The sequence below is a fragment of the Rickettsia endosymbiont of Halotydeus destructor genome (assembly GCF_049278075.1).
Lineage (GTDB): Bacteria > Pseudomonadota > Alphaproteobacteria > Rickettsiales > Rickettsiaceae > Rickettsia.
In genome coordinates, this window is the sequence record NZ_JAPNPB010000001.1 from 57,672 (window position 1) to 115,342 (window position 57,671).

Sequence of the window (57,671 nt, forward strand, 5' to 3'; positions counted from 1 at the left end):
TTGCCAAGATACTTGACGTACCCTTTACAATGGCGGATGCTACTTCTTTAACCGAAGCCGGCTATGTTGGAGAAGATGTTGAGAATATACTCCTCCGGTTACTACAGGCGGCTGAATTTAATGTAGCGAAAGCTCAAAAAGGCATAGTCTATATTGATGAAGTCGATAAAATTGCTCGTAAATCGGAAAATCCTTCTATTACAAGAGATGTATCGGGAGAGGGAGTACAACAGGCTTTGCTTAAAATTATGGAAGGAACTGTTGCTTCCGTTCCGCCGCAGGGAGGAAGAAAACACCCTCAACAGGATTTTGTTCAGTTAGATACGTCGAACATTTTATTTATTTGCGGCGGCGCTTTTATGGGCATTGACAATATTATAACGGCAAGAACAAATCAAAGTTCCATAGGCTTTGCCGCCAATATTAATATGAATAAAGAAAAAAAGAGCGGTGAGTTATTAAAATTACTTGAGATCGAGGATTTAACTAAATTTGGTTTAATTCCCGAATTTGTCGGTAGGTTGCCGGTAGTAACCACTTTGGATGACCTTGATAAACAGGCTCTGGTTACAATTTTAACTGAGCCTAAAAACGCTATAATAAAACAATATAAAAAATTATTTGAATTAGACGAAGCAGAGCTTGCTATTGATCTGGACGCTTTGGAAGCAATCGCCGAAAAAGCTCTTGCAAGGAAAACAGGTGCCAGGGGGTTACGTTCGATATTAGAGAATTTATTACTGGATAGTATGTATAAAGTTGCAGAACTAAAAAAAATGCAGGTTCATATTACAAAAGACGTAGTAAACGGTGTAGCGCAGCCAACAATTACTTCCAATGCAGCCAAGCCTACTAAAAAACAACGTGTAGTAGAGGATATACCGGCATAAGGATATACAGCGTTCTCGCGAGAAGATTTGAGCTTTGTTCATGGCTCGGCTAAAAGTAATAGATAGTTTGCACACCTCGTATGTCATTCCCTGGCCTTGTATGTCATTCCCGCGCAGGTGGGAATCTAGAACAATCTAGTTATTACTCATCATTGAGAGAGATGCTAGCTATTTCCGTGGCAATCTAAAAATAATAATAACTTCGTTATTACAAGCGAAGTAATCTAATTTCTCATAAGATTGCCACGTCGTTGCTATCGTAACTCCTCGCAATGACGTTTGAAACGCTTTTAGATTACCGCGCTCCTTTTAGTCGCTCGCAATGACACTGATGTCATTCCGTAATTTATTCACGAAATCCAGTTAAAAATCTAAAACAATTACCAGGATACAGTGGAAGGGGCCTCTGTATGACATTATACTCGTTTTGCGATCCACGCAACAACGCCTTTGCGGGAAGGGCATAAGAAGCTTGCGAATGTCATAAAAAGTGCGGGAATGACATCCACAAACGTATTTTCTCTAAATTTTCACACAGAGGCTAATTACAATCTTTGATCTTTTATAGCTCTAAGGGCTAATTTAACTATTTTATTTATACCTGTTTTAGTATAAGTGGAAATAGGGAAAATTTCTTTATCGGTAATTTTTTGTAAGCTATTCACCTTCTCGGATATTTCCTCTTCAGTTAAAATATCGCATTTATTAAGACAGATAATTTCAAATTTATCTTTTAGTAACTCGGAATATGACTCTAATTCCGTCCTAATAGTTTTATAATCTGCGGGAACATTTGCACTAGTACCGTCTATTAAATGGATTAATACATTACAGCGCTCAATATGTTTTAAAAATTTATCACCAAGTCCATGCCCTTCATGCGCTCCCTCAATCAGCCCCGGAATATCAGCCAGTACAAATTCCTCTTCGTCAACATATACTACGCCCAAATTAGGCACCAAAGTAGTAAACGGATAATCAGCGATTTTAGGTTTTGCTGCACTAGCCACTGATAGGAAAGTAGATTTGCCGGCATTAGGCAAACCGACAAGCCCAACGTCAGAAAGTAATTTGAGGCTTAAACTTACCCACATTTCTTCGGCTATTTCGCCTTCCGTTCGACGTCTTGGAGCTTGATTTACTGAAGTTTTGAAATGGCTATTACCAAGCCCGCCGTTACCGCCTTTAATTATTTCAAAACTTTGCTCATCTTTCGTAAAATCATATAATAATATATCACCATTCTCAGAAAATATTTGCGTACCTATTGGCACATCAAGGATTAAGGATTTTCCTGACTTACCGCTTTTATTTGAACCTTTACCGTTTTCACCTCCCGTCGCTAAAAAATGTTGCTTATATCTAAAATTTACTAAAGTATTAAGATGGTAATTACTTCTGAAAATAACACTTCCGCCGCGCCCTCCGTCTCCGCCATCCGGTCCGCCTCGATCAATAAATTTTTCTCTATGGAAACTAACGCAGCCGTTACCGCCGTTACCGCCCTTTATATATATCTTAGCTTCATCGATAAAGTTCATATAAATTTTTAATTCGTTATTTTGCCCTATTATAAGCAATTATACTAATTTTATCAAATCAATAAAACGTCAGTATGTTATTCCCGTTGCCTTTTATATCACTCCCTGCTCTCTATGTCATTCCCGTGAAAACGGGAATCCAGACTAAAAAGCCTTAGCTTGTAAGGCTTTTTTCTATATAATTGTAAGTCATTGTTACACCTTTAGTTTAATTTCCTGGATTCCCGCCTGCGCGGGAATGACATAAGAGGGCAGGGAATGACATCCGTTCTGGGTATCGACCCAACAATGCCGCGCAGGAATGACATCGAGAACGTTGCCTTTTTACAGAAACAACATAACTAATAAAAACAAAAAAAGGGAGCCTTGTTTAAGACTCCCTCCTTAATAGATTTGATTAAAGAATAATATGTAATATTATATATCGAATCTCACACCAGCCATTACGTTATTACCTTTATAACGTATATTGCTTTTTGCTCCATCTTTTTTTGCTTTAGCTTTACCGTAATCTCTCCAAGAATAAACTAGCTCAGCTTTCACACCAGGAGCGACTTCTGCTGAAGCACCAATACCTGCTTGCCAAGCAAAATTATAGTTATTCTTTTTAGTAGAAAAAGATTCGTTAATTGTTTCTTCCTCATTTATACCATTGCCAGTGACCTTAGTTATAGTACTGCTAGTGATCTTTTCTTTTACTAAAGCTGCTCCAACGCCGCCCGTAGCAAATATTTTGAACATATCTACATCAACTACGTCTACAGAACCATTAAATAATAAGCTGGTAATACTAGGCTTCACTTTCAATGAATTTAGCTTAGTACTGATATTATAAACATCACCATTATTTGGATTTCTTATTTCTCTTACTTCTTCATCAGGAGTTTTTAGTTTAAATTGCGCATTAGATACCATACCTAATGTTACATCTGCTCTGAAATTATCCATAATATAATAACCAGCGCCGATTTCACCGATAAAAGCAGTGTTAGACTTTAGTTTTAGTCCATCAATTTTTGCTTTATTAAAAATTGATGCACCGGCACCAGCTTTAATATACCATTGGTTTTCATTTTTAGATTGAGTTGTATCCATTGCACAATCTGCAAATGACAAAGTAGATGATAAAATTGTTGCACTTGCTGCAGCGATTAAAAGTAATTTTTTCATAATTTATTTTCTCCTTAAATGATTATTAGTTTTTTATTGTTATTATATATCGAATCTTACACCAGCCATTACGTTATTACCTTTAAAGCGTGTGCTGCCTGTTTGGAAATTTTGGTTGGAAACCTGGAAATTTTTAGATTTTGATTTACCATAATCTCTATAACTATAAGTTAATTCAGCTTTCACTCCTTCAGCAACTTCAGCTGAAGCCCCTAAAGACACTTGCCATGCAAAATTATATGTTTGTTTACTAGTAGTAGAAATAGCTGCATTATTTATAGTCCAGGTCATTTTATCTTTTACTGAAGCAAGGCCAACCCCAGCTCCACCAAATGCTTTAAACATTCCTACATCAACGAAATCTACATAACCGTTAAGTAATAAAGAAATAATAGTAGGTTTATGTTTAACTGAACCAGTAGAACCCGCATATGCTCCTGCAGATATAACACCTGATTTTTTCAATTGAGCACTAGCTAGCGTACCTAACGTTACATCAGTTCTTACATTATCCATAACATAATAACCTGCCCCGATTTCACCGACAAAAACAGTATTAGACTTTATTTTTAAGCCTGTAAAACCATCTTTTGCCTTATCGAAAATTGTTGCACCAGCATTGACCTTTAAATACCATTGATTATCGTTCATCATGTCGGCAGATGACAGGGTAGATGATAAAATTGTTGCACTTGCTGCGGCGATTAAAAGTAATTTTTTCATAGTTTTAGTACCTCTAATTATATTAATTATTATTTCACTTAAATAAACTCTGAATTTAAATAATTATTAAGTAAAATTCTGTCTTTAAATCTTAATCTCATGCAGATATAACATATAGTATTTTTTATTTCTAGATCAATTAAGAAATAAGCTTATATATATAATGATTATAAAAATACTTGTGACAATAAAAACACAATTATTGAAATTCCTGTTAATTTAGTACGAATCCCTGTTCATATATTTATCGAATTTATCTTTTACATTTTTATATTTATCTGCTTCGGATAAGGGTGGTTTGCTTTTAGTAATATTTGGCCAGGTGCTGGAAAATAACGTCGCTCTTTCCATCCACTCTATTAATTCCTCTGATTCGGGTTTTATCGCATCAATAGGGCACTCAGGTTCACATACCCCGCAATCTATACATTCGCTAGGATTGATGACTAGCATAAACTCTCCTTCATAAAAGCAATCCACGGGACATACTTCTACACAGGTAGTATATTTACATTTTATGCATTCATCGGTTACAACGTAAGTCATTTTACTGCTGATTTTTAAGTTTAATTAGTAATGTAGAGGTTTGTAATATCAATAAAAACAAAAAATATAATATAAAGCTTACAAACATAATGATTAGAGGTTGCAGCATAGAGCTATGAATAGCTGGGGCCTTGAACCTTAAAACACTTGCAGGTTGGTGCAGGCTATACCAGATATTTACCGAGAATTTTACAATCGGAATATTTACAGCTCCAATAAGAGCAATAACGGCAGCCGGCTTTTCGGCACGTCTTATATCATCTGCACTATTAACTATAATAATATAACTTAGATATAATAAAAATAATATCAGCATAGAGGTAAGCCTTGCGTCCCAAACCCACCATGTCCCCCAAATTGGTTTCCCCCATAAAGAGCCGGTTACTAAACTGATTAAAGTAAAACCAGCTCCGGCATAGCTACTAGAAACGGCTAATAAATAAGACATTTTAGTCTTCCATACTAAACTAGTAAAACTACAGATAGCTATGAATGTATAAATTCCAAGTGCCATCCATGAAGCCGGTACGTGTACATACATAATTCTAACTATTTCACCTTGCTGATAATCCGGAGGCGACACTATTAAGCTTAAATATAGCCCGACACTCATTGATAAAAACGTAGCGATTGCTAATAGCGGAAGCAAAATGCTCGATATTTTACTGAAATAATAAGGATTTAATAATTTTAGCATAATATATCTAGGTTTTTAGTGGTCTTGTTGTATGAAATGGTAAAAACGCTCTTTATGTCATTCCCGTGAAAACGGGAATCCAGATTTTTTGTCATGCTGAACTTGTTTCAGCATCTTTTTTAGTAGACCCTGAAATAAATTCAGGATGGCTAGGTATTTACTGGATTCCCGCCTTCGCGGGAATGACATAAAGAAATGTACAATGACGATTTACGCCTATCTTCTAATCTTCTTAAAAAAACTTGTCATTAATATTTTTGACTCCAATGCAAGTATATTTCCGTATATTTCCGGGCGATAAAAACAGGCTTTATTGTTAAAAAAGCGTAAATTACTCTCAACAGCCCCATGTTTAGAATCTGTAGCGCCATAAAATAAGCGGCTTAATCGTGCATGAGCTATTGCACTAGCACACATTGCACACGGCTCTAAGGTAACATAAATATCATGATCTACTAAATTTTTACTGCTTAAAATTCGGCACGCTTTATTAATAGCAATAATTTCAGCATGAAAAAGCGCATTATTCTGCTCTTCAGTAATATTATGAGCTATAGCAATAATTTTTTGATTCAGCCTATTAACAATAACCGCACCGACAGGAATTTCATTTTTTTCAAAAGCACAGCTCGCTTGCTCTAATGCTTGCAGCATAAAAAAATTATTTAATTTCGTCACGATAATTAACCTGTTCTTCTAAGCCGTAAGGGTCCTGGTGAATTATTATTTCAGCATCAGGAAATTCTTTTAATATTTCAGCAAGAATCTCATCACTAATTTCATGAGCGTTATGTAATGACATATTACCCTCCATCTCTACATGACACTGAATAAAAGGTTTATGGGCCGCATATCTGGTTTTCATATCATGCATTCCTTTTACTTTTTCATGTCTGTTAATTATCTCAATAATTTTCCGCCGATCTCCTTCCGGTAATTCCTGATCAATTAAGTTTTTAAAAGCTTTTTTAAATAAAATATAAGAAGTATAAAATATATATAATGCTATAGCAATGCCACATAATGGATCAACAAACCAAAAACTGGTACTCAAATTTATTGAGATTATCACTAAAACATTTGTCAGCAAATCAGTGAAATAATGTAATTTATCGACTTTAATAATTTCCGAATGAGTTTTCTTTATTACATAAGTTTGATAAGCTACTAATATAACCGTAAGAAATATACACAAATACATTATGTTAGTGCCGTATGCAATATTTTCAGGGTAACTACCGTCCGTTAAAGATTTAAAGGATGAGAAACAAGTAAAAAGAGCCGAAGCAAAAAAGAACATCGATTGAGAAAAAATTGTTAAATCCTGCACTTTTTCATGACCGAAGCGATGATGATAATCAGGTGGTTGCAAAGCAAATCTAATAGCAATTAAATTAACAAAAGAAGATGAGATATCAAGCATTGAATCAATCAAAGAAGCTAGCATTGATTGAGAATTTGTTATAAACCAGCCGTAAATTTTGATAATTAATATAATAGCCGCTATCGTAAATGACAAGTAAGACGCCGATTTTATTAAGTTATTATGCTTTACGTTGACCATAAAATATTGTCCAGTTGATTTGAGTGTTGTTGCGTGAATCAAATTCTTGTCATTGCGAGGAGTTGCGATAGCAACGACGTAGCAATCTAAGAAAAAAGAGCTAGATTGCTTCGCTTCGCTCGCAATGACATTTAGATATTCGTTGTGATATCAGTTAACTAATCTGAGTGTATGCAGTCTAACAGAGAAAATATAAAATTCAATCATTAGATAAATATTAGAGCTTTACAAAAATATTTTTATAAGGTAATTTTTTAACTTAATTTTTACAAATATATAGGCAACTTATATGAAATTAATATCTAAATTTATTGTTATGATTCTGGCGTGCTCAATGCTTCAAGCATGTTCCGGACCGGGTGGTATGAATAAGCAAGGTAGCGGCACATTAATCGGGGGCCTTGCCGGTGGACTCGTAGGCTCAAGATTCGGTAAAGGCGGAGGTAACGTAGCAGCTGCCGCCGGCGGCGCTTTACTCGGGGCATTCTTAGGCAATCAAATAGGTGCCGGGATGGATGAACAAGATAGAAAACTTGCAGCGCTTAGTTCTCAAAGAGCTTTAGAAGCAGCGCCTACTGGCAACACCGTAGAGTGGCGTAATCCTGACAATGGTCACTATGGTAGTGTAACACCAAGTAAAACTTATAGAAATAATACCGGTAAGTATTGCCGTGAATATAATCAAAAAATTGTCATAGACGGAAAGCAGCAAAACGCTCATGGCACTGCATGCCGTGAACCTGATGGAACATGGCAAGTAGTGAATTAAATGCAAAAACACCATCACTGCGAGGAGTATCGTTGAGTCGATAGGTTAAGCGTGTTCCTATGTCATTCCCGTGAAAACGGGAATCCAGAAAAAAGCTTAAAACACATAAATATTTGTATAATAAATTCTAGTATTTTTTTATTTAAAGAATTTCTGGATTCCCGTTTTCACGGGAATGACATAAAGAACGTTTTTATTGATCCACGCGGGCAACGTCTACTCTCAATGACAAGCGGAATTATAATCAAAAGGAGTAAATAAAATATGACTTTTGAATTGACAAGTACGGCATTTAATCATAAAAAGCGCATTCCCGATAAATATACTTGCAAAGGCGAAAATATTTCTCCAGCTTTAGAGTGGAAAAATGCTCCTATAGGCACCAAGTCTTTTGCTTTAATTATGGATGACCCTGATGCTCCGGTAGAGCTAGCTCCTCCTCATGGAATATGGGACCATTGGATAATTTATAATATTCCTGCAGCCATTACCAAATTTTCGGAAGGCAAAATAGAGGCTGCTATCAAAATACTTAATAATAGCTGGGGCGAGAAAAAATATGGTGGTTCCTGCCCTCCTCCAGGCAAAGCTCATCGCTATTTTTTCAAATTATACGCTTTAAAAGATTTTCTTGAGCTTAAAGAAAATGCTAGCAAGCAGGATTTATTATCGGCAATAGAAGAATATATTTTAGGAAAAACCGAATTAATCGGCATATATTCTATCGATAAATGAGGAGTGTGCTTCGGTAGCGTTGTTGCATGAATTGGTTGATGTCATTCCCGCGTATGCGGGAATCCAGAAAAAAAATAGTCATTACTTCATTTATTTCAGAATCTTTTGCAAAAGATTCTGAAACAAGTTCAGCATGACAAAAAAATCTGGATTCCCTCTTTCGAGGGAATGACACCGAAGACGTTTGGGATATTCACGCGACAACGCCCCACACAAACACATTAATAATATAAAATAGCATACTTACCTTGGAAAATCATTTAATAGAATTTCGTAACGTATCTAAAAAATTCGGTAATAAATTACCGATCCATAATATTAGTTTTACCATCAAAAAAAATAATATTACCACTTTAATAGGACCAAATGGCGCAGGTAAGACTAGTATAGTTAGGCTAATGCTTGGTTTAGATAAACCTACTAGCGGCGAGATAATAATTAATTCTAAGTTAAAAATCGGTTATGTGCCGCAAAAATTTAACCCCGCTATTGATTTACCGATTACAGTCAAAAATTTTCTGGATTTATTAGCACCGAATAATAAAAATAATAAACTAAAAGAACTTGTTACTTTTATTAATTTAGATAAACTAAAAGATTCTGATATTTCCGAGCTTTCAGGCGGACAATTTCAAAAATTGGTTTTAGCTGCCGCTATACTCAGTGAGCCTAACTTAATTATTTTAGACGAACCAATTCAGTCGCTTGATGTTGCAAGTCAGCAAGAATTTTATCAGATAATCAACCATATTAAAAAGAATCTTGATATTACGGTTTTTATGATTTCCCACGATTTATTTACTGTAATGAAAAATTCCGATCAAGTAATATGCTTAAATGGCCATATATGTTGTAGCGGCGTGCCAAATGAATTAACTCCCAATTCAGATTTTTCAAATGTGCTTTCTTCTCTGGGTTTTTACACCCATCACCACGACCATAAGCATTAAGCCCTGGAAGAGTAGTATGTCATTTCTAGCTGCGGCAGGAATAACATACTGCTGTTTTTTCGGGTCATGCAACAATGCTCTAATATCCTTGCAGTTGCACAATTTTTGTAATATTTTCTAGGCTAGCTTTAATAAATACATAATAATCTATTATGAAAACTATTTTACCTGATCGCTCTCTTAAAATCCAAGTTAGGCTTAATTATATAGTGAGCCAGATTTTAGATATTGCTCAAGATAAAATTGCTATGATTATATTATATGGCTCTTTCGCAAGAGGTGATTGGGTACGTGACCTACCTAATGGCTATCATAGCGATACTGATATTTTAATAATTCTCAAAAAAGGTAAGTATAAAGGACATACCGCTTTAAGGTTAGAAGATAATATCTATAAAAGATTAGAAAAGATGGGAGTAATAAATCCTCAGCAGATTATTCCGTATGATTCAGAGATATCTATAATTATTGAGTCGATAGACGAGGTAAATAGGCAATTAGAGAAAGGACGTTATTTCTATACTGATATTAAGAAGGAAGGCATTCTTTTATATGATAACAGTGAATTTACACTTAGTGAAGCTAAAGATTTGCCTTGGAGTGAAGTGAAAGAAATAGCTGAAGAAGATTATGAAGAGTGGTTTAAAAGCGGATGTGGATTTTTAATTGATTGCAAATATCCGCTTGAAAGAGGTGAACTTAACAAAAGTGCTTTTTATCTTCATCAAGCCACTGAAAGTTTTTACAGTAGCATTTTGTTGGTTTTCTCTCGTTACAAACCAAAACTACACGATATAAAAAAATTAGGCGGCAGAGCAGCAAATTATAATAGTGAATTATGGGAAGTGTTTCCTAAAGCAACTCCTGAACAAAAAGAATGTTTTAAATTACTTCGAGATGCTTATGTAAAAGCGAGATACGATAAAAATTATAGAATTAGCAAAGAGCAATTACTTTATCTGATTGAAAGAGTAGAAAAATTAAAAAACATTACGGAACGAATTTGTTTGGAACGGATTAATTGGTAAAATTTATTATTGCATTAGATTGCCACGTCAAGACTACGTCTTTCCTCGCAATGACGATTGAGGGTATACACACAACAACGCCTTCCTGGGTATGGTGGCTGCAGTAAACTTATTAATTCTTGATGTGAATATCATAATTTCGCTATATTAAAAATAAACTTGATCATCCTATTTTATGTCGATTAACTAAACTATAAGATAATGAAAAAAGCTATTTTAATATATGAGCTAGTCGTATCAAAATTAATTGTCTAAATTTCACTACTTAAAATAAAATTCCAGTTAGCTTCTGTAAGGTTAGAAATTATACTAGCTGTAGATGCAGCAGTAATACCTGCTTGTGTTAATTCGTTTATTAGTATATTTGATGAGGGAAGACAGAACATATAATTATATTCCTCCGCTTCTTCTATAATATTAGATTTGTCTTTAGGTACCACATGTATAAGAGGAAGTGGTTTTTCTGTTCTCATCATTACCAAATCCTTAATCTCATTAAGTGAAAAATATCCATACTTAGAAAAGTGACACATGAGTAAATTACCTGCATGATTCAATTGATTTTTATTTAGCAGATAAAAAATTAAGGTCTCTTGGTAGGTTAAATTAATATTTGTAAGGCGTTTTGCCAAATATACTAATCTATTAACTTTATGGGTGGTAGAATTCATCGATATTCCGTAGATTTTTGAAGAGAGCTTAGAATAATTACTAATAGCAAAATTAGAAACCTGCTGAATTATTCCTTCGCCACGATAACCGGGATGAATTTTTAAATCACAAATATACCAAATTGGTTCTAATTGACCATTATTTAAAATATCAATATTACGTAAAACGAGTACAGTAATTCCAATAATACGTTCTTTATCTTTAAGTGCTAGTATATAAGGTGTTCCAAGCAAATCAAAAAACCTAAAGTAATTGCTGCCATGATTTATTGTAAAACTATCATCGCCAAAAGGGTAGGTAAAATACTTCTCGAATCTAAGTAATTGACTATTATATTCTTCCCTTAAATTATCAGTAACTTCCACGATTTCTATCATGATACGCCTTCAGCCCTTGAATGCCTACCATACCACTTACGAGTTAAGCGTCTTGCTCTTTGAGTATATAATTCTTTATAAAGGTTATTAAATATACTACTACCTAATCGTAAACCTTGTTCGAAAAAATATTTATTTTCATCATTTTTCTCCCAAGGTTTTGCTAATATATGAAAAAAATCCTCTGAATGTTTAATGTCTAACTCAGAATGTACATTATAATGAAGCAGAGCATTTTCCTCTACCCAACCACGCTCAATAATACCTGTTGCAAGAATAGTTGAAATAGTACAAAACATTCGCTCTATTATACCCATCATTGCAGTACCAACCATAAAATCATCTAAAACACAAGTACCAGAAAGGCAAGTATTAAAAGCCCTAACTTCGGGCCATAAGGTTTTCTTGATTATTTCTTCATTTGTTATATTACCAATCACTGCTAAGAAATCTAGAAAGCTTTTTCCATGTGCTTTACTTAAATTACCCTCTCCATGCTCTTCCCATATATTTCTAAGAATTTCTAGTCGTAATTCTGGAACCGGAATTTTTGCGGCTAACGCAGACATGGGTCTGTTAAAAAAAACTACTGCAAAATAAAATTGGATTTGAGTTTCAATAAAGTCTTCTTTAGAAAAAGTCCCATCATGAAGAGTTGTAAAATAAGGATTATTTTTATAATCGAGATCTTGTAAAATTTGATTTATTAGAGTTTGCATAATATTTTATACTTTTTCCCAAATATTAATTTTATTATAAAATAGACTTTTATCGTTAATAAGCAAAGCATTTTCAAGTTGATTATGATTTTTAAAACCATGCACTTTACTTAAATAATTTTTAGTATTATTTAATTGTCTAAATATTATATACGTACCTGAAAGTAAGTTATTCTCAAGATATTTCAGATGAGTTAAAACTTCTTCCTCAGACATCCAATCAAATATATTAGATAGACTAACTAATTGAAATTTATTGATATTTTCAACATTTAACAATTTATCATTTATATATTCAAATTGTATATTTTGGTTTTTTTTATGAAGATAATATGGTTGGGCATTTATATTATCTAAGTAATAACCTAGGAACATGTGGTGTAAAAAATAATTTTTTTTATAATCCTTTCTGTAAAAACCGTTTTCAAAGGCTTTTTGAAAGTATCTTGGATAAGAATTAGGCTCTGCATGTTGTATTGCAGCTGGTCCAAACATTGCCAATAATAACGAATTAGAAAAAAATAAATCAAATGCTACTGACCAATATTTATTGTTAAGTAATATATTGGGATCCTCATCTTCTAGAAAGATATCCAAAATATTTTTCTTAGGTAATATAAATTCTGTTAAGAATTGTCGGAAGCAATTAAATAAAGACTCAAATTCACCGCAATTGTTTAATCCTTTTGGATTATTAAAATTTATGTTAAACTGTTCTTTAAAAGAATGGTTACCATAGCATTCTAAAGCTTTAATTTTGTTTTTAACTAGCTGAATCTGAGATGAATTGATATCGAATAATGTAAAGTTTATCTTAGGAAACTTTGATTTTAAGCTTAAAGCAGTACAACCACCTGAGGCTATCATTAAAACATTTTGAGGGGTAATCCGTTCTATAAGAGTTTGCTCGATTAAAGGATCTTCTCGAACAACAGCAAATTTAATATTGGCCATATTATATTAAATAATTAATTTTAAAAACTAAAAATCTTGTAATGAGCTCTCCTAATCAACCTCATCTAGTAATTTTACTTCATGGTATTAGTAAAAGCAACTCGAGCTTAAAAGGTCTAGAAAAATTTATAAATAGCCACGGCTTCTCAACGCTTAACATTAATTATCCTTCAACAAAATACAAAATACAAGAATTAATAGAGTTAATACACATTAAAATTAGTTCTGAACTCAATAATTATAATATTATTTCATTCGTAGGTTTTTCAATGGGAGGTTTAATTATAAGAGCTTATTTAAATCAATATAAAATTTTAAATCTAGGGAAAGTAATTATGATTGGCACTCCAAATAATGGTAGTGAAGTTGCTGATTTTTTTAAAGATAATATTTTATATAAAAAATTTTTTGGACCTGCGGGAAAACAGTTAGTAACCGGCCCAAAAAATTCAGATAATTCAGATAATCTTTATGGGAAACTTTATTATGAATGTGGCGTTATTGCTGGGAGTTTACCTTTAGATTTTTATTACTTTTTATTTAAAGGAAAGCCTAATGATGGGAAAGTAACTGTTGATAGTACTAAATTAGAGGTTATGAAAGATCATATTATCGTTAAAATATCTCATTGGTATCTGCCTAGAAGTAAAAAAGTGTGGAACTTAATAGTAGGATTTTTAAAATATTCTACATTTATCCGAAAAAAATAAAGGTTGTGATTTTTTATGAGATGGTGCCGGATATCGGATTCGAACTGATGACCTACCGCTTACAAGGCGGTTGCTCTACCACTGAGCTAATCCGGCATAGACTATAATAATTAGAAGAAAGAGGGGAATTAAAACCTATGATTACAAGGAATTGAAGTAAAAGCTCTTTCATTATGCGGTAACTTGTTCTAGATTACCAGAATCGTCATAGCTTATCTCTACAAGCTTTGTTGTATGGAGCAAGACAATCCGTATTACTGCAAAGGCGTTGTTGCGTGAATACTCTCAATCGTCATTGCGAGGAAGGACGTAGTCCCGACGTGGCAATCTAAAAGACTCTCACCGTCATTGCGAGCGAAGCAATCCAGCTATTATTTTTTAAATTGCCGCGCTCCTTTCAGTCGCTCGCAATGACGGTATTTTTGTAACGATTTCTATCTGCGCAATTACGCTTTCTTAGCTTCTTTTTTACTAGGTTTTGGTGTCTGAGCTTTTACTTTAATTTCCATTTTTTTCTTAATTGAAGCAGGGAGAGCAACACCGGCTTTTTCAATAAAACCTGCAACACGTTCAGTAGGTTGTGCGCCTGTACCTAACCAATATTCTATACGATCTAACTTTAAAACTACACGATTAGTATCGTCTTTAGCAAGCATCGGGTTATAAGTGCCAACTTTTTCTAAAAAGTCACCGTCGCGCGGTGCTGTCACGTTAGCTACGACTACTCTATAATAAGGACGTTTTTTTGCTCCACCTCTAGCTAAACGAATTTTTACTGCCATATATACTCTAATAAATACTATTTATTTTATTTTTTCTTCTTTGAAAATAACGTGTTTTCTTACTACTTTATCATATTTACGAAAAGAAAGCTTCTCGGTTTGAGTTTTTGGGTTACGTTTTTTTACCCAAAAAACTCCTGTACCTGCCGTACTCACCAGCTTTACTAAAATATTTTTATTTTTTTTGGCCATTATTACAAACCTTAAATCAGGATATTATTCTAAAAAGGGTAGAATAAAACTAAATTAAAAAATAGTCAAGTCAAATTATACTCGCTCAACTTTTCATTTCATAGAAGCATTTAATAATTAAGGCCAGCGTACTTCCGGCGGCAAAGACATTAATATTGCTTCAACATTTCCGTCGGTCATTAAACCAAATTTAGTACCCCGATCGTATAATAAATTAAATTCTACATATCTACCGCGTCTTATAAGTTGATATTCCTTTTGCTCTTGTGACCAAGGTAGAAACATTTTGTTCCTAACAATTTCGGGATATACCGATAATAAGGCTTTGCCGACATCTGTAGTAAAAGCAAAATCATTATCAAAATTACCGGTATTTAAATAATCGTAAAATATTCCGCCGATGCCTCTTGCTTCCTTTCTATGCTTTAAATAAAAATATTCATCGCATTGCTTTTTAAACTTGGGATAATAACCTTTATCATGCTTATCGCAAGCCTTCTTAAAAGCCTGATGAAATTTTGCCGTTTCAGGTTTTTCAGGATAAAAAGGTGTTAAGTCTCCACCGCCACCAAACCAATGCCTAGACGTTTCTATATAACGGGTATTAAAATGTACGGCTGGTATTAACGGGGATTTAGGATGAGCAACCAAAGATATGCCTGTTGCAAAAAATTTATTACTTTCTTCTGTTCCAGGGATTTGTTTACTAAATTCTGGTGAGAGTTCACCGAAAACGGTAGAAATATTAACTCCTGCTTTCTCAAACACTTCTCCCTTCATTATGGACATAACCCCGCCACCGCCGCCATCTCTTTGCCATGATGATTTTATAAATTTGGCAGGCTCTAAATCGTTTTCTTTGGCATACTCCTCTTCAATTTTTTCAAATGCGGCGCATAATTGATTGCGTAAATCCGTAAACCAGTTGCCCGTTAATTTTCTATTTTGTAAAGTCATATATTTGTTGTTTGAATTAGCAGCATCATCTAAGGTTTTTCCTGACGATATCCCTCATCAAATACATAGTTACTAAAAATACACTTGCAATAAGCATAATATAAAAAGCTGGGGCGTAATATAATTCTGTTTTTTCGACCATCCAGCGTGAAATAATAGGAGAAGTTCCGCCAAATATCGCCACTCCTAAATTATAACTAAAAGCTACGCCGGAAAATTTTTGTTCAGGAGTAAATAAAGATATAACAAATATATAAGCTGTACCGGCTATTGTCCCGGCTAACATCCCAAGAACGGTAAGGGCAGCAATTTGCTGCCAAACTTTTTCTGATGACATAAATAGCATAGTCGGCAAAATTAATATTAAAATAGCAACAGAGGCAAAAATTAGCATTTTAAATTTACCGATAATATCGGCAGTACCACCGGCAAGCGGCATCGCTATCATCGCAATAAAGGAAGCGTAAGCTAGGTACGATAGGGCAGTGGTGTTATCATAGTGCATGACGTTATGGTAAAAGACATTTATATAGGTTTTTACCAAATACATAATACTACTAGCGATAGCAGCAACGCAAATAGTTATAAACATTGATCGCCAGGCAGTTCTAACTACATTGGAAAAAGGCGCTTTCAGAATCTTTTTCTTTTTCTCCAGCATTATAAAAATTGGCGTTTCTGCCACACGCAAACGTAAGTAAAAACCTGCAAGGCCCATAAAACCACCAAGTAAAAAAGCAAATCGCCAAGCAAAGTCAATATAAGAAAAATATCGCTCGATAATAATGCCGATAAATGTGGCAATTAAGGTACCGGCGATATTAGAACCATGAACTAAACCGGCGGTAAATCCAGGGCGTAAATTTTGCCGGTGCTCCAGGATAAAGATAGCTGCGCCTGTACCTTCGCCGCTAATACATAAGCCCTGAATTAAGCGCATAACAATTAAGGTTATGGGTGCGTAGGCACCGATGCTATTATATGAGGGAATTAAACCCATAATAAAAGTCGGAATAGTCATACCGAGCATTGAGATTATCAAGGCAATACGCCTGCCATATCTGTCGCCGATATAACCGAAGAGTATTCCTCCGATTGGTCTTGTTAAAAAACCGACGGCAAACACTCCAAGGCTTAAGAGAATTTTAACAAATTCTGATTCCTGAGGGAAAAATACATGTCCGATAACCAATGAAAAAACTGAATATACTGTAAAATCATAATATTCCAGTATATTACCTGAAATAGCAGATAAAAAAATGAATTTAGATTTATTCATCGACGATTTAACAACCTATTTAATTTTATACCCCACTATTATATATGAGTTGAACTATTTATAAAGCGTAAAAATAAAGAGAGAAGTTTAAATTGCCTGATAGGTGACTGATTTGATTATCCACATAAACTTAAATCCTTATCAATTATTTCGGATTTAATACTGAGACAATCAAGAAGTGAGTGAAAAACATAATCATGGCTAATTTCACTATTTAATCGGCTTTCTATAGAGACCACTAACTCTGGATGTGCAGATTTAAACTTATCGGAAACCCATACTATAAAAGGCACAGTTATTTGCTCGTCTAATAATGGTCCGCCGTGACCGTAATATCCGCCCTCTCCTAAAGATTCCCCGTGGTCAGATACATATATAAAAAACGAATTTTTATCCTCTAATAACTTTATCACGTTATGTAAAAAAAAATCAGTGTATAAAATTGAATTATCATAGCTATTAATTAATGCCGATTTATTACAGCTGCTAGAGTCAGTTTTAGCTTTAGCATTACAAACAGGGGTAAAACGCTCAAATTCTTTCGGGTATCGTGCGTCATAATTCCAATGACTCCCGGAGGTATGAATAACCAGGAACTGCTTTTCCGAACGCTTTAATATCTCTTCTATAAAAGGCAACATTTTGGTGTCGTGATCATTTAAGGCAAATAATGCCGAGCCGCCGGGTATAATCGTAAAATTAACTTCGTTGTAAATATTCCCTAAATCAAAATTTGCAAAATTCCGCATTAATGTTTGTGTACCGATCCAGTTTGTATTAAAACCTAATTTAGTTAACACTGACAAAAAGCTGGTTTCTCTTTTGCTATTTTCAAGGTTACTTGCAGGATGACGCGAAAGTAGGGATGGCACTGATATATAAGTAAGGTTTGAAGCAGATTTAGCTTTAAAAGAGAAAATATTGGAAGTAGAATTTAAATAAGGCGTAGTATCGCGCTCGTAACCGTTAATTCCGAAATGATCAAACCTTGCAGATTCTCCTATCACCAAAACACCGGTAATAAGGGGAGCAGAATTATCGACAAACTCATATTCCCGACTAATCTCTATTTTAGCTAATCGGCTATTACTAAAATTTTGGGCAAAATTTAAATAAGTGTTATGCAAATATTGAATAGGAAAGTAGTTATTTAATATCTTAAACGGCGGTGAAATAATGCTGTTAACAAAAATAAGTAAGCAAATCGCCGATAGTAATTTAGTAACAAATGATTTAGTATTAGTCGATGAAAAGTTTTTAAGAGTATAAAGACAGGCAAACAAGCTAAAAATCAACCATATGATTAATCTAATGCTTACTAATTCATAGATTTCGTTCAGATCGGTCGAGAAAAAACTACCTATCATTTCTTTAGTAGGTTTTATCTTAAAAAAGTAAAGGTAGTAACTAGCTATAGCAGATGTTATAAATAAAAAGACGGTACCGATAGTTAAAATTAACCGATGTACGGTAAAGCCGAAAAATATTATAAAAGAAAATATATAAATATAACAAAAATCTTTTGTAAGTTCTAAGATAGCTTTAAAAAAACTAGCTTTGTAATAATCAAATTTATAGATTAGTACGGCGGAATTAAAAAGTAAACAGTAGATAAAAGCTAGAATCAGCGATAACTTAATTAAGTTAATATCTAAGTGTTTTTGTATTGTTTTAAACATTATACTACTCATCTTTCAAGAATTATTTTTTCATTTTGATCTTAGGATTCGCATGCTCACTTATTAAATATAAGCTGCGCGTGCTTACCCCTGCCAAATAAAATCTAATTCTTGAAATACGAGCAGTATATATACTAATAGTGGAGTAATCTTATTTATCATGATAATAAAAAATCTTCAAGAATTTTATCAGCTGTTATCAGTTAATTCTCCGCTAATTGCCCTAGATCACGGCACTAAAAAAATCGGTATCGCTATCTCTAACCAGGAGCGCACTATTGCTATGCCTTTATGCACCGCTGATGAAATAACCAAACAGGCTAAAATTACTATTATACTAAACTTAATCGAAAAATATAAAGTTTGTGGTATTGTAATAGGGTTGCCGATTAACATGAACGGTGAAATAGGCGCACAAGCAGAAATAGTATTAAAATTTGCTGAAGATTTTACTAAAAATACCGACCTTCCGATATATTTACAAGATGAAAGATTAACTACGAAAGCAGCCAATAATCTCCTTAAATCATTTGGTGTAAAACGCAAAGAACGGAATAATAATGACGATATAATTGCTGCAAGTATGATTTTAGAGACTACCCTAGATTCTCTTAAAAAATATAGATAAAAGACCGCTTTGACCGTTGCTTAAAATCCTTCAAAGACCTTTATGTAAAGGCGGTTCTCATATATCTGAACTACAAGAATAGTAACAGACAGGGACAAGAGCCTGAAGTAATAATTGTAGTCCCAGGTAAATAGTAAGCTCACGAGTCAAGCAGCCCTAGCTTCGATTATTAAGGTCTATACATCAAATTTTGCAAGACTCGCTTGTGCTCACGTATAAGAATACGCTGTGCAAGCTCGCTTTTAAATTTAACGTCTATACCTTAATACTCTTTGCTACATTATTGTATAGTTTGATAAAGTGTCAGGATGTCATTCCCGCGTTAATACCAAATCTGTCATTGCGAGCGAAGCGAAGCACTCTAATAATAAGATTGCCACGTCGGGACTATCTCCCTTCTCGCAATGACAAGGCAAATTCAAGCCACATATACCTTAATGTTCTTTATTATATACGCAAAGTATAATCCAAGATATCACTTTCCCATTTTTTGTGCAAGATTTTCTAGATATTTTGCTATAGTAGTTAATGTCTCGGCAAATTTCTCTTCATCATTGTTGGTTCTTTTAATATCGGTTCTGTCAAATTTTTCTATTAAATTCTGTATTTCCGATTGAATGCCAAGGGATGCCATAACCAACAATAGCTCGAAAGAAGCAGTAGGGTTTACTAATTTAATTTCAGTTATTTTGTCGTTTAATTTAGCAGCTAAATTAAATAATTCCTGTTCTCCTCCATCATTACAACAGAGTTGAAAATTCTTGTTATTTAAAGTTATTGTGACAATTGACATAATTATTTTCGTGTATCTAAAGAGTGCTCAAATGATGGAAGAGTTAAATTTGCTAACAAACACTGAGTGCATAAAATTTATATAATAATATATGAGAGCGCAAATTCATGCAAGGTAACAAAAAGCAGTTTTTCAAAGCAGAAGGGTACGCTTTATTTCTTCAAGTTCATCTACATAACTAGCAATTTGTACAAGGGTTTTTGAATAATTATCCCTTAATTGTTTATTTTCATATTGTAGCCTATTAATTTCATGCTGTTGATTTGTTATTAATAACAATAATTTATCAATTCCATGATCAACTTCGTGCATTAATTGCTGCAATTCTTCATTCTTTATAGTCATTTCCTTGGGTTTTAATGTTATTTTAGTAAAGAAGGTAAGTTGTTAATAAACATATATACTCGTATGGTTTCGGGAACCCTAATTTTATTTTGAGAGGTGACTGCACGTTAGCCGTCAGCTTGCGTTAAGTGAGCACAGAAACCCTAAAATCAAAATAAAAAAGCAATTCCTGAAAAAAAGAGTATATTATTACGCTACCGAGTAAATTATAATCACCCCTAATAACATTACGATAGAAATAATTATTAATTGTTTCTTATGTTTATAATTAATCATTGTACGGTTTCGTCTATCCATTAATGAGTCTTCCTGTTGATAATTTATATCGTTAATTGGTTCTAAATCAATTTCATTCTGTAAATTCAAATAATTTACATATAACTTTAAATAACCTTTTATATACACTTCACCCGGTAATGAGTCAAAATTCTCCTCTTCAAGAGCCACTAAATATTGTTTTCTAATTTTTAAATCGGAAGATACTTCTTGTAATGTTTTACCAGAATCTATTCGGGCTTTTTTAAGGATCGATGACATAATTTACTCAAGTTTTTGTAAAAATATTTCAAATTTTTTATTTGCTAAAATAATGATATTTAAGTCTATATTCTCTTGAAGCTTAATTTCTTTCATAAAATCAAGAAAATTTTGTACTAAACTTTTATTATTATCAATCCAAAAATCTAAATCAACAGTTGATTTAGATTTACTTGTTATTTTTATCAATAATTTTCTTTGTTTGTCATATAAATCATCTTTTAAAGATTGAATTCCAAGACGACTCCAATAAGAATTATTTAATTGTTTATCGCAAGCTTTGCGCAGCCAATCAATGCTAAATTTATTAGCGACGGAAAAATATAAACTAGCTATATCTATGTTATGCCCTTTTGTTTGTCTGGTAATATATATTATATCAAAAACTGAAATCAAACTATCAAGTGTGACTATTATATTTGCAAATGATTCATCTACTCCTGAACTAGTATAATATTTTAATTTATCTTCAAGCTTTGTTTTAGCTTCTCCTATCAACAATCCACCGACTGTTTTTCTTAAAATTTGTGTAGGCTCAGAAAATTCTTCAATAGTATCGCTAATATTAATAGGATGTTTCACGTGTTTAATGAACCAGGCAATACCGCGCCTCATAAGCTTTGCTATTTCAGTAAATATATCGATTTTAATATTATAATCGATATGAGCGGGCAGCGTCTCAACTTTCTTCCATATATTATCAAGGTCAAATATTTCACAAACAATTATAAATGAACGTATTATATTGCAAAGTGCTGCGCCGGTTTCACGTTTTGTAATGCTAAGTAAAGGACCGCTAAGCTGATTGACTATTTTATTCGTAACAACAGTCCTAATAATTTCATGTTTAAGTGGATGGGATAAAATTTCTGAGCGAAATTTTTCTCTCATTAACTCAGGAAAATAATTTATAAGATAAGAATCAAAATATTTATCTCGAGAAAAAGTAGAGTTCATTAATTCATGATAAACTGATCTTTTACTATATGAAAGAAGTACGCAAAGCTCAGGGCGAGTTAACGACTCACCTTTTAGGGCTCTTTTAGTTAATTCTTCGGCAGTCGGTAAAAATTCATTACTGCGAATTAATATTTTTTCCTCTTCTAGAATATCGATAAATTGACTAAATATTCCGACCGTGAAAACAGGCGATAGCTGCATAACGCTTATAGCTTGCGTTTGCTGATAATTATCAATAAGTACCAGCTCTTCTACCTGGTTGGTCATATCGATTAATAATTTATTACGCTCATCCAGGGTAATCTTACCGGAAGCTACCGCGCTACTTAGTGCAATTTTTATATTTACTTCATGGTCGGAACAGTCAACTCCGGCAGAATTATCTATAAAATCGGCATTTATACGTCCGCCTTTGTTGGCATATTCAACTCTACCTTGCTGCGATGCACCAATATTCCCCCCTTCGGCTATAACTTTTGTTCTAATTTCAGAACCGTTACATCGAAGATTATCATTTGCCTTGTCGCCGATTTCCAAATCACTTTCTGTTTTAGCCTTGATATAAGTTCCTATACCGCCATTCCAAAGCAAATCAACATTTGCTTTTAAAATAAATCTTATAAGCTCTTCAGGCGTTACTTCGTCTTTACTTATCTCAAGCAAAGTTTTAATTTCCGGCGTTAATTTAATTGATTTACTGCTACGTTCAAATATCTTACCGCCTGCTGACAGTAGCCTATAATCATAATCTGACCAATTAGATTCACGTAAATTAAATAAACGTAGACGTTCATTGAAACTTATTAATGGATCGGGAGTCGGATCAATAAATATATGTTTATGATTAAACGCGGCAACTAGCTTAACAGTTTTTGATCTAAGCAGACCGTTACCGAATACGTCACCTGACATATCGCCAATCCCTACGATTGTAATAGGGTCTTTCTGGACATCAATACCCATACTTTGGAAATGATTTGTTACCGCAATCCAGGCTCCTTTAGAAGTAATCGCCATTTTCTTATGATCATAGCCGGCCGACCCCCCTGAGGCGAAAGCATCATCGAGCCAATAATTATATTCACGCGCAACACTATTAGCATAATCCGAGAATGAAGCCGTGCCTTTATCGGCAGCAACTACTAGATAAGGATCCTCCTGATCATAAATAACAGTATCTTTCGGTTGTACTACTTTTCCGTCAATAATGTTGTCGGTAATATCCAGCATACCTCGTAGAAAATTTTTATAGCATTCAACTACTTTTGCCATATATTCTTCACGACTTAGGCCATCCGCAGTAAAATTAACAAAAAACGCCCCTTTAGAACCCACGGGAACAATAACCGAATTTTTTGTCATTTGTGCTTTCATAAGTCCGAGTGCTTCAAACCTATAATCTTCTGCCCTGTCAGACCATCTAAGCCCTCCGCGTGATACTTTCCCGCCTCTTAAATGCACAGCTTCAAAATCTTTGGAATATACAAATATTTCGGCAAAAGGAATCGGTTGAGGTAAGTTCGGTACTTTACTAGAATCAAATTTAAAAGCAAAACACTGTTTGTTAGCGGATGTACCATCCTCTACAAGCTGGTAATAGTTAGTTCTGACGATAGCTTCAATGATACAAAACATGCTGCGTAATACTTTATCTTCACTGCTAACAGTCACCGTAGCTAAATAGCTATTAATATTCTCTTTGAGCTCAGCTAATTTTTTATCAGCAAGACGTGGATTAAATCTTATATTAAATAAAGCCACCAGCATTTTTGTATATACGGGATGCTTTATTAAAGTAAGTTGTACATAGCCCTTGCCGTATATAAAACCAGTTTGATGTAGATATCTAGTTAGTGCCTTTACTAGTTTTACCTGCTTCCAGTTAAAGCCGGCAAGTACTATCAGTTTACTTAAAGAATCGTTGGCAAGCAGCCCTGCTGCTATTTTATCCAGTGCTTCCTCTACATTTATTTTTAATTCGGTAATATTATTTTTCACCTCTACTGCGCTAGTTAAAATAAAATTATATATCCAGCTTTCTTTAATTTCTCCTACTGCCTTGATTGCAAAGCTTTGTTCGTCAAGTGCCTTAAATCCTAAATTCTCTATAGGCGGGAGTATATTAGAAAGAATAAGTTTTACTTCAGGGCTATATATTTTTAAGTAAAACTCTGATTCATTAATAGCTATCAAATTAAACAGACATTTTTGTTTATTACTGGCTTCCGTTAAATATTCAATATCTGTTAATGCTATTTCAGGAGAAAATTTTTGTCGATAATCTGCAGGAAAAACGGCATCGAAAAGTTTTAAATTAATCCCTGCCTGATATTCACCAAATTTTTTAGAAAGTTTAAGATAAAAATCCTCACTCCAACGGGTAGAAATACGATCTAAATCTTGCTGTATTATTTCCGCTTCAAAATTTATTTGACTTTTATCATGGGCTTCTAAAGTGACAAATAGATAGGAAAAACTTCCCGCTACTTCAGTAATATAATTAGATAATATTTTACTGCCAAATTTTTCCATCAAATAGCAATCTATCTTACTATGTATTTCCGAGGTTAGTCGCTCTCTCGGTAAGAATATTATTATATTAAGAAAAGAACTTGACCAATCATATTGAATAAATAATTTAAGCTTTTTACTCATCATACTTGAAAGCATATGCAAACACATACAATATAAATCGCCTTCATCAATTTGTATTAAAGCTTCTCTAGGCAATGATTCCATTAAAATTTTTAATTTATCGGCATTATAGCCCGATAATGAAAATCCAGCTTTTTCCAATACGAAATTAAGTTTTTGTCTTAATAGCGGAATATTACTTATCGATTGGTAATATATGGGAAAGTTATATATCCCGAAAATGATACTACCGGAAATATACTCGCCGCTTTCATCGAGATTTTTAACTAAAATATAATCTACTAAATTATCCGGATGAATAAGTGAAGCGGTATTAACTTTACCTAAAATAATCAATTGATTTTGATGTAACGGATCGGCTGAACATTTTATGATATCGTCAATTTCTGATCTTATATTCTGCCATATTTTTTTTGCGCCGTCTTCATGCGTTAATTTTGAAGATTTTATATCGAAATCAAGCATCCCTAGGAAAATTAAGTTATCTTCCTTTAACCAATACAAAAATTCTTTAGATTCATTACAATTTAATTTAACATTTTTACATATTTGTTGATTCTTGGAAATCAGTAAAGCTAGCTCATCTAACCTTGCTATTAGTTTCTGTGTGACGTTATAACCTTGTTCAAGCTCATCTAATCTTGTCTCTAATACTTCTTTTAAATTGGCAACGGCATTATTATCAAGATTCCCTAAAATAGATATATGCAATATTGATTCAGCTTTTGTATCATTGGTAGGAGTATCTACTATTTTCAATAATTCGCCTTTACCGTTACGTATACAGTTAATAACGGGATGTAGTAAAAACTTGGTCGGTAAATTAATATTGGTAAGTAAACATACTATAGCATCCACTATATGAGGCTTATTATCAGTTAGTATTAAAATATTAACTGCCGGATCATTTTCAATAACTGTATTTGTTACCGCTAATTTTTTACTGCCTATAGTTCTTTCTTTAAAAAACCCGAAAGCTTGATCAGCAAAATTTTGAAATAATTCTCGCCTGTTATTAAAATCATAGTCTATCGGAATATAGGTTAAAAATTTTTGAATAAATTCAATGTAAAATAACTCTCCTTTACGTTCTTGACTCAGCTCTAAAATCTCTGTTTTATAGCTCGGCACCTGACAGTTTAATCTACTTGAATTTAACGACGATAAGTTTGTTGCCATATTTACCCTAAAATTATATATTTTGATGTCATGCTGCAATCAAGTTGGCATTGTTGCGTGGATACCCTAAACGTCATTGCGAGTGACTGAAAACCTTGTTGCAGATCGAATTTCTGGTGTCATACCAGCGAAAGCTGGTATCTAACTTTTGTTATATTGTTAAGTAGATTCCCTCTTTCGAGGGAATGACACCGAGGACGTTTAGGGTATCCACGCAACAATACCAATCAAGACCACAGTATGACAAATATTCAAAATTCCCTTAAGCTCCTATTATATATATGCTATACGTATAGTATTATACCAGACCTTACAATCAACGCAAGAGGCTATAAAATAAGTGGACACAATATTTGCACAAAGCTCTGCTCAAGGTAGAGCGGGAGTAGCAGTTTTTAGGATCTCGGGTCCAAAAAGCTTAGAAGCTTTAACTATAATAACCGGGAAAAAGAATTTTAAACCGAGATTTATGTATTATCAAAAACTTATCGATCTCGAAAGCGGTGGGCTAATCGATAATGCTATGGTCGTATATTTTCCTTCGCCTGCCAGCTTTACTGGTGAAGATGTGGTTGAAATTTATACTCACGGCAGTAAGGCTATATCCGTACTGCTTATTAATAGCTTATTAGATATTGCAGGGCTTCGAATAGCCGAGCCAGGGGAATTTACCAGAAGAGCTTTTTTAAATGGGAAATTTGACTTAACCGCTGCTGAAGGAATCGCTGATTTAATTGAAGCGGAAACTATCATGCAGCATAAGCAGGCGATCAGACAGGCGGGCGGAGCGCTTGAACTTTTATATGGTGAATGGCGTCAGAATCTTTTAAGGATAATCAGTTTACTTGAAGCATATATAGATTTTCCTGACGAAGATATTCCGGACATAGTACTTACCGAAGTAACGAATATTAGCGCTAAACTCAAAGACACAATAACAAATTATCTTAATGATAATCGTCGTGGAGAGTTGCTTAGAAGTGGTTTACAATTATCTATATTAGGCGCGCCGAATGTTGGCAAATCCAGTTTGTTAAATTTTTTAATGCAAAGAGAAATAGCTATTGTTTCAAATATTGCAGGTACTACCAGAGATATAATTGAAGGGCATTTAGATATTGGCGGCTATCCTATTATTTTACAGGATACTGCCGGTATAAGAGCGGGCAGTAATGATTTAATTGAACAAGAAGGTATTAAAAGAGCAATAGCATCAGCTGATAAAGCTGATATTAGAATCATTATGTTTGACGCGGAGCAATTAAATGCACCTTTAAATGAGGCTATTACCAATTTAATCGATAATAATACTATAATAATTATTAATAAGATTGATTTAAGTAATTCAGGAAAAATATTTTCTATAGAAGATAAGCATACTTGTCTAAAAGTTTCGATAAAAGAAAATATCGGTATGCAGGAAATATTAACAGCTATCGAAAATATAGCCGCTAATATTGCCGGCTTAACCGAAACGCCTTATATAACTCAAGAAAGACATAGGCGTTATTTAAAGCAAGCTCTTGAGCATTTAACAAGTTTTAATATTGAGAAAGATTTAGTTCTGGCAACCGAAGACATCAGAATGACAATTAGAGCTATCAGCGCAATTACCGGCTCTATAAATATTGAAGAAATACTCGGAGAGATATTTAGAAATTTTTGCATAGGGAAGTGAAAACGCCGGCAAATATTATATCATTCGTGTTTTCGAGGCATTGCTTGCATGAATACCATAATCGTCATTATGAGGAGACATTGCCCGTGTGGATACTCAAACCATCATGACTCACCCCTGCAAGCATTACTATCATGACCAAATTGTTGGTGTCATACCATTGAAGTTATTTATTTTGATTATTATCAATAGAAGTAGAAAGATTATTAAGTTTTTGATTAAGTAGTCGCTCATGATGTTCCCCGTGTGTTAAACTTAAAATAAGTTTGACCACCAAAGAATCGAAGTAAAAAAATTCATAGGTGGCCGGGGAGGTAGTAAACCGTCAACAAGAACAGCCATAATAGCTTTTAGGCTTACGGAAATAACCATAAGCCTTGGACATAGCTATTATCTCCCCGACCGTGAAGTCGAGGATTATATCATTTATGCGGCTGATATTACCGCTTGTTGAAAGAGGCTACTACGCCCCAGAAAAGCCTTGCAGCCTTTCCGATCATGATTTTAGCTAATTATTTTCATAAGTCAATATTTTTAATAAAACTTATAATTAGATTATAGATTGCTTATTCTACTTCTGATATAATTATTTTTAGCTATTGAATTACCGATTAAGTTCGCCACGTAACAACTCTACTTTATCTAATTTCTCCCAAGTAAAATCTTCATCCTCTCGACCGAAATGACCATAAGCAGCGGTTTTCTGATAGCATGGGGTATGGAGTTTAAGATGTTTGATAATTTTCCCAGGCCGCATATCAAAATGTTTTATTATTATTTTGGTAATTTGCTCATCGTCTAATTTACCCGTACCGAAAGTTTCGACATAAATCGAAACAGGCGCAGCAACACCGATTGCATAGGATATTTGTATTTCGCAACGATCCGCAAGACCTGCTCCTACGATATTTTTAGCGACATAGCGGGCCATATAAGCCGCTGAGCGATCTATTTTAGTTGGATCTTTGCCTGAAAAACAGCCGCCACCGTGCCTTGCCATTCCACCGTAAGTATCTACGATAATTTTCCTACCTGTTAAGCCGCAATCTGCAACAGGGCCGCCAATCACAAACCTACCTGTTGGGTTAATGAAATATTTAGTATCTTTATTAATCCACTGGCTCGGCAATTCAGGCTTGATAATTTCTTCCATAACTGCTTCTTTAAGGCTTGCGTAAGGTATATTTTCACTGTGCTGCGTTGATAAAACTACCGTATCAACTGCTACGGGTTCATTATTTTCATATCTTAATGTAACTTGTGATTTTGCATCGGGACCAAGCCAAGGCAAAATTTCCTGCTTGCGCAGCAAAGCCTGTTTTTTCATTAAACGATGAGCGTAATAAATAGGCGCAGGCATTAAAGAAGCTGTTTCATTGCAAGCATAACCAAAAACCATACCTTGATCACCTGCTCCTATTTCATCTTCATTAATATTGTTAACACCCATTGCTATATCGGGTGACTGTGTGGATATTGAAGATATTACAGCACAAGAATCACCGGTAAAGCCGAGAGATAAATCATTATAGCCGATTTCCTTTACTTTATTGCGAACGATTTGGGGAATATCAACCCATGCACTGGTAGTGATCTCACCGCCAACAAGCACCATACCCGTTGTTACAAACGTTTCACAAGCTACTCGACAATTAGGATCAAGTGCAATAATTTCATCTAAAATGGTATCGGAAATTTGATCGGCGATTTTATCAGGATGCCCCTCTGAAACCGATTCTGACGTGAATATTGTATTTTTCATAAATTACTCCGCATTACTAATTAACTTGCAACAGATAAAGTACGTATCCTTTGGAACGTTATCTGCCAACTATAATCTTCTGCTAGTTCTAAATCATATTGGTTTTGCATATTCATCCACCAATGAGGGTTTACATTGAAATATTTTCCTAAGCGTAAAGCTGTATCAGCTGTAATAGAGCGATGATGTTTAATTATATTATTTATCCTAGTAACAGGTACATCAATATCACGAGCGAGTCGACTTTGGCTAATATCCAAAGGCTGCATAAATTCTTCTAAAAGGATTTGACCAGGCGATATAGGGGGTAATTTTTTTATCATATAATATTAATAAATAATGTATAATTTATTAGCAATTTTCGATATTACGATAGGAACTTATTATACGTAAAATTTGCAAAGGATTAGTTGTCGGGTCATAAATAATATAATAACTGTAAACGATCCAAAAACGTACTGGTTTATTAGTCAAATCTTCACGTTTACTACCAATATTAGGATTGGTAACCAGTTTAAAAAATGCCTGCTCAAATTGTTCTATAACTTCTTCAGCAAATTTAATACTACCTTGGGCAATATAAAGCTAGATATCTTTAATATCTTGCTCTGCTTGAGTGGTTAAAACAAAATTATGCTTACCCATGTTTTAATATCTGTTCTTTGCGAAAGTTTTTAAGATTTTTTAAAGCTTTCTCATCTGAAATTAACTTACCTTGTGCTGCTTGGGCTAAACCAATTTAAATTTCCTGATCAAGCCACATTTTATAATTTTCAAATCCAGTATCTGAAGACTTATTTTCCGATTTAACCATTAAACGTAAAGCAGTTCTTATAACTTCGCTTGAAGAATGATACAAACCACTTTCAACTTGTTTAATTATATATTTTTCCAATTCTGGCGTTAGAGAAATATTCATATAGTACCTATAAATTAGTAACAATAATTGATATTAACATAACAATATATGTTACTTCAATAAATTTTATAAATTTAATGTATTTCCATCCAGCTATTACCGACGCGTGTTTCGGCAATAATCGGTACTCTGATATCGGTAGAATTTTCCATAATTTTCCTAATGATCGGTACAATAATTGCGACTTCTGACTCTGGTGCTTCAAACAGCAATTCATCATGAATTTGTAGTATTAGCCTAGTTTTAAGGCCTAATTTTTCTATTTCCTGGTCTAAATTAATCATGGCAATTTTTATTATATCGGCGTTGGTACCTTGAATAGGGGCATTAATAGCAGCTCTTTCCGCAAATTGTCGCAGAGATGCTTTTTTATCATAAATTAACGGCACAAAGCATTTTCTACCAAACAAATTAGTAACGTAACCTTGCGCTTTAGCCTCAGATTTTATAGATTCCATATAACTTTCGACGCCTTTATATTCGGCAAAATATTTCTTAATATAATCTGAAGCTTCTTTTGAGCTAACATTTAATTGCTTAGCCAAACCAAAAGCACTAATGCCGTAAATAATACCGAAATTTATTGCTTTTGCTTTGCGTCTATGCTCATGCGTTAGCTCTTCTTTTTTCAAATTAAAAATTTGACAGGCGGTTTGGCTATGAATATCCTCACCGTTAATAAATGATTGTTTAAGTTCTGGCATATCTGCAATATGGCTTAATATTCTCAGCTCGATTTGTGAGTAGTCGGCAGATATTAATTTATATCCTTTTTCAGCTATAAAAGCTTCTCTAATTTTGTTACCTTCTGTTGAGCGAATTGGTACATTTTGTAAATTAGGCTCTTGTGAGCTAAGCCGTCCGGTAGTTGTAGAAGTTTGCAAAAAAGTTGTATGAACTCTACCGGTTACCCGGTTTATTTGCTTCGGCAAGCTATCGGTGTAAGTATTTTTTAGTTTACTAAGCTGCCGCCATTTAAGCAATAAATCTGCTATCCCGTAACCATGTTCGCTAAGCTTCTCAAGAATTTCAGCTCCCGTAGAGTAAGAACTTGCTTTGGCAGAAGTTTTGCCAAAAGGTAATTGCATTTTATCAAATAATACTTCACCTAGCTGTTTAGGTGAACCGATGTTAAATTTAACACCGCTAAGAGTAAAAATTTCCTGCTCAAGCCTTATGATTTCCTCGCCAAATTTTGCGGATAATTTATTGAGATAATCGGCATCTATTTTTATGCCGGCTTTTTCCATTTTATCTATTACGTAACATAGCGGCAAGTCGATTTCTCTATACAGCCTAAAAGCTTTACTATTTTTAAGCTCCTGAATTTCCTGTTCATAAAGAGTAGTAAAACCTGCAACTATTTTTGCCGATTCGGTAATTATATTTTCGATTTGGCTTTCTTTCTTAGCTTCTAGAAATAAGTCCTTTTGAGGCATTCCCGCCGATATTGCATAATGTATTAACTCTAAATCTTCGATCGCTGAAATTTTATTTGTCTCGTTAGTAAAGACTTTTAGAAGTTGCTTTAAGCCGTAAGTAATTTTTTTGATAGATGTATCATATAGTAGGTTATAAATAGTTGGAAAAAACCAGTTATTTTCAGTTTGGTTAGCGCCATAGGAAAAAAGGTCATTAATTGAGCTGTTAATTTTTAAAATATATCCCTCATTTTTTAATGATAAGGCAAAAGCAATTAACTGGTTTTTATGCTCTATCGGATAAATCCCTATCACCCCTTCTTTTTCTGCTTTTTTTATAAAATCATTAAACTCTTCAATGTTATTAATTTCCTTTATAGCAACAGTTTTGTTTTCTGCTATTATTTCTTCATGCTCGGTAATTTTAATATCAAATAAATTTTCTGCTCTTTTATGTAAAGATTTAAACCCGTATTCATGTAAAAATTTTGATAATTTATCAGCTTCAGGCGCTGACCATTCTAATTCATTTAATTCAAAATCTATATCTACATTAAAATCAAGTCCGACTAATTGCCAAGAGATTAAAGCAAGCTCTTTAGAAGATTGTAAAATTTCTCTTTGCCTTGGGCTGGTAATTTGTTCAAGTGAATTTAATATATTTTCTACCGAATCAAATTGGCCAATAAGCGTACTAGCGGTTTTTGGCCCTATAGACGGCACGCCTGGAATGTTATCAGATCTATCACCCATTAAAGCCATAACTTCCCGGACTTTATTTGGCTTCACACCGAATTTTTTAATGACATCGTCTTCAGTAATATATTTTGCTTTTATCGGATCATATATTTTTACGTGATCATTCATTAACTGCAGTAAATCTTTATCGGAAGAAATAATAATAACATCTTCTTCTAACGCTGCTGCTTTAGCAGCAAAAGTAGCTATAATATCATCCGCCTCATAACCGTTTTTCTCCAAAATAGGGAAATTAAGATTACTTGCAACAGTTCGCACCAGAGGTAACTGAGTAATTAAATCTTCAGGAGGAGATGGTCTATTTGCTTTATATTGATCATAAATTTGATGACGAAAATTTTTCCCGCCAGTGTCGAAAACCACTGCTGCGTGTTTCGGTTTAAAGTCATTTAAGACCTTAAGCAGCATTGAAGTAAAGCCGTAAAGAGCGCCTACGGGTTCACCGTTTGGTGAGCTTAGCGGCGGCTGTACGTGATAAGCTCTGAAAACAAACCCATAACCGTCTATTAATAATAAAGTATTTTTTTTAGTCATTTTTCAGCTCTTCATTTCAATATAGCTTTATCGGTTTAGTTTGCCGCCTGCGTAAAGCAAATTTTGGTGTCATACCGTGATTTATTCACGGAATCCAGTTAAAAATCTAAAACAATTACTGCTGTGAGTTATTTTCTCTGGATCCCGTGGTCAAGCCACGGTATGACATTATACTTGCTTTGTGATTTCTGCAATAATACCGTTTTAGTTGCTGCTATGAAAACTAGCAACTACGGGTATATGATCCGACGGCTTTAATTTCGTTCTTAAATTATAATCCATATAACAATTTTCCAAATAATCAACTGCGTTATTGGAAGCAAGTAGCATATCGATACGCATACCCTTATTTTGTTCAAAAGACCCAGCTCTATAATCCCACCAAGAAAATTCATGACTAGCGGGTTTAGTAACTCTATATAAATCTTCAAATCCTGAATTTAAAATCGTTCGGAATTTCTTTTGCTCGTCAAGAGTAAAACAAGTAGTGCCTCTAAGTGCCTGCGGAGAATATACGTCAATATCAAATGGCGCAATGTTAAAATCTCCGCCTATTATGATTTTTTCTTCAAAAGATTTGCAAGAGGATAAATAATTGATAAAGCTATCGTAAAATTTTAGCTTTGTTTCGAATTTATCACTGCCTACCGATGAGCCGTTAGGAGCATACAAGGAAATTATTTTGCAAAAACCGATGGGTGTGGATACGTTAATTTCCAAAAATCTGGATTGATCAGTACAATAATTATTAGGAAAATCTTTTATTATTTCATCAGCAGGGAATTTAGATAAAATAGCCACGCCGTTATATGATTTTTGTCCATGAACATAAAAATTATAAGGTAAATCACTTAATTCATCAAAAGGAAATTTATCGGTTTCACATTTTATTTCCTGAAGCAATAAAATATCAGGGTTTGCCTCGGTTAAAAAATTACGTAAAAGATCAAGTCTCATTTTTATGGAATTGATATTCCAGGTCGCTATTTTCATTTTTGCTCTATAGTATAATTATCGAAGCTCGCTGGTATGGAGAAGTATTTTTATATGGATAATATTTTTAATATTACTCCCACCTTTGCAGGAGTAATATAGAAAATAAAAATAACATCGAATATATTATTTATTTCTGTATTGCTGTATTTTCTTCGGCACCTAGTTTGTTATTACGGAATCGCCATTCTGGCAAACCGAAATGGTAAATTAAAAGATTAGTAATAAATGCTCCAATAATAACAGTTATCATAGAATATTGTATTGTATTGTAATTAGGGTTCGAGCCGTATACGTCAAGTAATACGCTAAAACATACACCCCACAATACGGATATTTCAATACTGCTACCTTTCGGAATACCTTTTGCTACTTCTTGCCTACTAATAAAATCACGTAGTATTACACCGCTGTTAGAAGTTATACAAGCAAAGAAAGGCCCCCAAAATCCAAGCGGTTCAATTTTTTGTATAATAACCATGACCACACCGATAACTATGAAAGTTGCTTGCCCGAATGCATCACAAATAACAAGAATATTAGTAAATATTTGATCTAAAAAATTATCTTCATAAAATTGTTTATTATAATAACTGAATATTTTAATAGAGGTAAAACTTATTAACACTGCTATAAATATATAGTAAAAATAGGAAGGGGTGAAATCAAAATTTAAATGTCCGGTATTATGATTTACTATTAAATCGAGTGTAATACAACTAGTAATGGAGGGTAACATCGCGAATAAAAAGGTACCGAATAACGTACTATTTTTCTTAATACCTATTATAATCCCTGAAATCGCAAAAGCAAAACTTCCAAGCATTACCGCCATATGACACCATCTAGAATCGATAGATTTCGGTAATAAGATGTGGTATATATAAGTTTTTACAATTTTCTTATATTCATTACCGGCAATAAATTCTTCTATAGCGTAATTAAATTTTTGTACAACACTTAAAGATACAGTTTTTTTACTAAATATTAAATGTATAGGTGTTTTTATATTTAGAGGAACTTCTATTATTTTTTGCTCGATTTTCTCATTTAAAATATTTACTGCTCCGACAACTCTATCGCTAATAAACCCATTAATTTCTTTTTTTGCAAGTCCGTTAACTAATTCCATATCATTTTGATAAACCGTAATAATATCACTATTTTTTTCATTTTGTAAAAAATTGGTGAATTCCGGAACGCCGTATACATTTCCTTTAATTACTCCTAGATGAAAATTAAATAAACGCACTTGCGCTATGAACTGAGTAATATTTTGAAAATTTAGTTTTTTTGCAAGCGGCTCTATAATAAATAGCGAGAGCTCTTCTGATCTATAAGGTTTTGAAAAATGCGCATATTTACTTCTTTCGATAGTATAAGTAGCTCCACCTGACATATCGGATGTGCCGTTTTCGATATCTAATTGATCCTGAAACCAGGTATTTTCTTGATTAACAATATTAATCCCCGCTTTTTTAGCAAAAGCGTTAATTAATTCAATATCCATACCAGAAACGCCGATGCGACCGTTTGAGGCGGTAATATTATATTGATAAGGCTCGTTTATATACCAAGCATTTATTAAGGTTTTTTTGTCAGCAATATTATCACATTCTAAAGACGTTTGCTTATCATCTAAAGGCTGAGTCGGCAAATCATCACTTACAACATTGAAAGTTTTTAAAATAATTAATATAAAAACAAAAAGCTTAAAAATTTTCATATACTTAAATCTCTGTATAAATTTATGGGCTATGTTATTCCTAGCTAAAGGCCGGAATCCAGAAAATTAATAGTCATCCTGAACTTGTTTCAGGATCTTTTATAAGAGATGCTGAAATAAATTCAGCATGACAAAGGAAAGTCTGGATTCCCGCCTGCGCGGGAATGACATAAAATGTGCTTTAATTATCCGGCAACAACACCAATCAACTTACGGAATGACATTTTGTATCTCTAACTACCTTCACTTCTCCATCAAAAAATTTAACCGAAAATTTTTCTTTAGTTTCTGCAATATTTTTTGAAGATAAAAATTTGCCGTCTTCACTTTTTATTATAGCAAAGCCTCGTTTGAGTACATTATTATAATCCAAGCTTGTAAGAAGCGAACTATTCAACGTTAGTTTGTATTTGAAATTTTTTAAAGTATTATCGATTGATTTTATCATATAATCGGTTTGATGTGTCAATTCTAATGCTTTATAAGTAACTATTTTAGAAGGATTAATTCTATCTTTTGTAAAAGATTCAAGTTTTGTTTTTTTCAATTTAATTAAACATGGCAAAGAATCTAATAAATTAAAACCTACCTCATCAAGCAATTGTTGTTTATTATTGGTATAATTTATGAAATATTTATATATTCTCTCATAGTTAGAAATATTTTGTTGTTGATATTTCATTAATCGATTAATGCGACTCAGCAAAATATTTTCATGAGATTGTAATGTGTGATTTAAAATAGCAAGTACCGGTACGGCAAATTCAGCTGCGGCAGTTGGAGTAGGCGCTCGTTTATCGGCAGCTAAATCGATTAAAGTATAATCTACTTCATGACCGACTGCTGAAATAATAGGAATTACCGAGTTAAAAGTAGCTCTTACTACTATTTCATCATTAAATGCCCAAAGATCTTCTATTGATCCGCCGCCTCTAGCAACGATTATTACATCCGGTTTATTCACTTCTTCTAAATTATTAAAGCCTTCTATAGCTTCGGCAATTTCATTTCCAGCATTTTCTCCTTGTACACTAACTGGCCATATTATTATACGGGACGGAAAACGGTCAGTAATTCGATGAATAATATCTTTTATAACTGCGCCGGTTAGTGAAGTCACTACTCCAATTTTAGTTGGTAAATACGGCAATCTTTTTCTTATTTTATTAAATAAACCTTCTTTCTCTAATCGTGCTTTACGCTCATTTAAAATTTGCATCATAGCACCAAGGCCAGCTGGCTCAATATTTTCCACGGATAATTGATAGCGTGAATTTCCTGAATAGCTAGAGAGTTTGCCGCTGATGACTACTTCCATTCCATCTGTTAAGGGAAATTTAATTTTAGCAAGAGTAGGACGCCAACAAGTACAGGCTAAAATAGCTGTATTCTCTTTTAGGTTAAAATAACCGTGACCTGAGCTTGCTACTTTAAGACCAGAAATTTCGCCTTTTACTCTTACATACCCGAAATTACTTTCTAATAATTCTTTAATTCTATTAGAAAGCTCACTAACGGAAAGCTCTTTAGCCGATTGATTGTCGATGAAATTATTTAGCATGGTAAATGTTATTTAAAATGATACATTATTGAGTGGATAGATAAAGTATGTTTGATATCATTTTCCCACAAGGCGTTTTTGCGTGAATACTTCAAACGTCTTCGGTGTCATTCCCGCGAAGGCGGGAATCCAGAAAAATTAAGCCAAAAATGTATATACCTTACAGTTATACAGAAAAAAGCCTTACAAGCTAAGGCTTTTTAGCCTGGATTCCCGCCTTCGCGGGAATGACATAAATCGCTTAACTTTAAAGAAAATAAACTATTTTAAAAAAAGCAATTATCAAAATATCAGTATCACTATACCATGGTCAAGCCACGGTATGACATTGGAACCATATTTTGGACCACGCAACAATACCGCAAAGGGATGACAAGCGTTTAACTTAGAATACTAGCCTCGTCGTAGCAAGAGCAAGTAAATTTTTATAATCTTTTATATTTACTTTGATATTATAAATATAGATTGCTATTATTTTTTACTATTAATTATATTTTGAGTATTTCTTCAATGCGTCTTGTACAGCTAAATTCAGAAAGGTTAAGACAAGATAAATTTAATGGTGAGCCTATACAGCGTATAATACGTGAGCACAGGCAAATCCAGAAAAATTCACCTGTATCAGGCTTTATGAACTTAGTTGTATGCAGCGTGTTAATTGTCATAATCCTATTACCTCTTACAGGTTTTGCAGATGCAATTAAACAGGCTAAAGGCATTAAAATAAATAACGTAGCCGCCAACTTTATAGAATATAAAGAAAAATTAATATACGCTAAAGGTAACGTTACTATTGCTATAGATAATTATTTTTTAACGGCGGATAATTTACTTTACGATATAGAAGATGATATTTTATGGGCGGAGGGGAACGTTAAAATTAAAGATGAAAAAGATACAATTATTATAGGTGAAAAAGTAATTTTAAAGGATAAATTTAAAGCTGGAGTAATTTCGGAGTTTATTTTATTTTTTGGTGATAATACTCTTCTAGTATCAAAGCTCGCTGAAAGAATTAATGAAAATAAGGCTCGTCTTTATGATAGTAAGTTTACGCCTTGTGAGATTACTTGCGGTAAAAATCCTATTTGGCAGATTTCCGCTAAAGATACTTATGTTGATTTTGATACAAATAAGATAACTTATAGAAATGTGTTTTTTGAGGTATACGGCGTACCGATTATATATTTACCGTATTTTTCACATCCTACCCCTTCGGCTCCCGCTTCATCCGGTATATTAATTCCTAGTATAAAAAATGAAGGTTTAGGCATACCTCTATATTTGCGAGCTAAGCCTAACATGGACTTTACTTTAACTCCTAGAATTTTTAAAAAATATCAAATTTTTGAGCTTGAAGGACGTTATCGTCTTAATAATACTGATTCTATAATTTTTGAAGGTAATTATGGTAGTTTACCGTATTTTTTAGAGAAAAACGGTCAAAAAATAAAAAATGAAAAAGTTAACGGATATCATTTTGTAACAAACGGCAATTTTACTAATAAAGAATACGGTTACGGATTCAAATTAGAACGCACCTCCGATAAAGCTTATTTAAAAAACTATTATAATAATTATAGTTCTTATTTAACTTCCAAAGTATTTCTAAATAAAATTCACGATGCTGATTATTTAGTAGTTGAAGCTATAGATCTTCAAGGACTTGGAGCTAATGATAGCAAATACACCGATCCTTTAGTATTACCAAAAATTAACACGAAAAATGTTATAAGTTTAAATGATGATGATAGTTATGTAGTTATTGAAAATAATACTTTATTTTACAAAGAAAGAATAGGTAAACAACTAGCAAGAACTTCATTGCAATTATCTTTTATTCATAATTTATTAACTCCTTCCGGGCAAATTTTTAATTTTTCTCTTAAAGATAGAGGAGATTTTTATTTTATTCGTCAAAACTATTTAAATAGAGTTAAGGAGCAGAAAACTCTAACAAGAAATATACCGGAATTTCAAACTGTCTGGCGCTATCCGTTTGTAGGGGTTATTGCGCAGGATATTACTTTACTTACCGAACCGATAGCTTCTTTTACTATGGGACGAAAATTATTGCGTCTGGATAATAAATTTATTATTGTTGATCCTGATAAATATGAATTATCAGAAAAAAATATTTTTGATTCAAATCGTTATAGCGGAATTGACTGTCATGAATTCGGTAATAGATTGAATTATGGGCTTAATACTACTATATCTAAATATGAAAATTATTTAGGTCTATTTTTAGGACAATCAAAAAATACAAAATATAGTATCAATCAATCGCCTCATACCACTGAAAATGTTGGGAAAATTTCAGCAAAATTTTTAGAGCAATTTGAATTATTTTATAGTTTTAGAAAAGATAATAAACTTAAACCTATTCGTGATGAAATAGGAAGTAGTGTTCAAAATGACAAAATTAATATTATGGGTAGCTTTATTCAGCTTACAAATCTTAAAAAATATTATAGTATAGAAAATAAAGAACTCTCTAATAATAGGGTAAGGCAATTTTACGGAGACTTAGGATATCGGTTAACGGAAAATTGGTTGGTCGGTTTTGGCGCACGTGTTGACGTATCGACACAAAAAGCGCAATTACTTTCGAGAACTATTAAAGTGACATATTTTAAAGATTGTGTTAGAATTGCTGCAAAAATTTCTTCCGATTATATGGTTGATGCAGCACGAGGCATAAAAAAGACTAGTTCTGTTTGGAGCGCTTCTATTGGATTAAAAATATTAAATATGTGAGCTTAAAAATATGAAAAAATTCTTATTACTAATTACTGCTTTTTTTACTTTAAATATAACTAATTTGGCGCAAGCAGAGTTACCTAATATAGTTGCGCTGGTAAATAATGAACCGATTACTTTAAACGAATTTCGCGCTCGTAAAAAAATGATTATGGCACTAAATAATGTTGAAAGCGTGAAGGCTGCTCAAGATAAGCAGCTTAGCGATTTAGCAATCAAAAGCCTAATTGATGAGTCTCTGCTTTTTCAACACAATAAAGATAAAAATATTCCTGAGGAAGAAGTAAATAATGCTATAAAAACTATCGAAGAGCGTAATAAAATGCCGAAAGGTTACCTTCTTCAGTATCTTAAAAGTAAATCAGTCGATGTCAATAGTTTTACTTCACAAATTAAAGCTGAAATAGTAAAAATGAATATTTTATCCGGTTTATCAAGATCGATAAATATTAGCCCTAAGGAAATAGATGCTACAATTTTAGCAAGTAATATGAAAGATGCAGAAATTTCTATGCAAATTTTTACTGCAAAAGATGAGAGCGATAAGACGCTTACAAAAATGTATAATTTAAGAAAGCATTTAAAAAGCTGCGCAGGCGTAAAAAAATCTATGTATGACGATTTTGCTACTATAGAAATTATTGAAGGAAAATTAAGCAGCTTAGACGGAATTTTGCAAACTATTACTAAAGACTTAAATATAGATCAAGCAAGTAGTGTTTTTGAAAGAAATGATAAATTTCAAATAATCTTAATATGTAATAAAAAAATCTTAAATGTCAGTGAAGACGAAAATAATTACGTTGTAAATTTTTTAACAAATAAAAAAGTATCGCAAAAAGCACAAAAGTTTTTTGATAATTTACATAAAAAAGCTTACATCAAAATAATGTTACCTTCGTAGATCGTAGAAATAGAAGCCTTATTGTGTGGCTCAAGAAAACAACAGTATGCCATACATGCTACCACCTATGTCATTCCCGCGGAGGCGGGAATCCAGTCTTGTCATGCTGAACTTGTTTCAGCATCTAATTAAAAATATCCTGAAATAAATGAAGTAATGACTATATTCTTTCTAGATTCCCGCCTCCGCGGGAATGACATCAAAAATTCGAGTCACGCGAGCAATGCTTTCTCACAATGGCAGCCTTTTCGTAATGATAATGGCATCATCCTACTACTAATTACCTTGATTCTTAGCTTTCCTACTTAACCAATTTTGCAAATAAGAAGCGGCTAGTTCCTTATCCTCAATAACTATAACATTTTCGGCATTTCTTGTATCTGCCGATACAGTAAAGTTAAATGAGCCGGTAATAACTTTTTGTTTATCAATAATAATTACTTTATTGTGAGCAATGCCCGGCACCTTATCGATGCCGACATCGATTTTAGCTCTTTGTAATTCGTGTATTTTAGAAAATTTTTGTTTTAAATTGCTGCGATCAAGTAATAACCTAACTTTGACACCTCTAGCCTGAGCCATAATTAAAGCTTCAGTAATTAAAGCATCACTCATTCCGTATGCCTGCATATAAATAGAGCTTTGCGCTTTATCAATTTCACCCGCTATAAATTTAGTACAGCCTGAAGGAGGTGTAAAGCAAGCGCTGACTTTACTTCTTGAAATTTGTGATATTTTATAGTCCGGCAGTCTTTCATTATTTTTTTCTTGGTGAGTATTAACTAAAGTCGACTTAACTATATTATTAGGAGGAGAAAAATTTGTTTGAAATAGATTAGTAAAATAATCAGGATTTTCTAAATAAGAACCGAGTGCAATTCCTAAAATGAATATAATTATTATTTCTGTAAATTTCCTAGTATTTCTTTTTTCTCTCATTAGGTTTTATAAATAATTAGATTTAGAATACTAGCGGGATATTAATTATCTTATGTCATTCCAGCAATAGAATTGTTGCAGGGATCGGAATCATTGCAAAAAATACCATCATTGCGAGGAGAAACGTAGTTTCGAGGTAGCGATCCAGAAAATAATAACAACTTCGTCATTGCGAGCGGAGCGAAGCAATCTAGCTAACTTCATAAGATTGATTGCCGCGCTCCTTTTAGTCGCTCGCAATGACGCTTTGAATATCCACGAGATATTACCTCACAGGAATGACATCCTTCAAACTATTTTATTCCTTACGTAACTACCCGGCGCCTCTTCAATAGCGCTTATATTTTTATAATCTATAGATTTTGTAAGCTCTGCTTTATTATTATCTTTTAGCCAAATAAGCCAATAGCTCCACCATGATCCTTGTTTTTCTTCAGCTGCCATAAACCAGTCTTCGCTGCTAAGCGATAAATCATCGTGAGTACGATAATTATATTTAGATAAAGAAGGAGGATTAACTATTCCGGCTATATGCCCTGAATCTGTTAAACAAAAGACTTTGTTACCACCTAATAATTTCATTCCTTCATATACCGAACGCCATGGAGCTATATGATCATCTTTTGCAGCAATAAAAAAAGAATTACAATCGATATTTTTTAAATCTATAGGCATACCGAGTAATATCAAAGCATTAGGCTCTTTTAATAAATTATTAAGGTACATATTACGTAAATAATAGCTGTGCATTTTTGCCGGTAGATTAGTATGATCGGCATTCCAATATAATAAATCAAAAGGCATCGGCGTTTTACCCAGTAAGTAATTATTTACAAAGAAAGACCACACTAAATCATTAGCTCGGAGTAAACTAAAGCTATTGGATAAATATCTGCCGTCAAAATAGCCTTTTTGCTTCATGTCTTCTTCGATATGCCCTATTGTCGAGTCGTTAATAAATACCCCCACTTCCCCCGGGTGAGTATAATCCAAAAGAGTAGTAAGAAAAGTTGTGCTATTAACATAATCTAATTTTTTTGCCTTTAAATAGCTAAGTAAAATAGCTAAAAAGGTTCCGCCAATACAATAACCAACAAAATTAATTTTTTTGTAACCAAGGCTATTTATATATTCACAAGGGGCAAGTAACCCATTTTTTAAATAATCTTCAAAACTTTTTTCCGACATCGTACTATCCGGATTAACCCAGGAAACGAGGAATACCTGAAAATTATTTTCTACCAGATATGATATTAATGAATTATGAGCGGATAAATCGAGTATATAATATTTATTAATACAGGGAGGAATAATAAATAACGGCACACTATGTGTTTGCTCTTTCGGTTCATAACAAATAAGCTGCATCAAGTCATTTTGAAAAACAATTTTTCCTTTGGTCGTAGCAATATTTTTTCCTAATTGAAAAGCTGACTTATCGGTAGTTTTAATATTTAATATATCGCCCGAACTTTTGATATCTTTCAAAAAATTCTCAAGACCCTGTACCAGATTTTGTCCTCCACTTTCCAAAGTTTCACGTAAAACTTTAGGATTACAAAAAGCAAAATTCGAGGGAGAAAATGCGTCGATAAATTGCTTTGTTACAAATTCTAAATGTTGCTGTAAATTTGGCGATAATTCATATTGTGCAATATTCTTTTCTACACATTCTGAAGACATTAGGTAAAATTGTTTAACAAAATCAAAATAAGCATTATCTTGCCAGGAAGAATCCTTAAATCGTTTATCTTTATTATCAGGTGAAAATATAGGCTTTGCCGGACTACCGACAAATTTTGCGAAAACATTTTGAGTAAGCTCTTTAAATTTCTCGGCATATTCAATATTAACTTTACAAAACTTCTCCGGATTTGCCCAAAATTGTTCAACCATACTAGTATAAATTATCCTATTTCGATCGCTATCGACTAAACTACTAGGGATCATACTGCCTTTCCCTTGCATTAGCTGCAAAAGAACTTCTTGATATTTATCGTTAATTTCTTTTAGATTATTGATTATTGTTTCGCCGGTAATGTTATTCATATATTTGGTTTTGTTTTATATTTGTGTTGAGTGGATAAGTTAAAGCATGCTCGATGTTATGCCTGCTACTGCCTATATCATTCCCCTTGCCTTTTATGTCATTCCTGCGAAAGCAGGAATCCAGGCCTTGCTTTTGTCACACTGAATCTGTTTCAGCATCTAATTTAAAAATATTTTAAAATAAATTCAGGATGATTATTATTTTTCTGGATTCCTGCTTTCGCAGGAATGACATAACGCTACAAAGCTCAAAATTCCTCGCAGTGACGTTTATCTTACAACTTTAAACTATCCCACATACTATTAACCTTGTCGATAACTTCTTGGGTCATCTCTATTTTTTCGCCCCATTTTCTATTAGTCTCTGGATATATTTTATTAGTCGCATCTATTCCCATTTTACTACCGAGTCCTGACATAGGCGAGGCGAAATCTAAATAATCAATAGGCGAATTATCTATAAAAGTAGTATCACGTGACGGATCGCTTCGCGTAGCAATCGCCCAAATTACTTCTTGCCAATTGCGTATGTCAATATCCTCATCTACAACAATGATAAATTTACTATACATAAATTGCCGCAAATATGACCAAATACCGAGCATTATTCTCTTTGCATGACCTGGGTAGGATTTACGTATTGAAACCACAGCTACTCTATATGAACAACCTTCAGGAGGTAACCAGAAATCAACAATTTCAGGAAATTGTTGTTGAATTAGCGGAATAAAAATCTCATTTAACGCCTCACCGAGTATCGAAGGCTCATCAGGCGGCTTACCGGTATAAGTGCTTAAATATATTGGGTTCTTTTTCATAGTAATAGTTTTTACGGTAAATACCGGAAATTCTTCAACGTCATTATAATAACCGGTATGATCGCCAAATGGTCCTTCGGGTAAATACTCATCCAGGCTTACATAACCTTCAATAACAATTTCACTATGAGCCGGTACTTTTAAATCAATATTTTTACAATTTATTAGCTCTACTTTTTGATTGCCCAGTAGCCCGACAAAACTATATTCAGAAATATTTTCAGGCAGTGGCATAACAGCAGCTAACGTCACGGCAGGATTTGCCCCGATAACTATCGCAGCAGGAAACGGCACTTTTTTGCTTTCTTTCCAACGTTTATGATGCTCTGCACCGCCGCGAAGCTTTAGCCAACGCATTAATAGTTTATTAGGAGCTATTACTTGCATCCTATAAATGCCGAGATTGTAATTATCTATTTTGTCTTCACTAGGTCCTTTAGTGACAACTATCGGCCAAGTAATCAAAGGTGAGGCATCAAGCGGCCAACATTTTTGAATCGGTAATATATTAACATCAGGCGTATTAATGATGATTTCTTGACACTCGGCTTTTGAAACAGTTTTCGGTGACATTGCAAATATTCGCTTAGCTAGCGGTAACATCGAAAATGTTTCTTTAAGAGATGCAGGAGGTTCGGGTTGTTTGAGGAATGCTAATAATTTACCGAATTCTCTAAGTTCTGCGGGGCTGTTTAATTTTAGTCCCATACTAATACGTTCTAGACTAGCGTATAAATTGGTTAAAACAGGTATTGCGGACTTTGTGCCATCACATTTTATGACATTTTCAAATAATAATGCCGGGCCGCCTTGAGCAAGGTATCTTTTACTAATTTCTGTAATCTCTAAATCAGCTTTAACTGGGGTAGATATACGTTTTAACTGATCATTTTTTTCTAGAAATTCTAAAAATTGTGGTAAATCTCGAAAACTCATACAGTCTTACGTAAAAATAAATATAATCCAATTACTATAGCAACAAACATATTAATATAACAAGGAATGATAAAACTTAAATCTCTGGAAGCAAAATTTTGAAGAGTAAAATGTAGAGAAGTAACAACTAATACTGACATAGCTGTAAGTAACATTGGCATTAACGTAGATTTTTTGCTGTAAGGATATCTTAAAAAAACCGCCAAAGCTAAAAAAGTTAAAGCAAAATTATATAGCGGCCATAGCAATCTTTGATGTCCTTCGGCAATTAATTTAATTTTTTTTTGTGCCGGAAGTTCAGAATCTGGCTGTAATAATTCTTGAATATAATATTCGTTAATATCCCGGTTATATTTATCTCTTTCATGAGCTAAAGAATTATCTTTACTTAGCCTTACCTTTAATGAATTAAATGATAACTGAGTTAAATTACCATTTTTATCGTATATTTGTCTTATTCCTTTATTTAATTTAAACACGGGATCGTTATCATATATATTTAATATACCGGTTTCGGCAAATAATATGGAAGGATTTTCAAGATTGCGGTTATCGAAAACCACTAAGCCGGTCATTGTGTTATCGGTTAATTTCTTATCAATATAAAGAGTAATATCTTTTGATATTTTATTAAAGGTTTTCTCCTCTATCATATTGGAAATATAGTTATTTTTTATAAAACTCAAACGAGATTTTAAGTTTATGTAAGATAAAGGCATAGCAGCGGAAGATAAATAATACGCGAATAACGTTACTACAAGCGCAACAAAAAAAGCGGGTCTTGCAAGTTGTAAATTATTTACTCCAGAGACTTGCAATATGATTAACTTTCTAGCGGTTTTTAAATCGTTATATGTATAAATAACAGCAATAACCGTTACTATAGGAAGTAAAACAAATAATAAAGACGGCAATACTAAGATTATTAAATTAAAAAAATCCGTGATTTTTATGCCTTTATCAAAAAGATATAAAAGCTTTAATATTTGAGTAATCCATACCAGGCTAGTTACCGAAAAAGTAACAGTAATAAGTAGCGGAAAGATATTTCTTATAAAATATTTTTGATATAGTAACATTGCCGTAAAATCTCTAAGCCACAAAATCAAAATCTTTACCCGCTGCTATATATTCCCTAATCCGACTCATTAGATTCTGAAAATATGCAAGATTATGCCAGGTCATCAGCATTGAGCCGAGTATTTCTCCAATCCTGACTAAATGATGCAAGTAAGCTTTAGTATAATTAGTACAAGCGGGACAAGGACAATCAAATTCTAAAGGCTCATTATCATCGGCATATTTGCTATTACGAATATTAACAGTGCCGTATTTTGTAAATGCTTGCCCATTACGACCCGATCTTGTCGGAATTACGCAATCAAACATATCTATACCTCTCTCGACTGCACCGATAATATCAAGTGGCTTGCCTACTCCCATTAAATAGCGCGGTTTATCCCTAGGTAACAAATCGGGAGCATAGTCCAACACTTTAAACATTAAATCCTGGCCTTCGCCGACAGCAAGACCGCCGATAGCATAGCCTTCAAAATTCAAATCTACTAGGTCTTTTGCCGATTCTGCACGTAGCTCTTCATAAATTCCTCCCTGCATAATCCCAAATTGACCATAACCGTCACGTTTAACAAAAGCTTCTCGTGACCTATGCGCCCATCTAGTAGTTAATTGCATAGAGGTTTTGGCTTGCTCGAATGTCGCAGGATAAGGGGTACATTCATCAAACGCCATCGTAATAGTGCTACCGAGTAAGTACTGTATTTCGGTAGAACGCTCCGGAGTTAACATATATTTATCGCCGTTAATATGTGAATTAAACGCTACCCCTTCTTCAGATATTTTACGCAATTTTGCTAAAGACATTACTTGAAAACCGCCGGAATCGGTTAATATCGGCTTATTCCAATTCATAAATTTATGTAAACCACCAAGGCGAGCTATACGTTCTGCGCTTGGTTGTAGCATTAAATGGTAAGTATTACCAAGTATCACATCTGCACCTGTTTCGGCTACTGACTCCGGCAGCATCGCCTTAACTGTACCCCTAGTACCTACTGGCATAAAGGCAGGAGTGCGTATCTCCCCGTGTGCTGTATTAATAACGCCGCTTCTGGCTTTTTTGTATTGATGGTTTAACTTAAACGAAAATTTTGACATTGATTACTATTTTATTTTTTTAATTGTACTTGTTTAATGCGTTATCAATTTCTTGCATATGCTTATGCTTTAACCATACTGCTTTATTGCCGATAATATATAAATTATTTTTAGCTCTACTAATACCAACATTTAATACGTTCGGCTTATCGGTCATGAGATTTCTAGTACCTTTATCGCAAGAGCGTTGTGCACCAAGTAACATAATAACCGTATCGGCTTCTTTACCTTGAAATGCATGTATGGTGCCGATGTTTTTATCACAAAAAATTTGTAGCTCCCTGATCATCTCTCGGTTTGTAGTTAATTCTAAAATTCTCTTTTTTATATTCTTTTTAACATAAAGACTAAAATTTTTATACATAGTTATTACATAAATTTGTTTTAACAAACTATCAGGTTTTTCTTGCTGAAAAATGAGTTTTAAAAGTTCAAATAATTTGTTAAATTCCACTCTAGATTCATGTTTTGCTTGATTAATACTATCATCTACGACATCTATCCATTTTGAATTTCCTAAAATTTCTTTAAGCTTAGATTTAATAAAAGATGCGGCAAAAATCATTTTATTGTCATAAGCGATTTTATTGCATATATCAAACATTGGGTTTTGGCATCTTCTATGCACTAATAGCGGAAAGCCAACGGTAACATCGCTATATTTTGTTTGATATAAAGAATTACGATCGGCTAAATGTTGCGCTGAAACTTTAGAGGGTGACCAATCAGGAAACGAGATATTAAATTTACTACATAGCGTTTTAATTAAATCTTCTTTAAGTGTTGATATAGGTTGTGTTTGCATTGGATCACCGACTATTACCACATTCTTTGCTCTATAAATAGCGCTAACCGCATATTGCGGAGGAGCTTGTCCTGCTTCATCAATTATTAACCATGGAAGATCATTATGATTTGCATATTTGAACATATTATCAAAAGAATGAAAAGTTGTAGATACTACAGGTACAACCATAAAAAAGTTTTGCCAAGCTATATGCCAAATTTTAGGATCGATATCTATACAGGGTTTGCTTAAAATTTCTATAAATAAATTTAAACTACACCAAAAATTATCAGCATTAGCGTTTATGAATATTTCGTGTATTGTAGTAGCTTTAATAAATAATTCTGATCTAAGCCGTTCAAATTTTTCATTAAAAAAAGGGGTTGTTTTATGCAACTCTTTATGATTAGCCTCCCATGCTTGCCAAAAAATATCCTCTTCAAAATCCTTAATATTAAAATCTTCATTTTCTAAGAATTTTATAGGTTTAATTAAAGATTCTTTAATACTCTTCAGTTCTCTAATATAATCGAGCTTCTTAATTACTTCTTTTGATAAAGCTAATTTATCTTTTCTTTCTTCAAAATAATGGTATTTTTCTGTTTTATAAAATGTATGAATTTTTTCCAATAGTTTCAAACTAAAACCTTTAAAAAATTTTTCTATTTCATTTATTTCAGACTCAATATTTTTTAAGGTAAGATTTAGCTTAGTAATTTCTGCCGGATATTCTTCTTCATTAATTGTATACTCATATTTGTTTAAAATATCCCTTTTTTTCTTGTTTTGATTGATTACCGTATCGATTGCATTATAAATATCTGTAATTTTTTTATATAGCGCCATGAATTCTTGACATTCTATATTCCATTTATTTTCTAATTCCATCGGTGAATTACAATATTCAGGTTTATAGTTTTTAGGAGCGTGATCTTTATGGTTATTATTTTTCAATAAATTTAAATATTGACGCATTGTGAAAGTTTTAGCTTTTTGATTATCTTCATAATTTCTAATTGACCAAAACTTACTGATAAAATCTTTTCTATTGGTCGAATTACCAAGCACTGCAGCAAATATACCCCAACTATTTTGGTCAGTTAAAAGCTTACTAAAAATATCTAATTCATTTAGATAAATTGGATCTATTTTGGCTTTAAGCGGTAGCTCTTTAGATATATTTTCTACAGCATTATTATTAGAAGAAGCTATAACAATACCATAATCTTGTAAGTCTGATTTTAAAGGTTTTATATTATGTGTAAAAGATTTATGGAATGAACATGCCTGATTTTTTTGTTTGTCAAATCCATCGCTTGGATGCTGTAATTGGGATAATTTTAGTGCCCGTTCAACATAGAGATTCGCAATTATATCAAACATTAATGTCGTCTTACCCGTTCCGGGTGGACCGTTAACAGCAAAAAGTTTTTCTTTAGAATTGAGCAATATCGAATTAATAGAGGCAGCTTGCAAAGCAGCTAAAGAATTTTTAGGCGATGAAGGCCAGCGAGTAATTTGCATTTTGCTTGGCTGAAGTAAACTTTTAAAAACTGCTAAATTATCTAAAACATCTATTGAATCAGGCTTATCTTCTTGCCCTAGATATTTAGCAATTGCAGAATCTATAGAAATATTTTGGATATTATTTCTAACAAAATCTAGCGGTTTTAGAAAAAAACTATTAAACATTTCTAAAGGTGGTGTATATACCAAAGTAGGATTTTTTTCTTTTTCTTCTTCCTCTTTCTTCTTTTTTTGTGATGAAGTAACTCTCCTAACGCATATTTCAGAACGGTTAATTAAATATTTCTGATCAAGACGTAATTCTTTAATTAGAAAATCAATTATGAGATTAATACTATTCGCATTTAATAGTAACTTTCCTTCTTGGTTAATTTCCGCAAGCTTTAACGCTTCATGTATTAACGAATTATTGATATCATCAAAATTAACTAACTTTTTAAAATCTTCCTCATTGAAATTGCTTTTTGTGATTTCACCAAGCGCATAAGCTGCAGTAGAAATAACCATCGAATCTTTTACATAATTCATATTTTCATCAATAATTAAAGCAGCAAGCGGCGTAATGGTTGTAGAATCTTGATTTGTATGATCTGCTAAAATTTCTTTATTTATTTCAGGTATTCTTTTTATTTTTTTCCAAATATCAACTTCAGCATCTGACCATTTTAAATAACCTAAATAAATATTCCAATAAACAGTTACATCGTTTTCATTAAGATCTATACCAAGTTTTTGCTTATCAAAATTTTCAAAAGGTGCATCTTTTAGCAAAAAAAGAGCCTCTTGATTTCTTAGTTCACAATAAAATTTTTCTTCTTGCTCGGTATGTTTTTTTATTAATTCAAAGTAACTATTTAAATTTTCATTTTTGGTAGGCTTGATAACTTCAATAATTTTCCATACATCTAAAATGGATTTTACTTGTTCAGGAGATTGGTTGTACATAAGGATAGTATTAGATTAATTATAATATTATTTATCAAACGGATTCAACGCACATTGCAATACCCATACCGCCGCCAATGCAAAGAGTAGCGAGTCCTTTTTTAGCGTTAATCCTTTTCATTTGATGAATTAATGTAACTAGCACTCTTGCGCCGCTTGCGCCTATCGGATGACCTATTGCGACAGCCCCGCCATTCATATTAACTTTATCTAAATCCCATCTCATTTCTTGATTAACATATACACTTTGTGCGGCAAAAGCTTCATTTGCTTCAATCACGTCCAAATCTTCTACTTTCCAACTAGCTTTTGTTAATGCTTTTCTAGATGCTGGAACAGGTCCAGTACCCATGATATTTGGATCAACGCCGGCAGAGGCATAAGATACAATACGAACGAGCGGTGTTAAATTATATTTCCTTAAAGCCTCTTCAGAAACTACCATTAAACAAGCAGCACCATCATTAATAGAGGAAGAATTACCAGCCGTTACCGTGCCGTTTTTATCAAAAGCTGGACGAAGCTTACTTAAAATTTCCATACTAGTATTTGGTCTAACTGTCTCATCATGCTCGAAAATAATTGTATTTTTCTTGGTAATTACGTCTATCGGTAAAATTTCATTTTTAAATCTGCCTTCCAGCTGTGCAATAGTCGCCTTTTGATGAGATTTTAAAGAAAATTCATCTTGCATTTCGCGAGTAATATTAAATTGTTTTGAAATATTTTCAGCAGTAATACCCATATAGCTACCAGAAAACACATCGGTCAGACCGTCATACTGCATTAAATCAATCATTTTGGCATCACCGAACTTACAGCCGGTTCGTACATATGCACCGTGTAGACCCAGCGACATATTTTCCTGCCCACCGGCTATCACAATTTCATTATCTCCTGTAATAATAGAACTCGCAGCGAGCGCTACTGTTTTGAGACCTGAACCGCACACTTTATTAACCGTAAAACCTGTTACCTCTTTCGGAATACCTGCATGAATTAAAGATTGTCTAACGGGGTTTTGTCCGCTACCACCGGTTATGACTTGTCCGAGTATTACTTCGCTAATTAAAGCTGGATCAACTTTACTATCCTTGAGAATAGAACTAATTATAGTAGCACCCAAATGAGGTGCTGAAATCGTTGCAAGACTGCCTAAAAAAGAACCGACGGCGGTTCTTTTTGCATGTGTTATATAAACTGCACGTGTAGTCATACTATCCTCCTATAAAATTAAATAAGTTAACTAATTTACTATTTATCAAATAACTAATATGTCCTCCTTCTACTTCCAGTAGTGTAGAATTTTTTAATAACAGATGCAAAGATAAAATAGACGATTTTGGTACTATTTGATCGTTATTTGCAACTATTATATATACAGGATTATCAATCAACTTTGGATCAATTATTGTCTTATTAATTTTCCATCTAAGGTTTGCAAACATATTATCATTCAATATATTTTGCATGAGCTGGTAATAAGTAGCTTTTGGCAAATCATTACCTGACATTAACCAGTTTTCTATTCTAAATGCTAAATCTTGCTCCTTAGCAGAGGTTAAAGAAAAAAATTTATCTAACTTAACATTAAAATGATTAGGAAATAAAAGAAAAAATAAGATTTGGATATGTATTTTAGGTATTATCGGTAAATTGTCTATATAATAATCCAGGTTGAAATAGCGATGAGCTTGACGTATATAAAAAAAATGCGAGAAATCCCACGGCGTAGTAAGCAGAGTTAAAGTACTTATACTATTTGGAGCTAACACGTTTGCAGCTATTGCAAGATTGCCGCCGATACAGTGACCTATTAAATTAATTGAAGTAATATTCTTTTTTTTTAACTTATTTATAACCTTGATTACTTGCCTCGCATAATCATCTAGTAAATATTTTGGGTTTTTAACTTCTACCCAATCAATTAAAAAAACTTCACCACATTCCCTCAAATTATCAATAAAACTTTTATCACGGCTTAAAAACAGGATTTCCGGCGAATTGAAAATAGAAGGGATAATCAAAAATACTTTATTATCTTTCCTGGACTCTTGCCTTTGTTGGAAGGGCATCGAAGAATAATATAGCAACCTATAATATCTAGTTTGAATTACTTGCTTGCCAAGTTCTAAATACTTACTACCCAAGTTATAACTTTTTGCATAATTGTTATAACGATCAAAATATTCCTGAAATTTATCGCTATTTAGCATTTTTAAACTTCTTAATTTAAATTAGTAATTCTTGACAAAAACCCCAATATATTATATAAGTTTGGCACTTTTAAAACTATAGTCAAGTATTTTGAAAATTAGATTTTATTTTGGACTGGTGAGCGCACGCGAATCCTAAAATCAAAATGAAAAAATAATTTTTAAAAGACGAGCAGTATGCTTAAGTTTTTTTTTTGTCCCTAGGGCTTTATAATGCTAAGTACCTCGTCTTCATTTAGAAATAATTCCTTTAAAAGTAAATTTAGGGCTATGTTTTGGCCCGTGCATAAACATGAGCTCGGAAAATTTATTCCTATGAGCGCTTTGATGTTTTGCATTTTATTTAATCAAAATATCCTCCGAATTCTCAAAGATAGTATATTAATTTCTGAAATTAGCGCTGAAGTAGCAGCTTTTGCTAAAGTTTATTGCGTTACTCCGGCTGCTGCTATATTTGTCATTGCTTACGCTAAAATGGTTAATCATTTTACATTTGAAAAGATTTTTTACTATTTAAGTTTATTTTTTATCGGATTTTTTGTTATCTTTGCTTTTATCATTTATCCGAATATTCATTTTTTTCATATAAATCCTGATAAGCTGACTCAAATGATGGAGACGTATCCTCATTTTAAATGGTATATAGCTTTAATAGGTAATTGGGCATATATAGTATATTATAGCCTTGCCGAGCTTTGGCCAAATATTTTTTACGTATTATTATTCTGGCAATTCGCCAATGAATTAACCACTACCGAAGAAGCAAAAAGATTCTATACGCTTTTTTCTCTATTCGGCAATTCTTCGTTAATATTAGTCGGCTTTTTGATGATGAATTTATCATCTGAGCAAACTATTATTAAATATTTTATTAATGTTTCGGATAATAAAATCACTCTTGTACAAACTTCAACTATTCTTGTAACTGTTGCGGCTATTGCTTCGTGCCTGCTGGTAAGATTCATTACTAAAAATATATTTACTAATCCGACATTTTACGCCAAAGCTAAAAGCGGTAGGTCAACTAAAGATAGAATGGGATTGATAAAAAGTTTCCAATATATTGCAAGGTCGAGATATTTGTGGTTACTACTAATATGTTCGGCAGCTTTCGGGTTATCGATGAACTTAGTCGAAGCTGTCTGGAAAGCAAAAATTAAAGAGCTATATCCGACTGTAAATACTTATGCCGAATTTAATAGCCTATATATCCTTTGGACCGGTGTCGCTATTATGGTAATGACAATTATCGGTAATAATGTCATGCGTACATATAATTGGTTTGCCGCAGCTGTAATTTCGCCAATTATAATAATGATTACCGGTATATTATTTTTTATGCTTATTGTATTTGATCGACAAATATTGTCGCTTTTTGAAGGAGCGATTTTAATGACTCCTCTTGCTCTTGCCGTATCCATTGGTGCAATACAGAATATTTTAGCCAAAGGCACTAAATACTCAATTTGGGATACCTCAAGAGAGATGTTATATATACCGCTTGATAAAGAGTTAAAAACCAAAGGCAAAGCAGCCGTTGATGTAATAAGTTCCAAAGTCGGGAAATCTTCAAGCGGGCTAGTGCAATCTATTATCTTTACTATAATCCCAACGGCAACTTTTAGCTCCATCTCACCAATCTTAATGGTAATATTTACCTTTGTCTGCTTAGCATGGATTTATGCGGTAAGACAAATATATTTCGAATATCAAAAAATAGCTTAAAGTTCTCGCAAAGCATTCCAACCAACACCGTGCGTGGGCTTGACCCGCGTTGCTGCGTGGATTTACTCTCAATCGTCATTGCGGAGGGACGTAGTCCCGACGCGGCAATCTAGAAAATATATAGTCATTACTTCACTTGTTTTAGGATATTTTATAAGAGATGCTGAAATAAATTCAGCATGACAAAGGACTAGATTGCCGCGTCGCTACGCTCCTCGCAATGACGATTTTTGTGATGATTTCGAGCCACGCAACAATAACGCTCGCAATGACTGATTTAGGCATTTTTTGAACTTTATAGTAACGCTTTGCTTACAAGAATGACATTGAAATGCTTAATACCACCGCCTAAATAATTTTCCACCCTAAATTCCAGTTCTACTTAATTTTCTTAATCAATTTTATAATAATACTAGTGTAAATAAACATGGGTAAAAATACCATATAAAATGATATTTGATTTAAATTAGCTATTATTAATAAAATTACTAGTAGAATTATTTTTTTATTTAATTATAATTACTACCCAAGTAAATCCCAATTAAAAAAATACATAAAATGACTAATTTAGATATTATTATTTTCGTTGGGTTTCTAGCCGTTAATTTATGCGTTGGCGTGTATTATAGCCGCAATATTAAAACTATAAAAGAATATGCGGTAGGAGATAGGAGTTTTTCTACTCCGACTATTGTTGCGACTATTATCGCCACTTTTATTGGAGGAGGGGTTTTTTCTTTAACTTTATCTAAAACTTATACCGACGGCTTAGCTTATATATTTTTAAATGTCGGAGAAATATCAGCTTTTTTTATAACAGCATATTTTTTAGCTCCAAGAATGGCAGAGTTTTTGGGCACTTTATCTATTGCTGAAGCTATGGGCAATCTTTTCGGTCATAATATTCGAATTATTACCGCAATTTGCAGTATTGCGACAACCGCCGGAATTGTTGCCGTACAATTTAAGGTAGCTTCAACAATTTTAAGTTATTTTTTTGGGATAAATAGCGTATATGCTACTATAATTAGCGGTATGATAGTAATCATATATTCCGCAGGTGGTGGCATAAAAGCAGTTACTTTTACCGATATTATTCAATTTCTTACTTTCGGCACTTTTATACCAATTCTAGCGTTGGTAATTTATGGTACCTTAAATAATCCGGAAATTGTGTTTGATACGATTGCTTATAATTCAGCATTTGACTTTAAAGAAGTATTTAGCTATAGCAACCCACATTTCTGGAGTTTAATAATACTTTTTCCTCTTTTTGCATATCCTGTATGTTTTGACCCGGCAATGTTTCAACGAGTTTCCATGGCTAAAAATACCAAACAAATAAGAAGGTCTTTTTTTATTGCTGGGCTAATTCTTATAACTATCTATATATTTATAGACTGGACAGCGATTTTATTATTATCTATAAAAAATGATATCGCAGCAGATAGTTTATTAAGTTACGTTATCGATAATTATACTTATCCCGGTTTTAAAGGATTTGTTTTAATAGGAATAGTTGCCATGCTGATGTCAACAGCGGATTCTTATATAAATTCTGCAGCAGTAATATTTGCCCACGATTTTTGCACTCCTCTTGGAATTAAGTGGATTAAAGATAACGAGCTACTTTCTTCCAAATTATTTGCAGTAACAATCGGAGTATTCGCAATTACAGCAGCATTATCTTCTAGTAATTTATTTAAATTATTTATATTTGTTAATGAATTTTACATACCTATTGTTGCAATACCGATACTTTTTGCGGTCCTGGGGTTTCGTAGTTCTTCTAAATCCGTTTTAATCGGTATGGCAGCGGGTTTTATCTCAACAATTTTATGGAGATTTATTTTTCCTGATACTGAAATTGAAGGGGTAATACCCGCTACTTTTATAAATATGATTTTTCTATTCGCTAGCCATTATTTGTTAAAACAGCGAGGCGGTTGGGTAGGAGTCAAAAACCCTTTACCCTTAATAGTTGCTCGAATGGAGCAAAAACGTAAAATAAATAATTTTATAACAAACATTAAAGAATTTAATATATTAAGATTTTGTACTAATAATTTGCCACGAGAAGAAGTTACCTACACTTATCTTGGAATTTTTATAATAGCTTCTACTTATTCTTCTCTTTATACGATACCGGAAAGTTTAAGAATTCATTACAAGGAAATTTATAACTTTATTTATCATTCCGTGCTAATAATGTCGGCAATTCTATTATCATATCCGATATGGCCAAAGACTTTCAAAAATGAAAAATTCATAACGATATACTGGAATATAGCAATATTTTATATTCTTATTTGTGTCGGCAGTATTTTAGTCATAATTAGCCATTTCAGCGAAATACAGTTAATGGTTTTTATGTTAAACATGGTAATTATGGGGATTATACTTCGTTGGCAAATGACATTATTAATGTTAGCTTTTGGACTTACTGTTTCGAGCGAATTTTTTAAATTATATACTCATACACCTCTACCGGGGGATTTCG

General features: G+C 33.2%; 47 protein-coding genes and 1 tRNA gene (2 of these 48 cut by a window edge). 12 read left to right on the top strand and 36 right to left on the bottom strand.

Translation table 11 applies throughout. The annotated features are described in order from the left end of the window. Positions 1–890, top strand: the 3' portion of a protein-coding gene (gene clpX, locus OTR29_RS00255; protein WP_422228669.1) for an ATP-dependent Clp protease ATP-binding subunit ClpX. It extends 385 nt beyond the left edge of the window; only the last 890 of its 1,275 coding nucleotides appear in the window; its start codon lies off the left edge, out of view; the stop codon is at positions 888–890. A 545-nt stretch (positions 891–1,435) separates the two neighbouring features. On the opposite strand, the gene obgE is transcribed toward clpX, so the two are convergent. From obgE to OTR29_RS00290, 7 genes are all read right to left on the bottom strand, one after another. After that, positions 1,436–2,431 carry a GTPase ObgE gene (gene obgE / locus OTR29_RS00260; protein ID WP_422228670.1) on the bottom strand — a complete coding sequence of 332 codons (996 nt, stop codon included), beginning with the start codon at positions 2,429–2,431 and terminating at the stop codon, positions 1,436–1,438. Positions 2,432–2,848: 417 nt separating this feature from the next. Continuing rightward, on the bottom strand, positions 2,849–3,601 hold the full coding sequence (adr, locus tag OTR29_RS00265) for an adhesin Adr (protein WP_422228671.1): 753 nt from the start codon (positions 3,599–3,601) through the stop codon (positions 2,849–2,851). A gap of 42 nt (positions 3,602–3,643) precedes the next feature. Beyond that, positions 3,644–4,324, bottom strand: a complete 681-nt coding sequence (adr, locus tag OTR29_RS00270; protein WP_422228672.1) for an adhesin Adr — start codon at positions 4,322–4,324, stop codon at positions 3,644–3,646. Between the two features lie 219 nt (positions 4,325–4,543). Next, positions 4,544–4,870 (bottom strand): ferredoxin FdxA, encoded by a 327-nt coding sequence (fdxA, locus tag OTR29_RS00275; RefSeq protein ID WP_422228673.1) that lies wholly within the window; start codon positions 4,868–4,870, stop codon positions 4,544–4,546. Between the two features lies 1 nt (position 4,871). Beyond that, positions 4,872–5,567 carry a heme ABC transporter permease gene (locus OTR29_RS00280; RefSeq protein ID WP_422228674.1) on the bottom strand — a complete coding sequence of 232 codons (696 nt, stop codon included), beginning with the start codon at positions 5,565–5,567 and terminating at the stop codon, positions 4,872–4,874. 216 nt (positions 5,568–5,783) lie between these two features. Beyond that, positions 5,784–6,221, bottom strand: a complete 438-nt coding sequence (locus OTR29_RS00285) for a nucleoside deaminase (RefSeq protein ID WP_422228675.1) — start codon at positions 6,219–6,221, stop codon at positions 5,784–5,786. 7 nt (positions 6,222–6,228) lie between these two features. After that, positions 6,229–7,131, bottom strand: coding sequence for a cation diffusion facilitator family transporter (locus tag OTR29_RS00290; protein ID WP_422228676.1), 903 nt, complete (start codon positions 7,129–7,131; stop codon positions 6,229–6,231). Positions 7,132–7,420: 289 nt separating this feature from the next. Between OTR29_RS00290 and OTR29_RS00295 the strand changes: the two genes are divergently transcribed. The 4 genes from OTR29_RS00295 (at position 7,421) to OTR29_RS00310 (ending at position 10,613) form a co-directional block, all read left to right on the top strand. Next, the gene (locus OTR29_RS00295) at positions 7,421–7,900 is read left to right on the top strand and encodes an RT0821/Lpp0805 family surface protein (RefSeq protein ID WP_422228677.1); all 480 of its coding nucleotides are present in this window, start codon (positions 7,421–7,423) and stop codon (positions 7,898–7,900) included. Positions 7,901–8,164: 264 nt separating this feature from the next. Then, positions 8,165–8,635 (top strand): YbhB/YbcL family Raf kinase inhibitor-like protein, encoded by a 471-nt coding sequence (locus tag OTR29_RS00300; RefSeq protein ID WP_422228678.1) that lies wholly within the window; start codon positions 8,165–8,167, stop codon positions 8,633–8,635. A gap of 248 nt (positions 8,636–8,883) precedes the next feature. Further along, positions 8,884–9,585: an ATP-binding cassette domain-containing protein gene (locus OTR29_RS00305; RefSeq protein WP_422228679.1), complete on the top strand. Its 702-nt coding sequence runs from the start codon at positions 8,884–8,886 to the stop codon at positions 9,583–9,585. A gap of 152 nt (positions 9,586–9,737) precedes the next feature. Continuing rightward, on the top strand, positions 9,738–10,613 hold the full coding sequence (locus tag OTR29_RS00310; protein ID WP_422228680.1) for a HEPN domain-containing protein: 876 nt from the start codon (positions 9,738–9,740) through the stop codon (positions 10,611–10,613). Between the two features lie 251 nt (positions 10,614–10,864). Here the strand turns inward: OTR29_RS00310 and OTR29_RS00315 are convergent, their stop codons facing one another. Genes OTR29_RS00315 through OTR29_RS00325 form a run of 3 tightly spaced genes read right to left on the bottom strand, consistent with a single transcriptional unit; the run spans position 10,865 to position 13,335 of the window. After that, positions 10,865–11,662 carry a hypothetical protein gene (locus OTR29_RS00315; RefSeq protein ID WP_422228681.1) on the bottom strand — a complete coding sequence of 266 codons (798 nt, stop codon included), beginning with the start codon at positions 11,660–11,662 and terminating at the stop codon, positions 10,865–10,867. Beyond that, on the bottom strand, positions 11,659–12,381 hold the full coding sequence (locus tag OTR29_RS00320) for an iron-containing redox enzyme family protein (protein ID WP_422228682.1): 723 nt from the start codon (positions 12,379–12,381) through the stop codon (positions 11,659–11,661). The genes OTR29_RS00315 and OTR29_RS00320 overlap by 4 nt, the downstream gene beginning before the upstream one ends. Before the next feature lie 6 nt (positions 12,382–12,387). Further along, positions 12,388–13,335 (bottom strand): DUF3419 family protein, encoded by a 948-nt coding sequence (locus tag OTR29_RS00325; protein WP_422228683.1) that lies wholly within the window; start codon positions 13,333–13,335, stop codon positions 12,388–12,390. Between the two features lie 41 nt (positions 13,336–13,376). On the opposite strand from OTR29_RS00325, the gene OTR29_RS00330 reads away from it, so the two are divergent. After that, positions 13,377–14,045, top strand: a complete 669-nt coding sequence (locus tag OTR29_RS00330) for an esterase/lipase family protein (protein ID WP_422228684.1) — start codon at positions 13,377–13,379, stop codon at positions 14,043–14,045. Between the two features lie 21 nt (positions 14,046–14,066). Here the strand turns inward: OTR29_RS00330 and OTR29_RS00335 are convergent. From OTR29_RS00335 to OTR29_RS00360, 6 genes are all read right to left on the bottom strand, one after another. Continuing rightward, positions 14,067–14,141, bottom strand: a tRNA-Thr gene (locus OTR29_RS00335). Between the two features lie 350 nt (positions 14,142–14,491). Then, complete coding sequence (rpsP, locus tag OTR29_RS00340; protein ID WP_422228685.1) at positions 14,492–14,827, bottom strand: 30S ribosomal protein S16; 336 nt, start codon at positions 14,825–14,827, stop codon at positions 14,492–14,494. Positions 14,828–14,848: 21 nt separating this feature from the next. Beyond that, positions 14,849–15,019 (bottom strand): 50S ribosomal protein L33, encoded by a 171-nt coding sequence (rpmG, locus tag OTR29_RS00345; RefSeq protein ID WP_422228686.1) that lies wholly within the window; start codon positions 15,017–15,019, stop codon positions 14,849–14,851. Between the two features lie 117 nt (positions 15,020–15,136). After that, on the bottom strand, positions 15,137–15,976 hold the full coding sequence (gene hemF, locus OTR29_RS00350; RefSeq protein ID WP_422228687.1) for an oxygen-dependent coproporphyrinogen oxidase: 840 nt from the start codon (positions 15,974–15,976) through the stop codon (positions 15,137–15,139). A 25-nt stretch (positions 15,977–16,001) separates the two neighbouring features. Beyond that, positions 16,002–17,255: an MFS transporter gene (locus tag OTR29_RS00355; protein WP_422228688.1), complete on the bottom strand. Its 1,254-nt coding sequence runs from the start codon at positions 17,253–17,255 to the stop codon at positions 16,002–16,004. Between the two features lie 116 nt (positions 17,256–17,371). Further along, positions 17,372–18,934 carry a phosphoethanolamine transferase gene (locus OTR29_RS00360; RefSeq protein WP_422228689.1) on the bottom strand — a complete coding sequence of 521 codons (1,563 nt, stop codon included), beginning with the start codon at positions 18,932–18,934 and terminating at the stop codon, positions 17,372–17,374. Between the two features lie 160 nt (positions 18,935–19,094). Between OTR29_RS00360 and ruvX the strand changes: the two genes are divergently transcribed. Further along, complete coding sequence (gene ruvX / locus OTR29_RS00365) at positions 19,095–19,562, top strand: Holliday junction resolvase RuvX (RefSeq protein ID WP_422228690.1); 468 nt, start codon at positions 19,095–19,097, stop codon at positions 19,560–19,562. Between the two features lie 475 nt (positions 19,563–20,037). On the opposite strand, the gene OTR29_RS00370 is transcribed toward ruvX, so the two are convergent. From OTR29_RS00370 to OTR29_RS00385, 4 genes are all read right to left on the bottom strand, one after another. Further along, positions 20,038–20,355 (bottom strand): cell division protein ZapA, encoded by a 318-nt coding sequence (locus OTR29_RS00370; protein ID WP_422228691.1) that lies wholly within the window; start codon positions 20,353–20,355, stop codon positions 20,038–20,040. A gap of 132 nt (positions 20,356–20,487) precedes the next feature. Continuing rightward, a complete protein-coding gene (locus OTR29_RS00375) occupies positions 20,488–20,700 on the bottom strand; it encodes a hypothetical protein (protein WP_422228692.1) in 213 nt (70 codons plus the stop codon). Between the two features lie 189 nt (positions 20,701–20,889). Continuing rightward, positions 20,890–21,237, bottom strand: coding sequence for a helix-turn-helix domain-containing protein (locus OTR29_RS00380; RefSeq protein WP_422228693.1), 348 nt, complete (start codon positions 21,235–21,237; stop codon positions 20,890–20,892). Between the two features lie 3 nt (positions 21,238–21,240). Further along, complete coding sequence (locus OTR29_RS00385) at positions 21,241–26,031, bottom strand: NAD-glutamate dehydrogenase (RefSeq protein ID WP_422228694.1); 4,791 nt, start codon at positions 26,029–26,031, stop codon at positions 21,241–21,243. Positions 26,032–26,371: 340 nt separating this feature from the next. Here OTR29_RS00385 and mnmE point away from each other — a divergent pair, with 340 nt between their 5' ends. Next, positions 26,372–27,709, top strand: a complete 1,338-nt coding sequence (gene mnmE, locus OTR29_RS00390) for a tRNA uridine-5-carboxymethylaminomethyl(34) synthesis GTPase MnmE (RefSeq protein ID WP_422228695.1) — start codon at positions 26,372–26,374, stop codon at positions 27,707–27,709. Between the two features lie 604 nt (positions 27,710–28,313). On the opposite strand, the gene metK is transcribed toward mnmE, so the two are convergent. The 8 genes from metK to xseA all read right to left on the bottom strand — a co-directional run bounded on the left by metK (position 28,314) and on the right by xseA (position 37,384). Continuing rightward, positions 28,314–29,471 carry a methionine adenosyltransferase gene (gene metK / locus OTR29_RS00395; protein WP_422228696.1) on the bottom strand — a complete coding sequence of 386 codons (1,158 nt, stop codon included), beginning with the start codon at positions 29,469–29,471 and terminating at the stop codon, positions 28,314–28,316. A gap of 20 nt (positions 29,472–29,491) precedes the next feature. Then, positions 29,492–29,794, bottom strand: a complete 303-nt coding sequence (locus OTR29_RS00400) for a HigA family addiction module antitoxin (protein WP_422228697.1) — start codon at positions 29,792–29,794, stop codon at positions 29,492–29,494. A gap of 28 nt (positions 29,795–29,822) precedes the next feature. Further along, positions 29,823–30,050: a type II toxin-antitoxin system RelE/ParE family toxin gene (locus tag OTR29_RS00405; RefSeq protein ID WP_422229048.1), complete on the bottom strand. Its 228-nt coding sequence runs from the start codon at positions 30,048–30,050 to the stop codon at positions 29,823–29,825. Positions 30,051–30,210: 160 nt separating this feature from the next. After that, positions 30,211–30,390: a type II toxin-antitoxin system ParD family antitoxin gene (locus OTR29_RS00410; protein WP_422228698.1), complete on the bottom strand. Its 180-nt coding sequence runs from the start codon at positions 30,388–30,390 to the stop codon at positions 30,211–30,213. Positions 30,391–30,464: 74 nt separating this feature from the next. Beyond that, positions 30,465–33,104 carry a DNA polymerase I gene (gene polA, locus OTR29_RS00415; RefSeq protein ID WP_422228699.1) on the bottom strand — a complete coding sequence of 880 codons (2,640 nt, stop codon included), beginning with the start codon at positions 33,102–33,104 and terminating at the stop codon, positions 30,465–30,467. Positions 33,105–33,308: 204 nt separating this feature from the next. Further along, complete coding sequence (gene xth, locus OTR29_RS00420) at positions 33,309–34,097, bottom strand: exodeoxyribonuclease III (RefSeq protein ID WP_422228700.1); 789 nt, start codon at positions 34,095–34,097, stop codon at positions 33,309–33,311. Positions 34,098–34,227: 130 nt separating this feature from the next. Beyond that, a complete protein-coding gene (locus OTR29_RS00425) occupies positions 34,228–35,823 on the bottom strand; it encodes a transporter substrate-binding domain-containing protein (RefSeq protein ID WP_422228701.1) in 1,596 nt (531 codons plus the stop codon). 205 nt (positions 35,824–36,028) lie between these two features. Beyond that, positions 36,029–37,384 carry an exodeoxyribonuclease VII large subunit gene (xseA, locus tag OTR29_RS00430; protein WP_422228702.1) on the bottom strand — a complete coding sequence of 452 codons (1,356 nt, stop codon included), beginning with the start codon at positions 37,382–37,384 and terminating at the stop codon, positions 36,029–36,031. Between the two features lie 630 nt (positions 37,385–38,014). On the opposite strand from xseA, the gene OTR29_RS00435 reads away from it, so the two are divergent. Next, the gene (locus tag OTR29_RS00435) at positions 38,015–40,144 is read left to right on the top strand and encodes an LPS-assembly protein LptD (protein ID WP_422229049.1); all 2,130 of its coding nucleotides are present in this window, start codon (positions 38,015–38,017) and stop codon (positions 40,142–40,144) included. 10 nt (positions 40,145–40,154) lie between these two features. Continuing rightward, a complete protein-coding gene (locus OTR29_RS00440; protein WP_422228703.1) occupies positions 40,155–41,051 on the top strand; it encodes a SurA N-terminal domain-containing protein in 897 nt (298 codons plus the stop codon). A gap of 276 nt (positions 41,052–41,327) precedes the next feature. Here the strand turns inward: OTR29_RS00440 and OTR29_RS00445 are convergent, their stop codons facing one another. The 8 genes from OTR29_RS00445 to OTR29_RS00480 all read right to left on the bottom strand — a co-directional run bounded on the left by OTR29_RS00445 (position 41,328) and on the right by OTR29_RS00480 (position 53,446). Beyond that, positions 41,328–41,990, bottom strand: a complete 663-nt coding sequence (locus OTR29_RS00445; protein WP_422228704.1) for a phospholipase D family nuclease — start codon at positions 41,988–41,990, stop codon at positions 41,328–41,330. A gap of 288 nt (positions 41,991–42,278) precedes the next feature. Then, the gene (locus OTR29_RS00450; RefSeq protein ID WP_422228705.1) at positions 42,279–44,039 is read right to left on the bottom strand and encodes a PHA/PHB synthase family protein; all 1,761 of its coding nucleotides are present in this window, start codon (positions 44,037–44,039) and stop codon (positions 42,279–42,281) included. A gap of 275 nt (positions 44,040–44,314) precedes the next feature. Beyond that, complete coding sequence (locus OTR29_RS00455; RefSeq protein ID WP_422228706.1) at positions 44,315–45,793, bottom strand: UbiD family decarboxylase; 1,479 nt, start codon at positions 45,791–45,793, stop codon at positions 44,315–44,317. Continuing rightward, positions 45,790–46,872 carry an LptF/LptG family permease gene (locus OTR29_RS00460; RefSeq protein ID WP_422229050.1) on the bottom strand — a complete coding sequence of 361 codons (1,083 nt, stop codon included), beginning with the start codon at positions 46,870–46,872 and terminating at the stop codon, positions 45,790–45,792. The genes OTR29_RS00455 and OTR29_RS00460 overlap by 4 nt, the downstream gene beginning before the upstream one ends. Before the next feature lie 13 nt (positions 46,873–46,885). Next, a complete protein-coding gene (tgt, locus tag OTR29_RS00465; protein ID WP_422228707.1) occupies positions 46,886–47,971 on the bottom strand; it encodes a tRNA guanosine(34) transglycosylase Tgt in 1,086 nt (361 codons plus the stop codon). A gap of 19 nt (positions 47,972–47,990) precedes the next feature. Further along, positions 47,991–51,230: a DEAD/DEAH box helicase gene (locus OTR29_RS00470; RefSeq protein WP_422228708.1), complete on the bottom strand. Its 3,240-nt coding sequence runs from the start codon at positions 51,228–51,230 to the stop codon at positions 47,991–47,993. A gap of 34 nt (positions 51,231–51,264) precedes the next feature. Beyond that, the gene (locus OTR29_RS00475; protein ID WP_422228709.1) at positions 51,265–52,446 is read right to left on the bottom strand and encodes an acetyl-CoA C-acetyltransferase; all 1,182 of its coding nucleotides are present in this window, start codon (positions 52,444–52,446) and stop codon (positions 51,265–51,267) included. 1 nt (position 52,447) lies between these two features. Further along, positions 52,448–53,446, bottom strand: coding sequence for an alpha/beta fold hydrolase (locus tag OTR29_RS00480; RefSeq protein ID WP_422228710.1), 999 nt, complete (start codon positions 53,444–53,446; stop codon positions 52,448–52,450). Between the two features lie 213 nt (positions 53,447–53,659). On the opposite strand from OTR29_RS00480, the gene tlc5 reads away from it, so the two are divergent. Both tlc5 and OTR29_RS00490 read left to right on the top strand, forming a co-directional pair. Next, on the top strand, positions 53,660–55,171 hold the full coding sequence (tlc5, locus tag OTR29_RS00485) for a GTP/GDP exchange transporter Tlc5 (protein WP_422228711.1): 1,512 nt from the start codon (positions 53,660–53,662) through the stop codon (positions 55,169–55,171). A gap of 558 nt (positions 55,172–55,729) precedes the next feature. Further along, a protein-coding gene (locus OTR29_RS00490; RefSeq protein WP_422228712.1) for a sodium:solute symporter family protein crosses the window boundary here: on the top strand, positions 55,730–57,671 show its 5' portion. Its footprint extends 896 nt past the window's final position; only the first 1,942 of its 2,838 coding nucleotides appear in the window; its start codon is at positions 55,730–55,732; its stop codon lies off the right edge, out of view.

What these genes read in the sequence shown, in the direction of transcription:
- obgE (WP_422228670.1), bottom strand. Translation starts at nt 2,431, where the DNA reads ATGAACTTTATCGATGAAGCTAAGATATATATAAAGGGCGGTAACGGC.
- adr (WP_422228671.1), bottom strand. Translation starts at nt 3,601, where the DNA reads ATGAAAAAATTACTTTTAATCGCTGCAGCAAGTGCAACAATTTTATCA.
- adr (WP_422228672.1), bottom strand. Translation starts at nt 4,324, where the DNA reads ATGAAAAAATTACTTTTAATCGCCGCAGCAAGTGCAACAATTTTATCA.
- fdxA (WP_422228673.1), bottom strand. Translation starts at nt 4,870, where the DNA reads ATGACTTACGTTGTAACCGATGAATGCATAAAATGTAAATATACTACC.
- OTR29_RS00280 (WP_422228674.1), bottom strand. Translation starts at nt 5,567, where the DNA reads ATGCTAAAATTATTAAATCCTTATTATTTCAGTAAAATATCGAGCATT.
- OTR29_RS00285 (WP_422228675.1), bottom strand. Translation starts at nt 6,221, where the DNA reads ATGCTGCAAGCATTAGAGCAAGCGAGCTGTGCTTTTGAAAAAAATGAA.
- OTR29_RS00290 (WP_422228676.1), bottom strand. Translation starts at nt 7,131, where the DNA reads ATGGTCAACGTAAAGCATAATAACTTAATAAAATCGGCGTCTTACTTG.
- OTR29_RS00295 (WP_422228677.1), top strand. Translation starts at nt 7,421, where the DNA reads ATGAAATTAATATCTAAATTTATTGTTATGATTCTGGCGTGCTCAATG.
- OTR29_RS00300 (WP_422228678.1), top strand. Translation starts at nt 8,165, where the DNA reads ATGACTTTTGAATTGACAAGTACGGCATTTAATCATAAAAAGCGCATT.
- OTR29_RS00310 (WP_422228680.1), top strand. Translation starts at nt 9,738, where the DNA reads ATGAAAACTATTTTACCTGATCGCTCTCTTAAAATCCAAGTTAGGCTT.
- OTR29_RS00315 (WP_422228681.1), bottom strand. Translation starts at nt 11,662, where the DNA reads ATGATAGAAATCGTGGAAGTTACTGATAATTTAAGGGAAGAATATAAT.
- OTR29_RS00320 (WP_422228682.1), bottom strand. Translation starts at nt 12,381, where the DNA reads ATGCAAACTCTAATAAATCAAATTTTACAAGATCTCGATTATAAAAAT.
- OTR29_RS00325 (WP_422228683.1), bottom strand. Translation starts at nt 13,335, where the DNA reads ATGGCCAATATTAAATTTGCTGTTGTTCGAGAAGATCCTTTAATCGAG.
- OTR29_RS00330 (WP_422228684.1), top strand. Translation starts at nt 13,377, where the DNA reads ATGAGCTCTCCTAATCAACCTCATCTAGTAATTTTACTTCATGGTATT.
- rpsP (WP_422228685.1), bottom strand. Translation starts at nt 14,827, where the DNA reads ATGGCAGTAAAAATTCGTTTAGCTAGAGGTGGAGCAAAAAAACGTCCT.
- rpmG (WP_422228686.1), bottom strand. Translation starts at nt 15,019, where the DNA reads ATGGCCAAAAAAAATAAAAATATTTTAGTAAAGCTGGTGAGTACGGCA.
- hemF (WP_422228687.1), bottom strand. Translation starts at nt 15,976, where the DNA reads ATGACTTTACAAAATAGAAAATTAACGGGCAACTGGTTTACGGATTTA.
- OTR29_RS00355 (WP_422228688.1), bottom strand. Translation starts at nt 17,255, where the DNA reads ATGAATAAATCTAAATTCATTTTTTTATCTGCTATTTCAGGTAATATA.
- OTR29_RS00360 (WP_422228689.1), bottom strand. Translation starts at nt 18,934, where the DNA reads ATGTTTAAAACAATACAAAAACACTTAGATATTAACTTAATTAAGTTA.
- ruvX (WP_422228690.1), top strand. Translation starts at nt 19,095, where the DNA reads ATGATAATAAAAAATCTTCAAGAATTTTATCAGCTGTTATCAGTTAAT.
- OTR29_RS00370 (WP_422228691.1), bottom strand. Translation starts at nt 20,355, where the DNA reads ATGTCAATTGTCACAATAACTTTAAATAACAAGAATTTTCAACTCTGT.
- OTR29_RS00375 (WP_422228692.1), bottom strand. Translation starts at nt 20,700, where the DNA reads ATGACTATAAAGAATGAAGAATTGCAGCAATTAATGCACGAAGTTGAT.
- OTR29_RS00380 (WP_422228693.1), bottom strand. Translation starts at nt 21,237, where the DNA reads ATGTCATCGATCCTTAAAAAAGCCCGAATAGATTCTGGTAAAACATTA.
- OTR29_RS00385 (WP_422228694.1), bottom strand. Translation starts at nt 26,031, where the DNA reads ATGGCAACAAACTTATCGTCGTTAAATTCAAGTAGATTAAACTGTCAG.
- metK (WP_422228696.1), bottom strand. Translation starts at nt 29,471, where the DNA reads ATGAAAAATACAATATTCACGTCAGAATCGGTTTCAGAGGGGCATCCT.
- OTR29_RS00400 (WP_422228697.1), bottom strand. Translation starts at nt 29,794, where the DNA reads ATGATAAAAAAATTACCCCCTATATCGCCTGGTCAAATCCTTTTAGAA.
- OTR29_RS00410 (WP_422228698.1), bottom strand. Translation starts at nt 30,390, where the DNA reads ATGAATATTTCTCTAACGCCAGAATTGGAAAAATATATAATTAAACAA.
- polA (WP_422228699.1), bottom strand. Translation starts at nt 33,104, where the DNA reads ATGACTAAAAAAAATACTTTATTATTAATAGACGGTTATGGGTTTGTT.
- xth (WP_422228700.1), bottom strand. Translation starts at nt 34,097, where the DNA reads ATGAAAATAGCGACCTGGAATATCAATTCCATAAAAATGAGACTTGAT.
- OTR29_RS00425 (WP_422228701.1), bottom strand. Translation starts at nt 35,823, where the DNA reads ATGAAAATTTTTAAGCTTTTTGTTTTTATATTAATTATTTTAAAAACT.
- xseA (WP_422228702.1), bottom strand. Translation starts at nt 37,384, where the DNA reads ATGCTAAATAATTTCATCGACAATCAATCGGCTAAAGAGCTTTCCGTT.
- OTR29_RS00435 (WP_422229049.1), top strand. Translation starts at nt 38,015, where the DNA reads ATGAACTTAGTTGTATGCAGCGTGTTAATTGTCATAATCCTATTACCT.
- OTR29_RS00440 (WP_422228703.1), top strand. Translation starts at nt 40,155, where the DNA reads ATGAAAAAATTCTTATTACTAATTACTGCTTTTTTTACTTTAAATATA.
- OTR29_RS00445 (WP_422228704.1), bottom strand. Translation starts at nt 41,990, where the DNA reads ATGAGAGAAAAAAGAAATACTAGGAAATTTACAGAAATAATAATTATA.
- OTR29_RS00450 (WP_422228705.1), bottom strand. Translation starts at nt 44,039, where the DNA reads ATGAATAACATTACCGGCGAAACAATAATCAATAATCTAAAAGAAATT.
- OTR29_RS00455 (WP_422228706.1), bottom strand. Translation starts at nt 45,793, where the DNA reads ATGAGTTTTCGAGATTTACCACAATTTTTAGAATTTCTAGAAAAAAAT.
- OTR29_RS00460 (WP_422229050.1), bottom strand. Translation starts at nt 46,872, where the DNA reads ATGTTACTATATCAAAAATATTTTATAAGAAATATCTTTCCGCTACTT.
- tgt (WP_422228707.1), bottom strand. Translation starts at nt 47,971, where the DNA reads ATGTCAAAATTTTCGTTTAAGTTAAACCATCAATACAAAAAAGCCAGA.
- OTR29_RS00470 (WP_422228708.1), bottom strand. Translation starts at nt 51,230, where the DNA reads ATGTACAACCAATCTCCTGAACAAGTAAAATCCATTTTAGATGTATGG.
- OTR29_RS00475 (WP_422228709.1), bottom strand. Translation starts at nt 52,446, where the DNA reads ATGACTACACGTGCAGTTTATATAACACATGCAAAAAGAACCGCCGTC.
- OTR29_RS00480 (WP_422228710.1), bottom strand. Translation starts at nt 53,446, where the DNA reads ATGCTAAATAGCGATAAATTTCAGGAATATTTTGATCGTTATAACAAT.
- tlc5 (WP_422228711.1), top strand. Translation starts at nt 53,660, where the DNA reads ATGCTAAGTACCTCGTCTTCATTTAGAAATAATTCCTTTAAAAGTAAA.